The organism is Arhodomonas sp. AD133 (assembly GCF_051195215.1).
Lineage (GTDB): Bacteria > Pseudomonadota > Gammaproteobacteria > Nitrococcales > Nitrococcaceae > Arhodomonas.
This window is the reverse complement of record NZ_JBNAZM010000003.1, coordinates 52,858-108,461: the sequence shown is the minus strand read 5'-3', so window position 1 is coordinate 108,461 and position 55,604 is coordinate 52,858. Positions and strand designations below refer to the sequence as shown.

Annotated in this window: 56 protein-coding genes (2 of these 56 only partly in view); 35 read left to right on the top strand and 21 right to left on the bottom strand. The window is 67.3% G+C overall.

Annotation, left to right across the window (positions count from 1 at the left end; genetic code table 11):
* On the bottom strand, positions 1 to 1,539 hold the 5' portion of the coding sequence (locus ACPEES_RS03095; protein ID WP_435100957.1) for a primosomal protein N'. Its footprint begins 666 nt before the window's first position; 1,539 of the gene's 2,205 nt are visible here — the first part of the coding sequence; the start codon lies at positions 1,537 to 1,539; the stop codon falls past the left edge of the window.
* 286 nt (positions 1,540 to 1,825) lie between these two features.
* Between ACPEES_RS03095 and ACPEES_RS03090 the strand changes: the two genes are divergently transcribed.
* Complete coding sequence (locus tag ACPEES_RS03090) at positions 1,826 to 2,416, top strand: DNA-J related domain-containing protein (protein ID WP_435100955.1); 591 nt, start codon at positions 1,826 to 1,828, stop codon at positions 2,414 to 2,416.
* A gap of 43 nt (positions 2,417 to 2,459) precedes the next feature.
* On the opposite strand, the gene ACPEES_RS03085 is transcribed toward ACPEES_RS03090, so the two are convergent.
* The 5 genes from ACPEES_RS03085 to ACPEES_RS03065 form a co-directional block, all read right to left on the bottom strand.
* Positions 2,460 to 3,077 (bottom strand): TIGR02444 family protein, encoded by a 618-nt coding sequence (locus ACPEES_RS03085; RefSeq protein WP_435100953.1) that lies wholly within the window; start codon positions 3,075 to 3,077, stop codon positions 2,460 to 2,462.
* A gap of 51 nt (positions 3,078 to 3,128) precedes the next feature.
* Positions 3,129 to 3,536, bottom strand: coding sequence for a hypothetical protein (locus ACPEES_RS03080; protein ID WP_435100951.1), 408 nt, complete (start codon positions 3,534 to 3,536; stop codon positions 3,129 to 3,131).
* 272 nt (positions 3,537 to 3,808) lie between these two features.
* Positions 3,809 to 5,290 (bottom strand): NAD(P)(+) transhydrogenase (Re/Si-specific) subunit beta, encoded by a 1,482-nt coding sequence (locus ACPEES_RS03075; protein WP_435100949.1) that lies wholly within the window; start codon positions 5,288 to 5,290, stop codon positions 3,809 to 3,811.
* A gap of 18 nt (positions 5,291 to 5,308) precedes the next feature.
* Positions 5,309 to 5,599 (bottom strand): NAD(P) transhydrogenase subunit alpha, encoded by a 291-nt coding sequence (locus ACPEES_RS03070; RefSeq protein WP_435100947.1) that lies wholly within the window; start codon positions 5,597 to 5,599, stop codon positions 5,309 to 5,311.
* Positions 5,599 to 6,732, bottom strand: coding sequence for a Re/Si-specific NAD(P)(+) transhydrogenase subunit alpha (locus ACPEES_RS03065; protein ID WP_435100945.1), 1,134 nt, complete (start codon positions 6,730 to 6,732; stop codon positions 5,599 to 5,601). The genes ACPEES_RS03070 and ACPEES_RS03065 overlap by 1 nt, the downstream gene beginning before the upstream one ends.
* A gap of 415 nt (positions 6,733 to 7,147) precedes the next feature.
* Here ACPEES_RS03065 and ACPEES_RS03060 point away from each other — a divergent pair, with 415 nt between their 5' ends.
* The 3 genes from ACPEES_RS03060 to ACPEES_RS03050 all read left to right on the top strand — a co-directional run bounded on the left by ACPEES_RS03060 (position 7,148) and on the right by ACPEES_RS03050 (position 9,605).
* On the top strand, positions 7,148 to 7,750 hold the full coding sequence (locus ACPEES_RS03060) for an HNH endonuclease (RefSeq protein ID WP_435100943.1): 603 nt from the start codon (positions 7,148 to 7,150) through the stop codon (positions 7,748 to 7,750).
* A gap of 86 nt (positions 7,751 to 7,836) precedes the next feature.
* The gene (locus ACPEES_RS03055) at positions 7,837 to 8,727 is read left to right on the top strand and encodes a 5'-3' exonuclease (protein ID WP_435100941.1); all 891 of its coding nucleotides are present in this window, start codon (positions 7,837 to 7,839) and stop codon (positions 8,725 to 8,727) included.
* Positions 8,724 to 9,605 (top strand): fructosamine kinase family protein, encoded by an 882-nt coding sequence (locus ACPEES_RS03050; protein WP_435100939.1) that lies wholly within the window; start codon positions 8,724 to 8,726, stop codon positions 9,603 to 9,605. The genes ACPEES_RS03055 and ACPEES_RS03050 overlap by 4 nt, the downstream gene beginning before the upstream one ends.
* Here the strand turns inward: ACPEES_RS03050 and ACPEES_RS03045 are convergent.
* Positions 9,585 to 10,370, bottom strand: a complete 786-nt coding sequence (locus tag ACPEES_RS03045; protein ID WP_435100937.1) for an MlaA family lipoprotein — start codon at positions 10,368 to 10,370, stop codon at positions 9,585 to 9,587. The genes ACPEES_RS03050 and ACPEES_RS03045 overlap by 21 nt on opposite strands.
* Positions 10,371 to 10,376: 6 nt before the next feature.
* Positions 10,377 to 11,192, bottom strand: coding sequence for an alpha/beta fold hydrolase (locus ACPEES_RS03040; RefSeq protein ID WP_435100935.1), 816 nt, complete (start codon positions 11,190 to 11,192; stop codon positions 10,377 to 10,379).
* A gap of 82 nt (positions 11,193 to 11,274) precedes the next feature.
* Here ACPEES_RS03040 and ACPEES_RS03035 point away from each other — a divergent pair, with 82 nt between their 5' ends.
* Positions 11,275 to 12,246 (top strand): RsmB/NOP family class I SAM-dependent RNA methyltransferase, encoded by a 972-nt coding sequence (locus ACPEES_RS03035; protein ID WP_435100933.1) that lies wholly within the window; start codon positions 11,275 to 11,277, stop codon positions 12,244 to 12,246.
* A 75-nt stretch (positions 12,247 to 12,321) separates the two neighbouring features.
* Complete coding sequence (locus tag ACPEES_RS03030) at positions 12,322 to 13,356, top strand: CDP-6-deoxy-delta-3,4-glucoseen reductase (RefSeq protein ID WP_435100931.1); 1,035 nt, start codon at positions 12,322 to 12,324, stop codon at positions 13,354 to 13,356.
* Positions 13,357 to 13,544: 188 nt separating this feature from the next.
* Here the strand turns inward: ACPEES_RS03030 and ACPEES_RS03025 are convergent, their stop codons facing one another.
* The gene (locus tag ACPEES_RS03025) at positions 13,545 to 14,447 is read right to left on the bottom strand and encodes a hypothetical protein (RefSeq protein WP_435100929.1); all 903 of its coding nucleotides are present in this window, start codon (positions 14,445 to 14,447) and stop codon (positions 13,545 to 13,547) included.
* A gap of 116 nt (positions 14,448 to 14,563) precedes the next feature.
* Positions 14,564 to 16,030, bottom strand: a complete 1,467-nt coding sequence (gene ubiD / locus ACPEES_RS03020) for a 4-hydroxy-3-polyprenylbenzoate decarboxylase (protein ID WP_435100928.1) — start codon at positions 16,028 to 16,030, stop codon at positions 14,564 to 14,566.
* A 103-nt stretch (positions 16,031 to 16,133) separates the two neighbouring features.
* Here ubiD and ACPEES_RS03015 point away from each other — a divergent pair, with 103 nt between their 5' ends.
* Positions 16,134 to 16,490, top strand: coding sequence for a DUF4870 family protein (locus ACPEES_RS03015; protein WP_435100926.1), 357 nt, complete (start codon positions 16,134 to 16,136; stop codon positions 16,488 to 16,490).
* Between the two features lie 53 nt (positions 16,491 to 16,543).
* Here the strand turns inward: ACPEES_RS03015 and ACPEES_RS03010 are convergent, their stop codons facing one another.
* Both ACPEES_RS03010 and xth read right to left on the bottom strand, forming a co-directional pair.
* Positions 16,544 to 17,323, bottom strand: coding sequence for a hypothetical protein (locus ACPEES_RS03010; protein ID WP_435100924.1), 780 nt, complete (start codon positions 17,321 to 17,323; stop codon positions 16,544 to 16,546).
* Between the two features lie 200 nt (positions 17,324 to 17,523).
* Positions 17,524 to 18,291, bottom strand: a complete 768-nt coding sequence (gene xth, locus ACPEES_RS03005) for an exodeoxyribonuclease III (protein ID WP_435100922.1) — start codon at positions 18,289 to 18,291, stop codon at positions 17,524 to 17,526.
* Positions 18,292 to 18,886: 595 nt separating this feature from the next.
* Between xth and ACPEES_RS03000 the strand changes: the two genes are divergently transcribed.
* From ACPEES_RS03000 to ACPEES_RS02985, 4 genes are read left to right on the top strand one after another with little or no spacing between them, the layout of a single operon-like run.
* Positions 18,887 to 20,458, top strand: coding sequence for an ABC transporter substrate-binding protein (locus ACPEES_RS03000; protein ID WP_435100920.1), 1,572 nt, complete (start codon positions 18,887 to 18,889; stop codon positions 20,456 to 20,458).
* 40 nt (positions 20,459 to 20,498) lie between these two features.
* Positions 20,499 to 21,446 carry an ABC transporter permease gene (locus ACPEES_RS02995; RefSeq protein WP_435100918.1) on the top strand — a complete coding sequence of 316 codons (948 nt, stop codon included), beginning with the start codon at positions 20,499 to 20,501 and terminating at the stop codon, positions 21,444 to 21,446.
* Positions 21,436 to 22,248: an ABC transporter permease gene (locus ACPEES_RS02990; RefSeq protein ID WP_435100916.1), complete on the top strand. Its 813-nt coding sequence runs from the start codon at positions 21,436 to 21,438 to the stop codon at positions 22,246 to 22,248. The genes ACPEES_RS02995 and ACPEES_RS02990 overlap by 11 nt, the downstream gene beginning before the upstream one ends.
* Complete coding sequence (locus ACPEES_RS02985) at positions 22,245 to 24,224, top strand: dipeptide ABC transporter ATP-binding protein (RefSeq protein ID WP_435100914.1); 1,980 nt, start codon at positions 22,245 to 22,247, stop codon at positions 24,222 to 24,224. The genes ACPEES_RS02990 and ACPEES_RS02985 overlap by 4 nt, the downstream gene beginning before the upstream one ends.
* A gap of 23 nt (positions 24,225 to 24,247) precedes the next feature.
* On the opposite strand, the gene ACPEES_RS02980 is transcribed toward ACPEES_RS02985, so the two are convergent.
* A complete protein-coding gene (locus ACPEES_RS02980; protein WP_435100912.1) occupies positions 24,248 to 25,009 on the bottom strand; it encodes a DsbA family protein in 762 nt (253 codons plus the stop codon).
* 283 nt (positions 25,010 to 25,292) lie between these two features.
* On the opposite strand from ACPEES_RS02980, the gene ACPEES_RS02975 reads away from it, so the two are divergent.
* The 19 genes from ACPEES_RS02975 to ACPEES_RS02885 all read left to right on the top strand — a co-directional run bounded on the left by ACPEES_RS02975 (position 25,293) and on the right by ACPEES_RS02885 (position 41,861).
* Positions 25,293 to 25,730, top strand: coding sequence for a hypothetical protein (locus ACPEES_RS02975; protein WP_435100910.1), 438 nt, complete (start codon positions 25,293 to 25,295; stop codon positions 25,728 to 25,730).
* 121 nt (positions 25,731 to 25,851) lie between these two features.
* Entirely contained in the window at positions 25,852 to 26,040 is a 189-nt protein-coding gene (locus tag ACPEES_RS02970; RefSeq protein WP_435100908.1) for a hypothetical protein, read from the top strand.
* Positions 26,041 to 26,300: 260 nt separating this feature from the next.
* Complete coding sequence (locus ACPEES_RS02965) at positions 26,301 to 26,489, top strand: hypothetical protein (RefSeq protein WP_435100906.1); 189 nt, start codon at positions 26,301 to 26,303, stop codon at positions 26,487 to 26,489.
* Between the two features lie 119 nt (positions 26,490 to 26,608).
* Positions 26,609 to 27,763 (top strand): methionine aminotransferase, encoded by a 1,155-nt coding sequence (locus ACPEES_RS02960; protein WP_435100904.1) that lies wholly within the window; start codon positions 26,609 to 26,611, stop codon positions 27,761 to 27,763.
* Positions 27,764 to 28,275: 512 nt separating this feature from the next.
* Complete coding sequence (gene xrtH, locus ACPEES_RS02955) at positions 28,276 to 28,782, top strand: exosortase H (RefSeq protein ID WP_435100902.1); 507 nt, start codon at positions 28,276 to 28,278, stop codon at positions 28,780 to 28,782.
* Positions 28,775 to 29,398: an exosortase H-associated membrane protein gene (locus ACPEES_RS02950; protein ID WP_435100901.1), complete on the top strand. Its 624-nt coding sequence runs from the start codon at positions 28,775 to 28,777 to the stop codon at positions 29,396 to 29,398. The genes xrtH and ACPEES_RS02950 overlap by 8 nt, the downstream gene beginning before the upstream one ends.
* A gap of 208 nt (positions 29,399 to 29,606) precedes the next feature.
* Complete coding sequence (locus tag ACPEES_RS02945) at positions 29,607 to 29,825, top strand: Flp family type IVb pilin (RefSeq protein ID WP_435100899.1); 219 nt, start codon at positions 29,607 to 29,609, stop codon at positions 29,823 to 29,825.
* 73 nt (positions 29,826 to 29,898) lie between these two features.
* Positions 29,899 to 30,453, top strand: a complete 555-nt coding sequence (locus tag ACPEES_RS02940) for an A24 family peptidase (protein WP_435100897.1) — start codon at positions 29,899 to 29,901, stop codon at positions 30,451 to 30,453.
* Between the two features lie 29 nt (positions 30,454 to 30,482).
* Positions 30,483 to 31,808, top strand: a complete 1,326-nt coding sequence (locus ACPEES_RS02935) for an AAA family ATPase (RefSeq protein WP_435100895.1) — start codon at positions 30,483 to 30,485, stop codon at positions 31,806 to 31,808.
* Positions 31,809 to 31,823: 15 nt separating this feature from the next.
* On the top strand, positions 31,824 to 32,630 hold the full coding sequence (gene cpaB, locus ACPEES_RS02930) for a Flp pilus assembly protein CpaB (protein ID WP_435100893.1): 807 nt from the start codon (positions 31,824 to 31,826) through the stop codon (positions 32,628 to 32,630).
* A 46-nt stretch (positions 32,631 to 32,676) separates the two neighbouring features.
* The gene (locus tag ACPEES_RS02925; RefSeq protein WP_435100891.1) at positions 32,677 to 34,242 is read left to right on the top strand and encodes a type II and III secretion system protein family protein; all 1,566 of its coding nucleotides are present in this window, start codon (positions 32,677 to 32,679) and stop codon (positions 34,240 to 34,242) included.
* A gap of 16 nt (positions 34,243 to 34,258) precedes the next feature.
* Positions 34,259 to 34,486 carry a hypothetical protein gene (locus ACPEES_RS02920; protein WP_435100889.1) on the top strand — a complete coding sequence of 76 codons (228 nt, stop codon included), beginning with the start codon at positions 34,259 to 34,261 and terminating at the stop codon, positions 34,484 to 34,486.
* A 66-nt stretch (positions 34,487 to 34,552) separates the two neighbouring features.
* Positions 34,553 to 35,740 carry an AAA family ATPase gene (locus ACPEES_RS02915; protein ID WP_435100887.1) on the top strand — a complete coding sequence of 396 codons (1,188 nt, stop codon included), beginning with the start codon at positions 34,553 to 34,555 and terminating at the stop codon, positions 35,738 to 35,740.
* A gap of 24 nt (positions 35,741 to 35,764) precedes the next feature.
* The gene (locus ACPEES_RS02910; protein WP_435100885.1) at positions 35,765 to 37,123 is read left to right on the top strand and encodes a CpaF family protein; all 1,359 of its coding nucleotides are present in this window, start codon (positions 35,765 to 35,767) and stop codon (positions 37,121 to 37,123) included.
* The gene (locus ACPEES_RS02905) at positions 37,120 to 38,097 is read left to right on the top strand and encodes a type II secretion system F family protein (protein ID WP_435100883.1); all 978 of its coding nucleotides are present in this window, start codon (positions 37,120 to 37,122) and stop codon (positions 38,095 to 38,097) included. Before ACPEES_RS02910 ends, ACPEES_RS02905 begins: the two co-directional genes overlap by 4 nt.
* Positions 38,098 to 38,115: 18 nt before the next feature.
* Entirely contained in the window at positions 38,116 to 39,087 is a 972-nt protein-coding gene (locus ACPEES_RS02900; RefSeq protein ID WP_435100881.1) for a type II secretion system F family protein, read from the top strand.
* 37 nt (positions 39,088 to 39,124) lie between these two features.
* On the top strand, positions 39,125 to 40,075 hold the full coding sequence (locus ACPEES_RS02895; protein WP_435100879.1) for a tetratricopeptide repeat protein: 951 nt from the start codon (positions 39,125 to 39,127) through the stop codon (positions 40,073 to 40,075).
* A gap of 41 nt (positions 40,076 to 40,116) precedes the next feature.
* A complete protein-coding gene (locus tag ACPEES_RS02890; protein ID WP_435100875.1) occupies positions 40,117 to 40,563 on the top strand; it encodes a TadE/TadG family type IV pilus assembly protein in 447 nt (148 codons plus the stop codon).
* Positions 40,563 to 41,861: a pilus assembly protein TadG-related protein gene (locus ACPEES_RS02885; RefSeq protein WP_435100873.1), complete on the top strand. Its 1,299-nt coding sequence runs from the start codon at positions 40,563 to 40,565 to the stop codon at positions 41,859 to 41,861. The genes ACPEES_RS02890 and ACPEES_RS02885 overlap by 1 nt, the downstream gene beginning before the upstream one ends.
* Before the next feature lie 167 nt (positions 41,862 to 42,028).
* Here ACPEES_RS02885 and ACPEES_RS02880 read toward each other — a convergent pair whose 3' ends face one another.
* Together ACPEES_RS02880 and ACPEES_RS02875 are read right to left on the bottom strand one after the other, a co-directional pair.
* Complete coding sequence (locus ACPEES_RS02880) at positions 42,029 to 42,910, bottom strand: helix-turn-helix domain-containing protein (protein ID WP_435100871.1); 882 nt, start codon at positions 42,908 to 42,910, stop codon at positions 42,029 to 42,031.
* Between the two features lie 151 nt (positions 42,911 to 43,061).
* A complete protein-coding gene (locus ACPEES_RS02875) occupies positions 43,062 to 43,811 on the bottom strand; it encodes a DeoR/GlpR family DNA-binding transcription regulator (protein ID WP_435100869.1) in 750 nt (249 codons plus the stop codon).
* A gap of 139 nt (positions 43,812 to 43,950) precedes the next feature.
* On the opposite strand from ACPEES_RS02875, the gene ACPEES_RS02870 reads away from it, so the two are divergent.
* Genes ACPEES_RS02870 through ACPEES_RS02850 form a run of 5 tightly spaced genes read left to right on the top strand, consistent with a single transcriptional unit; the run spans position 43,951 to position 49,246 of the window.
* Positions 43,951 to 44,931: an ABC transporter substrate-binding protein gene (locus ACPEES_RS02870; RefSeq protein ID WP_435100867.1), complete on the top strand. Its 981-nt coding sequence runs from the start codon at positions 43,951 to 43,953 to the stop codon at positions 44,929 to 44,931.
* Complete coding sequence (locus ACPEES_RS02865; RefSeq protein ID WP_435100865.1) at positions 44,931 to 46,634, top strand: ABC transporter permease; 1,704 nt, start codon at positions 44,931 to 44,933, stop codon at positions 46,632 to 46,634. Before ACPEES_RS02870 ends, ACPEES_RS02865 begins: the two co-directional genes overlap by 1 nt.
* Complete coding sequence (locus ACPEES_RS02860) at positions 46,622 to 47,653, top strand: ABC transporter ATP-binding protein (protein WP_435100863.1); 1,032 nt, start codon at positions 46,622 to 46,624, stop codon at positions 47,651 to 47,653. Before ACPEES_RS02865 ends, ACPEES_RS02860 begins: the two co-directional genes overlap by 13 nt.
* Positions 47,650 to 48,744, top strand: coding sequence for an MBL fold metallo-hydrolase (locus tag ACPEES_RS02855; protein ID WP_435100861.1), 1,095 nt, complete (start codon positions 47,650 to 47,652; stop codon positions 48,742 to 48,744). Before ACPEES_RS02860 ends, ACPEES_RS02855 begins: the two co-directional genes overlap by 4 nt.
* Positions 48,704 to 49,246, top strand: a complete 543-nt coding sequence (locus tag ACPEES_RS02850; RefSeq protein WP_435100859.1) for a histidine phosphatase family protein — start codon at positions 48,704 to 48,706, stop codon at positions 49,244 to 49,246. Before ACPEES_RS02855 ends, ACPEES_RS02850 begins: the two co-directional genes overlap by 41 nt.
* Positions 49,247 to 49,422: 176 nt before the next feature.
* On the opposite strand, the gene ACPEES_RS02845 is transcribed toward ACPEES_RS02850, so the two are convergent.
* The 6 genes in view from ACPEES_RS02845 to ACPEES_RS02820 are tightly spaced (at most 11 nt apart) and all read right to left on the bottom strand, a layout consistent with a single transcriptional unit that may run on beyond the window.
* Positions 49,423 to 50,007, bottom strand: coding sequence for a hypothetical protein (locus ACPEES_RS02845; RefSeq protein WP_435100857.1), 585 nt, complete (start codon positions 50,005 to 50,007; stop codon positions 49,423 to 49,425).
* 11 nt (positions 50,008 to 50,018) lie between these two features.
* Entirely contained in the window at positions 50,019 to 51,026 is a 1,008-nt protein-coding gene (locus ACPEES_RS02840; protein ID WP_435100855.1) for a glycine-rich domain-containing protein, read from the bottom strand.
* Between the two features lie 9 nt (positions 51,027 to 51,035).
* Positions 51,036 to 51,386 (bottom strand): hypothetical protein, encoded by a 351-nt coding sequence (locus ACPEES_RS02835; RefSeq protein WP_435100853.1) that lies wholly within the window; start codon positions 51,384 to 51,386, stop codon positions 51,036 to 51,038.
* Positions 51,383 to 54,079 (bottom strand): hypothetical protein, encoded by a 2,697-nt coding sequence (locus ACPEES_RS02830; RefSeq protein ID WP_435100851.1) that lies wholly within the window; start codon positions 54,077 to 54,079, stop codon positions 51,383 to 51,385. The genes ACPEES_RS02835 and ACPEES_RS02830 overlap by 4 nt, the downstream gene beginning before the upstream one ends.
* Positions 54,072 to 54,398, bottom strand: coding sequence for a hypothetical protein (locus ACPEES_RS02825; RefSeq protein WP_435100849.1), 327 nt, complete (start codon positions 54,396 to 54,398; stop codon positions 54,072 to 54,074). Before ACPEES_RS02825 ends, ACPEES_RS02830 begins: the two co-directional genes overlap by 8 nt.
* Position 54,399: 1 nt before the next feature.
* On the bottom strand, positions 54,400 to 55,604 hold the 3' end of the coding sequence (locus ACPEES_RS02820; protein ID WP_435100847.1) for a hypothetical protein. The gene runs 1,699 nt beyond the window's last position; 1,205 of the gene's 2,904 nt are visible here — the last part of the coding sequence; the start codon falls outside the window, past its right edge; the stop codon is at positions 54,400 to 54,402.

Sequence of the window (55,604 nt, the reverse complement as noted above, 5' to 3'; positions counted from 1 at the left end):
GATGCGCACCATGGGCGTATCCGGAAACGCCGCCTGCACCGCCTCGCCGACGCGCTCGGTACCCTGGCCCACCGGACGCAGATCCAGGCTGCCGCAGTCCGGGCATTGTCGCGGGATGGGACGCTCGTGGTCGCAGTGATGGCAGTGGAGCCGACGCCGGTGGCGGTGGTAGGTCAGGCGGGCGTCGCAGCGATCGCATTCGGCGAGCCAGCCGCACTCGTGGCAGAGCAGCGTGGGGGCGAAACCGCGGCGGTTGAGGAAGAGCAGCGCCTGGCCGCCGTCGTCCAGGTGCGCGCGCACACGTTCGATAAGCGCGCTGGAGAGGCCGTCCTGCAACGGGCGGCCGCGGAGGTCGAGCAGGTGGAAGCGGGGCATCGCTGCGCCGCCGGCCCGCTGCGGCAGGTGCAGGTGCCGGTAGCGCCCGCGGCGGGCGTTGTGGAGGCTCTCAAGCGACGGCGTGGCCGAGCCCAGCACCACTGGCACGTCCAGGCGCTGGGCGCGCACCACGGCGAGGTCCCGGGCGGAGTAGCGGAATCCGTCCTGCTGCTTGAGCGAGGCGTCGTGCTCTTCGTCGACGACGATGAGGCCCGGGCGCGCCAGCGGCGTGAAAACCGCCGAGCGCGTGCCGATGACCACGTCCGCAAGGCCATCGCGGGCGGCCAGCCAGCCGTCGAGGCGTTCGGCAGCGGCCAGCCCCGAGTGCAGCACGGCGATGCGCGCGGCGAGTCGCCGGGCGAAGCGATCGAGTAGCTGCGGGGTCAGCCCGATCTCCGGGACGATGACCAGCACCTGCGTCCCGTGAGCGAGGGCGCGCTCGATGGCGTGGAGATAGACCTCGGTCTTGCCGCTGCCGGTGACACCTTCCACCAGCAGTGGCGTGAAGCCACGGGCGTCGTGGATTGCGGCAACGGCGGCGGCCTGGGCCTCATTGAGCAGCGGCAGACGGGTGTCGGCACGGCGCTCGCCCTGGATGAGCCCGGGGTCGTCCACACCGAGGGCCTCGGCGAAACCTTTCTCCACCAGCCGCGTCAGGCCCCCGCGCCAGTCGCCGTCGGCATCCGGGAAGTGTGCGGCGGAAACGGTGCCGAGCGCCTGAAGCCGGGTGAGCAGTGCCGCCTGTCGCGGTGCGCGGCGGGCGAGGGCGTCGACCTGCGCGGCGCGGCCGCTCTCGGTGATTCGCCAGACGGTCTTGCGGCTCGTTGCCGCTGCCCGGCCCTGGCGCAGGCCGGCAGGCAGGGCGGTGGCGAGCGCTTCGCCGGGGGCGTAGTGGTAGTAGCCTGCCGCCCAGAGCACGAAATCGAGCAGCTCGGCGGGTAGCAGCGCCTGGTCGTCGAGGATATCCGTGAGGCCGCGCAGGCGGTTAGCCGGCACGTCGCTCACATCGGCGAGGGCGGTGACCACGCCCACCACCTGGCGGCGGCCGAGGGGAACCCGTACCCGTGCGCCGGTGGCGGGCACCGGACCGGTCACGCGGTAATCCAGGGGGGCGGGCAGAGGGCCGGGGACCGCGACGCGGGCCACGGCGGGGCGGTTGCTCATCGCTCTCGCGGTCTTGGCTACGGACGCGCCGATTGTTGATGCGCCGCCGCCCCGGTGCAAGCGTTGCGTCGACGACACACGCTTGCCCACAGAATCTGTGGATAACTGTGTGGAAAGAGTCTGGGAAGTGCGGCTAAGTGCTTGTCGTCTCTCGGTCCAGCGGCAATCGTCCAAAAAATGAACGCGAAAAAATTATCCTATTTTTCAGTCACTTGAAAAAGTTACGAGGGCGCGTATACTGCCCGACATTCGGGGAGTCCGTTTGCACAGCGATGGGGGCGCCGCAGTGGATAACTGTGACCAGGGGGGCTGGCCGGGGCCGTGGGATCACCGCCACAATGCGCTCGAGAGTGAGCTGCGCCGGGCTCCGGCGGGGATATCCGAGTTCGACCTGATCCGCCGCCTGCAAGCTCGCGAAGACGTCCCCGAGATTACCCGCGACAGCCTGCGCACCCCGCTGGCGCTCTATCGTACGCATTTCCTGCTTTTCCATACGCTCTACCGGCTCGGCGAACGCCTGGCGCCGCAGGGTGAGGACGTGGTCGTCCACTGTCTGGGGGTACGCATCGTGCCCCGGCGCACGGAAGCCGGGCTCGCTGCGCCTGATCCGATGCGTGGTTTCTACGCCGATCGCGACAACCTCGACGGCATCTCCGAGGCGGATGTCGAACGTCTGCTCGGCGATTTCTGGCGGCGCTTCACCATGAACGACGAGCGCGACGAGGCGCTCGCTACCCTCGGCCTGTCGGATCCGGTCAGCGACGCGGATATCAAGGCCGCATACCGGCGCCTGGCCATGCGCCACCACCCGGACCGCGGCGGCGACGGCGAGCGCTTGCGCGAGATCCATGACGCGGTGCGGGTGCTGGGGGTTTAGGCGGCTGGGGATAGATCCCGGGACATCGCTGTCCGCCGGCGGATCAGGCCGATGGCCCGCCGACTTTCCAGATAGCTTCGGCCTCGCGCTTGATCTCGTCCGCAGGGACGTCAGGGAAGGCTGTCTGCAGGATGAGCGCGAGCGCGTCCAGCGCCTCGGCCTCCGGCCGGGGGCAGCTCTTGCGCGTGTACAGGGCCGCGTTGGCGGTGGCATCGCGCCAGCGCTCCTGGTCGGCACGCGGGCACGCCCCCCGGGGAAAATCCTCCAGGAGCAGGCGCTGCTCGATGCGCTCGGCCTCCAGCTCCTGGCGAAGCACTTCGTGGCGGAGGGCCTCGGTGCGCGACTCGAGCCCCGGTGGCGGGTGCTGGCGAAGCCGGCGGCGTAGCGCGCGCATCGGCTCGATCACCTCGCGATGCCATTCGATGGCGCGGCGGATGGTGGTCTCGAGCTGGGTCGCGCCGAGGCGCCCGTAGCCGTTCGCGCCGGTCCAGACCGCGCCGAGCAGGGTCGAGATGCTCAGGCCGTAGCGCGCCTGTACGGCGAGGCAGGCATCCTTGACGCCGGCCATGTCGTACAGGCGCACGGCGAAGTCCCACAAGGCCTCGGCTTCCCGTTCGATCTCGAACGCGTTGTCCGCGTTCGCGTCGTCTCGATGCGCCATGGTGCCTCGCTCGTGGCCTGAGTGGTCTTCGGGCAGCGGCCTGCCCGGGGGCTAGCGCATCTGGATGCCGCCACCGGGCATGCCGCCCTGACCGCCGAAGCCGCCGCCCGGCGCGCCACCCTCGCCGGGGGTGACGATGCGTGACGCCGACTCGCGCTGCATTTCCTTGAGCTCTTCCATGGTGCGCTCCAGCGCCTGCTGCGCGGCTTCCGGGAAAGCGTCCATGGCCGCCGAGAGCGAGTCGACCTCGAGCTCGAAGGATAGCGGTAGAGCGCCCGCCGGCGTCATCACCTGGGTCTGGCCGAGATAGAGTACGTCGCGGCTGTCGTCGTCGTCGCCGTCGGCGGTCACCGGCGTGAGCCGCTGAATGGTACCGATTCGGCGGTCGGTAAAGACCTCCTCGCGATAGAGGCCGTTGCGATCCATCTGAAGTTCGGAGAGACCGGATTCGTCCGCCATGACTGTTCCCCTGAATCGTATGGCTTGCCAGACAAATAGGGTAACAGACGCGGCCCCGGCAGGCGCAGGGAGGCGCGGTGTGAGCTCGGCGCCCTTGATGCGTTTGTGTTTCTCTCCGGCGGCGTGAGCGAAGCGATGCGGGGCATGGGAGGGGAATGTCAGGCACGGCCTGCGCCGTCCCTGACCTACGGGGCTGTCGTGGTTGCGGGTTTACACGAAAAAGGCCGCCCGGGGGCGGCCTGTCGGTGTCTCCGGCGAAGCCGATGCAGAGGTCAGAACTGCTTGACCACCTGCACCAGCTCGCTGGCGACCTTCTGGCCGTCGCCGAAGAGCATGCGGGTGTTGTCGGCGAAGAACAGGTGGTTCTCCACACCCGAGAAGCCGGTGCCGCGACCGCGCTTGATCACGATCACGTTGTCGGCGTCTTCCACGTCGAGGATGGGCATGCCGTAGATCGGGCTCGACTTGTCGGTCTTCGCCGCCGGGTTGACCACGTCGTTGGCGCCGATGACCAGCGCGACGTCGGTGGTACCGAACTCGGCGTTGATGTCCTCCATGTCGTAGATCATGTCGTAGGGCACGCCCGCCTCGGCGAGGAGCACGTTCATGTGCCCGGGCATGCGGCCGGCCACCGGATGGATGGCGAACTTGACGGTTACGCCCTTGTCCTGAAGGAGCTCGACCATTTCCCAGATCTTGTGCTGCGCCTGGGCGACGGCCATACCGTAGCCGGGCACGATCACGACCTGGTTGGCGTAGGACATCATGATGCCGGCGTCCTCGGCCTGGATCTCCTTCATCTCGCCTTCGGGCCCCTCGCTCGCCGCGGAGTCCTCGGTGCCGAAGCCGCTGAAGAGCACGTTGGTGAGCGGGCGGTTCATCGCCTTGGCCATGAGCTGGGTGAGCAGCGAGCCGGCGGCGCCCACCACGGTGCCGGCGATGATCATGGCCGGGTTGCCGAGCACGTAGCCCTCGAAGCCGACGGCGAGGCCGGTGAGCGCGTTGAACAGCGAGATCACCACCGGCATGTCGGCGCCGCCGATGGGCACGGCCATGAACACGCCGAAGATCAGCCCCAGGGCGAAGAAGATCACCACCACGGCGACGCTGTCGGTGTAGAAGCTCCAGATGCCGAAGATCACCGCCGCGGCGAACACGAGGATGTTCACGAATTGCTGGGCGGGTAGCAGCTTGTTGCGCTTGAGCCGGCCGTCCAGCTTGGCCCAGGCGACCAGGGAGCCGGAGAAGGCGACGGTACCGATGAGGGCACCGAGCAGGCCGAGAATGGCCACATCCACGCCGAGCGCGTTGCCTACGGTGGCGTTGTCGCCGACCAGAACGGCCGCCTGCTCGATGGTCAGGTCCTTGGCTTCGGCGAACGCCTGCACCCGCGACGCGCTCTCGGCGCTGACGGTCTGCACCGCGCGCAGCAGCTCCACGCCGGCGATGGCGGCGGCGGCACCGCCACCCATGCCGTTGTAGAGGGCGACCATCTGCGGCATGTCGGTCATCGCGACTTTCTTGGCCGTCCACCAGGCGAATAGCCCCGCGATCGCCAGGGCGATGACGATGAGCACGTAGTTCGAGACGCCATGCAGGTCACGATGGAAGAAGGTAATGGCGGTGGCGATCACCATGCCGACGCCGGCCCAGATGATGCCTTTGCGGGCGGTCTTCGGCGAGCTCATGCCCTTGAGGCCGAGTATGAAGAGCACGGCCGCCAGGAAGTAGGAAAGCTGTACCACGGTATTCATTGTGTCGGGGCCTCCTGCTTACTGCTCGTCCTTGCTCTTGAACATCTCGAGCATGCGCTCGGTCACCACGTAGCCGCCCACCGCGTTACCGGCGGCGAGCAGCACCGCGATGAAGCCGATCACCTGCTCGGTGACGGTCTCCGCATGACCGAGGACGACCATGGCGCCGACCACGACGATGCCGTGGACGAAGTTCGAGCCCGACATCAGCGGCGTATGCAGGATAACGGGCACCCGTGCGATCACCTCGTAGCCGGTGAACGCGGCGAGCATGAAGATGTACAGGGCGAGGAATCCTTCGATGACCATTACTTGCTACCTCCTTCCAGGCGCTCGCGCGTGGGGCCGTGCTTGATCTCGCCGTCGTGGGTGAGGCACGTGTCGGCGATGACCTGGTCTTCCCAGTCGAGGTTGAGCTCACCCTCCTTCACCAGCAGCGCGAGCAGGTTGTAGAGGTTGCGCGCGTACATCTCGCTGGCGTGGGTGGCTGCGGAGCTGGCGATATTGGTGGGCCCGACGACGAGTACGCCCTTGTGCGTCGCGTCCTTGCCGGCCTTCGTGATCTCGCAGTTGCCGCCTGTCTCGGCGGCCATGTCCACGATCACGGCGCCGCGTTTCATACGCTCCACGGTCGCTTTGTCGATGATCGTCGGCGCCTGCCTGCCGGGGATGGCAGCGGTGGTGATCACAGCGTCCGCGGCGGCGATGTGCTCGGCGAGCACTTCCTGCTGCTGCGCTTTCTCCTCGGCGGTGAGCTCGCGGGCGTAGCCGCCTTCGCCTTCGGCCTTGACGCCGGTGTCGACGAACTTGCCGCCCAGTGACTCCACCTGCTCCTTGGTCGCCGAACGCACGTCGTAGGCCTCGACGATGGCGCCCAGGCGTTTCGCCGTGGCGATGGCCTGCAGGCCGGCGACGCCGGCGCCGATGACCAGCACCTTGGCCGGGCGGATGGTGCCCGCCGCGGTTGTCAGCATGGGAAAGAGCCGCGGGCTGCGGGTAGCGGCGATCAGCGCACACTTGTAACCGGCGAGGTTCGCCTGGGAGGACAGGGCGTCGATGGACTGTGCCCGTGTTATGCGCGGCACCAGCTCCATGGGAAAGCTCGAGATCTTGCGTTCGAGCAGGGTGTTGATGCGCTTGTCACCCTCGTGGGGAGAGAGGAAACCGAGCAGGCACGCACCTTCCTTGATTTTCGCGGCCTCGTCGTCGGTGGGCGGCTGCACGCGCAGGACGATATCGCCCTGAGCGTAGAGCTCGTCGGCATCGGCGACGATTTTCACGCCCTCGTAGTCGGCGTCGTTGAATCCGCTCGCCTCGCCGGCGCCTGCCTGGAGCAGAATCTCCACGCCCAGCTTGTCGAGCTGTTTGACGACGCTCGGCACCAGCGCCACCCGGCGTTCGCCGGATGCCGTTTCCTTGGGCACGGCAACTTTGATCGTCATGGAAATGTCTCCCGTCTTGTCATCTGTTGTACGGGGAAGGCTTCCCCCGCCGACGGTGCGGCGCGTGGCTCTCCTCGATCCCGCGCCGCCGGGTTGGGCGGCTGCGGGCCGTCGGCGCCCCGCGCAGAGCGGGGGTAGTGTGCGAAACGACCCACCCGCCGTGTTCGGCGGATGCGCCCCGGCCGTGGGCCGGTCGCAACGGCACGCAGTATATGAACCACAGACCGCGGTCGCTAATCAATGGAAATTATATTTTAGATAGTTTTGCTCTATTCAAACCGGATCTGTCAACAATTATTGTCGACAATCAATGTCAGAGGCCTGTAATGGTTGCACGGCAGACTGCCCTTGTGGAATAACGGGCATAGCAACATCCGGCCGCTCGTGTTAGCGGTGGATCAAGCGGGGTGGACTCATGTTGGGTCTGGAGCACCACATACTCCGCACCGATGTCTCCGGCATGCCGCTGGAGTGGATTACCTATCAGGACGCGGTGCGGCTGTACTATCTCGGGCAGGTCGCCTATGCCTGCGGGCAGCGGCTGTATCGAGTACGCGGTGGCTACAACGCACTCACCGGGCGACGGAGCGTTATCGAAGTCAACTCGATCATCGCCACCGACGGTGCAGCGCAAGCCGCCCTCAAAGGCCACGCCGGCTATATCCCGCCCCTGAACAACGCCACCCTGTTCCGCCGCGATGACAGCCTCTGCCTGTACTGCGGCGACCGCCATCGTACCGGCCTGCTCTCCCGCGATCACGTCAAACCGGTCAGCCGCGGCGGCTATGACGTGTGGAACAACGTGGTCAGCGCCTGCAAACGCTGCAACAACCACAAGGGCAACCGCACGCCGGAGGAGGCCGGGATGCAACTCCTGGCGGTGCCGTTCACGCCCACCCATGCGGAATACGTCTACCTTCAGGGCCGGCGGATCCTCGCAGACCAGATGGCCTTCCTGCGCGCGCATTTCCCCCGCCGCAGTCCCCTGCGCGAGCGCGTCACGCGGCCAACGCAGTAGCCGTTGCCGCGCCCGCGGCGGTGGCCATATTCACCACCCTCGCCTACACTGCGCCGGGTCCGTCAGCAACGCGGCCGCCCGCGACCGTGTATCGACCGCTCTATCTCGTTGACGCCAGTGTCTACATCTTTCGCGCCTGGTTCGCTGTGCCCGAGGCGGTGCGCGATGAGCGCGGGGCGTGTGCCAATGCCGTCTACGGATTCGGCGCGTTTCTCTGCGATCTCATCGAATACGAGGGCGCCAGCCATGTCGTCTGCGGTTTCGACGAGAGCCTGACGACCTCCTTCCGCCATGGTCTCTACCCCGCGTACAAGGCCAACCGGCCACCGCCGCCGCCGGATCTGGAGCGCCAGTTCGCCGTGTGCCGGGCGCTCGCCGAAGCCCTGGGGATAGTGACGCTGGCGAGCCCGGCATACGAAGCCGACGATCTCATCGGCAGTGCCGCCCGCCACTGGCGCGCCGCGGGGCACCACATGGTCTACGTTACCGCCGACAAGGACTATGCCCAGCTGCTGGAAGCGGGGGACTGGTGGTGGGACGCCGCGCGCGACCGCTGGCTCGACCCAGCCGGTGCGACCGAGATGCTGGGCGTGGCGCCGGCGCAGGTGGCGGATCTGCTGGCGCTCGCCGGCGACAGCGTCGACAACATTCCGGGGGTGCCCGGCATTGGTCGCAAAACCGCTGCCGCGCTGCTCGCGGCATTCGGCAGCCTGGACGCGTTGTATGAGGATACAGCGGCCGTGACCGCCTCGGGTATCCGCGGTGCGCGCCGGATCCGGGGATTGCTGGAGAGCCATCGCGAGCAGGCGTTTCTCTCCCGGGAACTCAGCCTCATCCGCACAGACGTGCGCATCGACCACGATCATGCCGCGGCGGGATGGCGCGGCACCGATCCGGCCGCCCTGGAGCGCCTTGCACTGCCCGGACAGCTGCGCAATCGTGCCCGCCGGCTGACCTGCGAAGGAGCGACGCAATGAGCCATTCGGACGTCTGGGCCGACATCGCCGAGACGATCGCCGCCGCCCGGGGGGCTGCTCCGGCGACCGCCGTGCAGCGCGTCGGTGGCGGCGATATCAATGATGCTTACCGTTTCGGCGATTACTTCGTCAAGCTCAATACCGCCGACCGTGCGGAGATGTTCGCCGCCGAGGCGGAAGGGCTCGCCGAGATGGCTTGGGTTGGCGACGGGCCGCGGGTGCCGCGGGTGATCGCCCGGGGCGTGGCCGCGGGGCGAAGCTATCTGGTCATGGATTGGCTGGACCTGGCGGCGCCGCGGGAGGGTGGCTGGGCGCTTTTCGGACGGGCCCTGGCCGCGATGCACCGGTGCCGCGCGGATACGTTCGGCTGGCATCGTGACAATACGATTGGCACGACACCGCAGCCCAACCCCCGGGAAACCGATTGGGTGGTGTTTTTCGCGCGCTGGCGGCTCGGGCACCAGCTGGAGCTGGCCGCCGGCAATGGTGCGCCGCGCGGGTTGCTGCGCGACGGCGAGCGCCTGTGTGATGACCTGTCGGGGTTGTTCACCGGTTATACGCCGGTACCGTCGCTGCTCCACGGTGACCTCTGGGGCGGCAATGCGGCTTTCGATGCCGATGGCCGGCCGGTGATCTACGACCCGGCCGTCCATTACGGCGACCGCGAATGCGATCTTGCCCTGAGCGAGCTTTTCGGTGCGTTTCCACGGGCGTTCTACGCGGCCTATGACGAGGCCTGGCCCCTCGACGCGGGTTACCCGCTACGCCGTACCCTCTACCAGCTCTATCACCTGCTCAATCACTTCAACCTGTTCGGCGGCCCCTACGCCGGCAGCGCGCATTCGGCGGTGCAGCGGCTACTCGCTGAGCTCGGTTGAATCCGCCGGTGCGTCCAGTGATTCGAACATCTCGGCGTACGGGTCCTCGGTCTCCGGCGGGTTGCCGTCGTAGACCTGGTTGCGCCGGTACTGGCGGTAGGTGGAGCGGGTGAAGGCGTACGGGTCCAGGGCGGCTTCGTTGCGCAGGCGCACGGCGCCGTCCAGCTCGGCGCGGGTGTTGACGACGTTAATGGCCGTCAGCCCGCCCAGGGTGGCTGTGTCCAGCGCCACGTAGGTGATCACGTTGGTGTAGTAACCCATCGGATAGCGGGTGACATCGCGCGCGCTGGATGGCCCGAACACGGGGACCTCGAGGTACGGGCCGCTGGCGGTGCCCCAGTAGCCGAGGGTCTGACCGAAATCTTCCGCGCGGGACTGCAGGCCCATGGAGCTTGCCGGGTCGAAGAAGCCCGCGAGCCCGAGGGTGGAGTTTACCGCGAAGCGCATGGTGTCCTGCGCGGCGTAGCCGAACTTGGCCTGGAGCAGGTCATTCACCAGTACGCCCGGGTAGGCCAGATTGTCGAAGAAGTTGCTCACGCCTTCGCGCAGGGCGTTGGGGGTCACAGCGGTCCACGCACGCGACGCCGGGCCGATGGCATAATCGTCGAGCCCCTGGTTGAATGCGTAGACCTTACGGTTGAGCGGCTCCAGCGGATCGTTCTCGGTGCTGTCGGCCTGTGGCCTGGCGGTATTCGTGGCGCAGCCGGCGATGGCGGCCGCCATCAGGGCAACGACGATCAGCGACGGGCGAGCCTTGGTGTTCACCGCGGGTTACTCCAGTTCTTCTATGAACGTCAGCACGGCGCGGTTGAACGCGCGCGCCTGCTCCATCATGAACATGTGCCCAGCGCCCGGGAATCGCTCAAGGCGGGCGCCGGGAATGGTATTGGCGAGGTATTCGCCATTCTCCACGGGCCAGACGATGTCGTCCTCGCCGTGGAGCACCAGCGTGGGAACCGTTATATCGGCGAGCCGGCACCCCTGGCCGGGATGCGCATAGACGGCATCCAGCTGGGCGTGCAGCCCCTGTGTGGATGTGCCGAGATCCGTCTCGAAGCGTAACAGGCGTTCGACGAGATCCGGTACCCGTGCACGGTAGTCCGGATGATAGAAAATCTCGGTGAGGCGGCGTACCGCATCAGCGTGACCCACCGCGTTGCGGTCCAGAGTGAGCACCCGTTCGACGGCGGGGTCCGGCGGCGTGAAGGCGGGATCGTTCACGCCGGGGCCCGTGCAACCGAGGGTGAGGCTGGTGACCCGCCGCGGTATCCGGTGGTAGAGCTGCTGGGCGATGAGCCCGCCCATGGAGACGCCCACCACGTGGGCGTGCTCGACGTCCGCCGCATTCATGATGGCGGCGACATCGTCGGCCATGGTGTCCAGCGACCAGCTCTCGCGTTCACTGCGGCTTCGCCCGCAGCCGCGATTGTCGAGCACCACCACCCGGTTGTGGCGGGCGAGCGCCGGGATCTGCATGCCCCAGGCCTCGACTGTGCCGCCCAGCCCCATGATCAGCACCACGGCACGCTCGCCGTTGCCGTGGGTCTCATAATAGAGCCGGGCGTCGCCGGCGTCCGCGTAGGGCATGGCCGTCTCTGCTGCACCGCGAAAACCGCGCGCCAGTATAATCCGTGCCCTGAATGTTTGCATCGCGATCAGGGCAGTAACGGTGTTACCAGAGGAACATCTCCCCCTCGAGCTGATAGCGCGACAGCAGGATTTGCTGGGCGCCGACGCCATGGCGGCCTGGCGGCGCCGCCTCGTCGAGTCCGCGCCGTCAACGGTCTTTCGGGTCAATACGCTGCAGGCGAGTGTCCTGTCGGTCCTCGGGGGGCTGCGTGCGGCCGGGTTGACGCCGGAGCCCCTGTCGTTTCGTGACGACTGTTTCGCGGTGCCGGCGTCGCAGCGACGTGCGCTCACCGAGAGCGCGCCGGCGGCAGCCGGCGAGGTCTACATTCAGAACCCGTCGAGTATGCTCGCGCCCATGTATCTGGATCCCCGGCCGGGTGAGGAGGTTCTCGATCTGGCCGCCGCCCCGGGCGGCAAGACTCTGGTGATGGCCGTTGCCATGGACAATCGTGGCCGGCTTGCGGCGGTGGAGCGCTCGCGCCCGAGATTCTTCAAGCTGCGTGCCAATTGCGCCGCCCAGGGGGCGACGTGCGTAGTGCCCTATCTCAAGGACGGTGCCCGCGTTGGCCGTCTCACGCCGGAGCGGTTCGACCGCGTCCTGCTGGATGCGCCCTGCTCGGCGGAGGCGCGCATCCGTGCTGACGAGCCGGAGACTTATGCCGACTGGGGCATGAAGCGGATAAAGCGCCTGGCCAGGCTGCAGGCGCGATTGCTGGACTCGGCCATTCGAGCGCTGCGTCCGGGGGGACGTCTCGTCTACGCGACTTGCACGTATGCGCCGGAGGAGAACGAGGCTGTCATCGATGCCGCCCTGGTTCGCTGGGATGGCGTTCTGGACGTCGTGCCGCCGCCGTTCGAGCCACCGGTGACCGCGCTGCCCGGTATCACTTCATGGCGGGGCCGTACGTATCGTCAGGGCGTTAACCACGCGCGTCGTATCGTGGGCGAGGGGGTGTGGGAGGGGTTCTTTCTGGCGGTGCTGGAGAAGCGCAGGGCGCGGGACGACGGCTGATTTGCGCTTTCAACTTGACGCGCGTGTCGGCGACAATGCGCCGACCCCCATTATGGTATCCACGCAGGAAGCGCGATGAGTCATCGAGTTCGCATCGAGAACACGCATCACGAGTTCACTGTGGAGGACGACGAGCCGGTGCTCGCTGCGGCGCTGCGTCACGGCCTCATCTTGCCTTACAGTTGCCGTGGTGGCACTTGCGGCACCTGCATGGGCAAAGTGGTCGAGGGTGAAATCGCCTATCCCGACGGTAGCCGGCCGCCGGCGCTGTCCGAGGCGGAGGAAGCCGTGGGCCAGGCGTTGTTCTGCCAGGCCCGCGCGGTCAGCGATCTCGCCATCGAGGTACGTGAAGTGCGCTCGGCGGAGGACATCCAGCCGCGCAAGCTTCCGTGCCGTGTGGAGCGTGTGGACGAGCTCGCCCACGATGTCCGTCGGCTGTGGCTGCGCACGCCGGGTAATGAACGGCTGCAGTTCCTGCCGGGGCAGTACCTGGATTTCCTGCTCCGCGGCGGGCGCCGGCGGAGCTTCTCGCTCGCCAATCCGCCCCATGACGACGAATTGCTGGAATTGCACGTGCGTCACGTGCCGGACGGGCGCTTCACCGGTTACGTATTCGACGAGCTCAAGGAGCGTGCGCTGCTGCGGTTCGAGGGGCCGTTCGGGAGTTTCTTCCTGCGCGAGGATTCCACCCGCCCGATCCTCATGATCGGTGGGGGCACGGGATTCGCGCCGCTGAAAGGCATGATCGAGCACGCCTTTCACGTGGGCCTCAACCGGCCCATTCATCTTTACTGGGGGGCCCGGGCTCGGCGGGATCTGTACCTCGACGAGCTACCGCGCCGGTGGGCCGCCGAGCACGAGGGCTTTCGCTACACGCCAGTGCTCTCCGAGCCCGAACCGGACGATGAGTGGGAAGGCCACATCGGGCTGGTGCACAACATCGTGCTCCAGGATCATCCCAATCTCGCCGGTTTCGAGGTCTACATGAGCGGCCCGCCCGGCATGATCGCGGCGGCTCAGCGTGACTTCGAAAAGCATGGTCTGGATCCGGCGAATCTGTATTACGACTCATTTGATTACGCGGTGGACCCTGAGGAACCGGAGAGCTGAGATCGGCTTCGAAGTACGAAGTCGAAAGGTTCATAGGTGAATTCGGAGTTCGTCACTGCGATCGCCAAACGCGGCGCGTTGACGACATGACCCTCTAGAAGGGTGGACGTTGCGCTAGCGCAGTCCACCTTCATTCAACCGTATTCACCCCGCCGCCACCCTCGACGCTCCCACAACGATCCGGTGGGTCACATCGTGCAGTAGTCTTCCGCCTTGTACCTGCCCGCTATCTCGTAGTCGGTATCGGGGGCGAGCATGAACTCGGTGATCCCATAGGGTGCGTCTTCGGTATCGTTGGCCCAGTCATACGTCCAGCCGTAACGGGTCCAGGGCGCACCGCCCGCACTGTAGGCGTAGCCGACATTGTCGGCGAACCAGGTGGCATAGGCCTCCCGAGTCAGATCCGGGACGTCGATGCTGGCAGGAAAGTCCGAGCTGCAGGAATCATCCTCGGTTCCCGGGTCCGCGCAGGGACGCAGTAGCCGATCGGGCTTCACCCACAACGCGACGACGCGATTGTTCAGTGAATAGGGCGGTAGCCCGAGTCGCTGAGAGATCCGTTGATAACCGGCGGCCAGTCGTTCGGGCGTGGACGGGTTCCAATCGAGACTCGAGCACCATTGTTTTAGCTCGGGTGCCAGTGATACCCATACCACCGGTTTACCTGAAGGGGTGCTTCCCGTTTCACCGGAATAGAAGCGCTCGACGGTGTTCGCATTGGTCCAAAGCACTATCCGGATTCGTTCCCCCCGCCGCACGACGTCGTCCGGATCCTGGGGGCTGCGAAGGGGTGGCGCCGAAGACGCCCCGCCCGCCAGCGCGGCATCGCGCAACGCCTCGGCATAGGCCCGGCCAAGCTGTTCGCAATTCGTGTCGATCCGGGTTGCCAGCGCCTGCGTTGCCGGCGTTTCCGGCTGTGCCGAGGCAAGCCGTTGGCGGGTGACTTCACAGACTTCGGCGGCGAGTGAGTCCGGCTCTTCAGTCGCTGGCGGCAGTGCCGTGCAAGCAGACAGCAGCAATGAAGCGCAAAAGAGCCCCGATGAGGCAAAGCGTGTTTTCATCGTCGATGTCCCTATCTGTTTTCGCTTCAATACATTGATGCACGAAGAATTGTAGGGGACATTGCAAAAACCTCAACGACCCGCTTCCTGCAATTGCGTTACATTGTCCGAAACCCGAAACCCGAAACCCGAAACCCGAAACCCGATCAGTCGATCCCGAGCTCGTCCCAATACGCATCCACCCGTGAGCGCACGTCATCGTCCATGCGGATGGGGCGACCCCATTCGCGTTCGGTCTCGCCGGGCCACTTGCTGGTGGCGTCCATGCCCATTTTCGAGCCGAGGCCGGAGACGGGTGAGGCGAAATCCAGATAGTCGATGGGTGTGTTCTCCACGAGCACCGTGTCCCGCGCCGGGTCCATGCGGGTGGTCATTGCCCAGATGACGTCCTGCCAGTCGCGGGCGTTGACGTCGTCGTCCACCACCACGACGAACTTGGTGTACATGAACTGTCGCAGGAACGACCACACGCCGAACATCACGCGCTTGGCGTGGCCGGGGTACTGTTTGTTCATGCTCACCACCGCCATGCGGTAGCTGCACCCTTCCGGCGGCAAGTAGAAGTCGACGATTTCCGGGAACTGCTTCTGCAGCAGCGGCACGAAAACCTCGTTCAGCGCGAGACCGAGCACCGCCGGCTCATCCGGCGGGCGGCCCGTGTAGGTGCTGTGATAGATGGGGTCGCGACGGTGCGTGATGCGCTCGATGGTAAAGACGGGGAAGGTCTCCACCTCGTTGTAGTAGCCGGTATGGTCGCCGAAGGGACCCTCGGGCGCGGTGTCGTCCGGGTGGATGTGGCCTTCGAGTACGTATTCCGCGCTTGCCGGTACCTGCAGTTCCGAGCCCAGGCAGCGCGCCAGCTCCGTGCGTCGGCCGCGCAGCAGGCCGGCGAAAGCGTATTCCGAGAGGCTGTCCGGTACCGGTGTGACCGCGCCTAGAATGGTCGCCGGGTCGGCGCCCAGGCTCACGGCGATGGGGAAGGGCTCACCGGGATGTGCCTGCTGCCACTCCTGGAAGTCGAGCGCACCGCCGCGGTGGGAGAGCCAGCGCATGATCACCCGGTTGCGCCCGATTACCTGCTGGCGATAGATGCCCAGGTTCTGGCGCTCCTTGTGTGGCCCGCGGGTGGTCACCAGCGCCCAGGTGATCAGCGGCCCGGCGTCCCCCGGCCAGCAGGTCTGGATGGGCAGGCGGGAGAGGTCCACGTCGTCGCCTTCGAGCACCACCTCCTGGCACGCGGCCCGCCGTACCTTCTTGGGTGCCATGTCGAGCACCTTCTTGAAGATGGGCAGGCTCTGCCAGGCTTCGCGCATGCCCCGGGGCGGATCGGGCTCTTTGAGAAAGGCGAGCAGACGACCGATCTCACGCAGCGCCTCGGTATCGTCTGCTCCCATGCCCAGCGCCACCCGGTACGGTGTGCCGAACAGGTTACCGAGCACGGGTGTGTCGTGACCGACCGGGGATTCGAACAGCAGGGCGGGTCCGCTGCGGCGCAGCGTGCGGTCGCAGACTTCGGTCATCTCCAGGTTCGGGTCCACCGGCCGGCGGATGCGCTTGAGCTCGCCGTCCGCCTCCAGCTTGGCGATGAAGTCGCGCAGGTCGTCGTATTGCACGGGGATCTCCCAGCAGCGTGAGTGCCGGGCGTAGTGTACTTGTCTGTGCCGTGCATCGCGTCATACTGGCGCTCGCATTAGACACTGCGGACAGGGAGCGGGCATGAACGAGGTCAGCGAACGAGTGCGCGAGGGTGATACCGGCTATGTCCGGGTCATCTACATCCTCTACCTGGTCGCGATCGTCGCCGGGGTGACCGGGCTCATCGGCGTGATCATGGCCTACATCTACCGCAGCGAGGCGTCCGATTGGCTGCGCAGCCATTACACCTGGCAGATTCGCACCTTCTGGATCGGGTTGCTCTATTCCGTGATCGGCTCGGTCACCACGCCGATCCTCATCGGATGGCTGGTGCTGCTGTTCACCGTGGTCTGGCTGATCGTGCGCTGCGTGAAGGGTATGCAGTGGCTGGACCGGCGCGAGCCCGTGCCGGATGTCGGGAACTGGCTGTTCGGCTGAGTTTCACGGGTGTGGCCGGCGCTGTCAGCGCCGGCCATCACGACCGCCACCGTCTATTCGATGGTTACCTGCAGCACTTTCGACAGCGGGCTCTTCCGGCCCTTGGCATCGTAAGTCCGTATGGCGATGTAATACTGCCCGGCATCGAGCGCCTCTATGGTATACGACCGCTGATACGGGTCATCGATACGCACGGAGTGCTCGTAGTCACCCGGGCTCGTTCCGTAGAACAGCCGATAGCCGCCGAGCTCGCTCATTGCCAGTTGCGAGCCATCCGTGCGCTGCGTGGGCGCGCTCCAACTGACACTCACGTCCTCAGTCGTGGTGTCCGGTTCCGTCTGCGAACCGGACCCGGTGCCGGATTCGCTTCCGGCGTCGGAGTCAGTCTCGGCGTCGGAGTCAGTCCCGGCGTCGGAGTCAGTCCCGGCGTCGGAGTCAGTCCCGGCGTCGGAGTCAGTCCCGGCGTCGGAGTCAGTCCCGGAGCCGGAGTCACTCCCGGAGCCGGAGTCACTCCCGGAGCCGGAGTCACTCCCGGAGCCGGAATCACTCCCGGAGCCGGAATCACTCCCGGAGCCGGAATCACTCCCGGAGCCGGAATCACTTCCGGAGCCGGAATCACTTCCGGAGCCGGTATCGTTTCCGGATTCCGGTTCACTCTCGGACTCGGATCCGGGCCCGTCTTCCGAGTCGTCCGTCCCGTCGTCGGGTGCAGTGGTATCGGTGTCCTCAGGGGATTGCGCTTGCGTTCCGGCGTCGTTCGATTCGGCATTGGTACCGTCGTCCGTCGGCGTGCTGCTGCCGCCGCCCCCACCGCCGCAGCCGGCGATCAGCATGGATACCAATAGGATTCGAACCCCTTGGTGCGCGATAGTGCCTAGCGTCATTGTTGACCTCTTCGTGCCCGAAGGTGCCTCGTCATTGACCCCCGCGAAGCGCGCGGAGTATGCCAGCGGTCCATCGCTGCGGACGGCGGTCGGGGTCACACGACGGTGGCATTTTGATCGGCACGAAGCGGCTGCCGGCAACCGGTTGATTACGTTGTGAACTCCGCCACGACCGGGGCGTGATCCGAAGGGCGCTCCCACGTGCGCGGTTCACGGTCGACGTAGCTGGCGCTCAGCCTCTCGGTCAGCGTGGGCGAGGTCAGCAGCAGGTCGATGCGCAGGCCGCGGTTACGCCGGAAGTTGTTCATGCGGTAGTCCCACCATGAGAACGTTTTCTCGGGCTGGTCGAAGCGCCGGAAGCTGTCGCTGAGCCCCAGCGCGACGAGCGCCTGCAGCGCCTCGCGTTCCGGCGTCGAGCACAGGATCTTCTCGTGCCATTCCTCGGGGTCGTGGACGTCGCGATCCTCCGGGGCGATGTTGAAATCCCCCACCACTGCCAGGCGCGGGTGACGCTCGAGCTCGGCGGCGAGCCAGTCCCGCAACCGCGCGAGCCAGTCGAGCTTGTAGTGGTATTTCTCGTCGCCCACCGCCTTGCCGTTGGGCACGTACAGGTTGACGAAGCGTGTCTCGCCCACCGTGGCAGCGAGCACGCGACGTTGAGGGTCCTGGAGGCCCGGGATGTCGGTGACGACGTCGGACGGCGGTGTGCGCGCGACCACGGCGACGCCGTTATAGGTCTTCTGGCCGGCGTAGACCACCTCGTAACCCGCTTCGCGAATGGCCTCGGCGGGAAAGTTCTCGTCGGTGAGCTTGGTTTCCTGCAGGCCGAGGATGTCCGGTTGGGCCTGCTCGAGCCATTGCAGAACCTGGGGCAGGCGGACCTTCAGCGAGTTCACGTTCCACGAGGCGAGTTTCATGATGGGGCGGGCTCCTTGGTACGCGGCGATCCAATCGGAAATCGCCGAAAGCGTACGTAACGCCGGCGCCGCCGCCAAGCGGCTCGAGTGACGGGACCAATCACCAAGACGCCAAGCGCACGAAGGGTCACGATGGGAATCGAAAAGCGCATGAGTGGCGTATGGCGCGACGCGACATGCGGCTGACACATGACAATACCTCTGAGAAGATTGGTGCTAACCTTTTCGAAAGTATTGCCAGGTCTCAGTGGCCGTGTGCGCCGTTGTTCGCTTCGACAGGCCTTCGTGGGTATGCCGCCACAACGGGCTTGCGATTTCCCGAGTCACTCGCCTCGATGGTCAGTGGCGCGAGGAGCGACGTGTAGCAAGGCCTACATGAGCGACGAGCAACGCTGTCCACAACGGCGCACACGGCCACCCGCAGGGCGCCACTGCGCGGCGCCTCGGCGGCGTTGCGCTCGCTTGACGTGAGCCTCGCCACGCCGGCGCTCCCGCGCCTTGCCGAGACACCGCGCAGTGGCGCTGAGACCTGGCAATACTTTCGAAAAGGTTAGTAAGATCGGGCAAAAATCTTCAGGATAGCGAGGAAGTCGTCGTGACCCAGGACAATCGCACCGCAACCGGGCGCCCCGTCGTCGACCGTCGGCGTCGACGCTTGGTACAGGCCGTGGGTGCTGCCGGCGTCGCTGCCGGTACCAGTGGTCTGTGGCCCAACGTGTTGCGGGCCGCCGAGGGGCAGCCCCGGCGCGGCGGAACCCTGCGGGTCGCCTTGCCCTCGCTGAAGACCATCGACCCCTTGAAGGTGAGCACCGGCGGCGGTATCGCCCTTATCCAGCAGGTGGGCGAGTATCTCGTCTGGGCGGAGGAGGATCTCTCCCTGCGTCCGGTGCTCGCCACTGACTGGCACCCGGAGCAGGGCGGGCAGCGCTGGGTCTTCGAGCTGCGCCGCGGCGTGCGTTTTCACGACGGCCGGGAGATGACTGCCGCGGACGTGGTCGCCACGTTCCGCCGCCTGGTGGACCCGGACGATCCCACGGCGGCCGCTGCCCAGCTGCCGTTCTTGAAGCCCGAGGGCGTGAACGCCGACGGTGACTACCGCGTGATTTTCGAGCTGGACCGCGCGGTGGGCAGCTTCCCGTATTACACGCAGACCTATAACGCCATCATCCTGCCGGCGGACTATGCCGGCGATTTCGCCGCCAACCCGGTGGGCACGGGGCCGTTCCGGCTGATCGACTACAAACCCCAGGAGTCCGCCACCTTCGAGCGCAACCCGGACTACTGGGATGCACCGAAGCCTTACCTGGATCGGGTGGAGTGTGCCATTTACGGCTCGGCCCAGCCCCAGGTCCTGGCCCTGGAGGGCGGCGAGGTGGACATGATGCTGCTGGTGGGGCCGGTGGACGCCAAACCGCTGCTGGAGTCGGGGGGCGTGGAGGTGCTCACCACGCCATCGGCGATGACCCGGCAGCTCACCATGCGCACCGATCAGCCACCGTTCGACGACGTGCGCGTGCGTCAGGCAGTGGCTCTCGCCATGAATCGCCCCGCCATGGTGGACAATCTCCTCGGCGGCCGCGCGCAGCTCGGCAACGATCATCCCATCGCGCCCATCTACCCGGAGTCGGTGGATATCCCCCAGCGCGAGCGGGACGTGGCGGCGGCGAAGCGGCTGCTCGCCGAGGCGGGGCACCCCGATGGCTTCGAGGTACCCCTGTACACCGGGCGCTTCGCCGAGCTGCCGCAATACGCGGTATTCGCCCAGCAGATGCTCGCCGACGTGGGCATCCGCCTGACGCTCAACGTGGAGCCGCTGAACGTCTACTACGGTCACTGGACCGAGGTGACCATGGGACTCACCGAGTGGACGGCGCGGCCAACGGCGGGGCAGATCCTCGCCTCCGCGTTCCGCAGCGATGCCGAGTGGAACGCGCCGCACTGGAAGAATGACGAGTTCGACCGGCTGCTGGAAGCCTTCGAGGCCGAGGCGGACGCGGGTAAGCGCTCCGAGCTCGCCACCCGGCTCGCCACCATCCTCAACGAGGAGGTGCCGGCGGTGATTACCTATTTCCCCAATGCCCTGCGCCCGGTGGCACAGCGTGTGCGCGGGGTGGCGCCCCACATGTCCAACTACTTGGATCTTGCCCGGGCGTGGGTGGCGGCCTGACGGGATGATGCGCGCGTGAACCGGACGGCCTGAGCGAGCGATGGGGCGCTTTCTTCTCCGGCGGCTGTTGCTGCTCGGCCTGACACTGTTCGTGGCCTCGCTGCTGATATTCCTCATGACCTCGGTCATGCCGGGAAATGTCGGGCGGATCGTGCTCGGCCCGTTCGCGCCGGAGGCAGCGGTCGCCGATCTCAACCGGCAGCTCGGCCTGGATCAGCCGGCGCCGCTGCGCTACGTGCAATGGCTGGGCGGTGTGCTCACCGGTGATTGGGGGCGGTCCCTGACCCTGGAGACGCCGGTGCTGCCATTGGTTATCGAGCGGTTGGGGCGTTCGCTCATCCTCGCCGTGTACGCGCTGGTGCTGCTGGTGCCCGTTGCCATTGCCGCAGGCGTCATCGCCGGACAACGCTCCGGCGGCTGGTTCGATCGCACCGTCTCCGTGGTGGGGCTCGCGTTCGGCGCCATGCCGGAGTTCGTCACCGGTGTGTTCCTGATCGTGGGGCTCGGCGTCGCGCTTGGCTGGCTGCCGGTGCAGGCGTTGCCGTCGGACGGCGCCGGGGTCGTGGCATGGCTGCATCACCTGCTGATGCCCGCCTTGTCGTTGGTATTGCTGCTCTTCGCCTATCTATTCCGCATGGTGCGCGCCGGCATGCTCACCGAGCTGGAGGCCGATTACACCCGCACTGCCGTGCTGAAAGGGCTGCCCCGGGCGCGCGTGATCCGCCATCACGTGCTGCGTAACGCTCTGCTGCCCACGATCACCGTGATCGGCGCACAGCTCGGTTGGCTGGTTGGGGGGCTCGTGGTGGTGGAGACGCTGTTCCGCTATCCGGGCATCGGCAGCTTGATGGAATACGCCGCCTCCAACAAGGACATCCCGCTGCTCGCCGGCTGTGCGTTGCTGATCACCGGTGTTTTCAGTCTCGCCAACCTGGCCGCGGACCTGATCTACGCCTGGCTCAACCCGCGGGTGCGCCATGGGCTTTGAAACCTTTCGCCGCTCGCCGACGCTCGCCGTGGGAGCGCTCATGGTGCTCGCCTGGATCCTGAGCGCGGTGGCCGCACCCTGGCTGGCGCCCGCGTTGCCCACTGCCAGCGACTATTCCGCGCTCAGCCAGCCGCCCGGACCGGGGCACTGGTTCGGCACCGACCAGTATGGCCGCGATGTCCTCTCCCGGGTGCTCTACGGCGGACGCTACGTGCTCATGATTGCGCCGGCTGCTACCGTTATCGGCCTTGCTGTGGGCGCGGCCATCGGTCTAACCGCGGCGTACTTCGGCCGCTGGGTGGATGAGGCCATCATGCGGTTGCTGGACGCGGTCATGGCGTTTCCCATCGTCATCCTCGCGCTGCTGGCGTTGACCATGCTCGGCGGCTCCACCTGGAACGTGGTGCTCGTTATCGGGCTGGTGTTCGCGCCGCTCATCGCCCGCACCGCCCGCGCCGCGGCGCTGGTGGAGGTGCGCAGAGAGTACGTGCAGGCAGCCCGGATCCGCGGCGAGGGGCCGTTCTACGTGCTCGGTGTGGAGGTGTTGCCCAACGTGCGCGGGCCGCTCATCGTCGAGGGCACGATCCGTATCGGCTATGCCGTGTTCACCTCGGCGACGCTGGGCTTTCTCGGCCTCGGCGTGCAGCCACCGGCGCCGGATTGGGGCTTGATGGTCGCCGAGAACCGCACCCTGCTCACCACCGCGCCGTGGACGGTGCTCTTCCCCGCCGCCGCGATCGCCTTCGTGGTCATCGGCTTCTCCCTCATGGCCGACGGGTTGCGGGACCTGGAGGGCCGGTGAGCGTACCCATTCTCGCCTTCGATGAGCTCGCCATCGCCTATCGTCGCCAGCAGCGATGGCGGGAAGCGGTAACGGACGTCTCGCTGACCATCGCCCCGGGTGAGGCCTACGGCCTGGTGGGGGAGTCGGGCTGTGGCAAGTCCACCCTCGCCATGGCCGCCATGGGCTATCTGCCGGCGAATGCCCGGGTCACCCAAGGCCGGATACGTGTCGGCGACACCGATCTGGCCAGCCTCGATGCCCAGGCCTTGCGGCGCCTGCGCGGCGGTCGTATCGCGGCCGTCTACCAGAGCCCGGGGGCGGCGTTGAATCCATCGCTCACCGTGGGCGAGCAGATCGCCGAGGTCTACCGGTTGCACCGGGGAATGGACGCCCGGCCGGCGTGGGCGGCAGCGGGCGAGATGCTCGAGCGGGTGCGCATCCCCGACGGCCCGCGGGTGCGGGCACTCTACCCCTATCAGCTCTCCGGAGGCATGCAGCAGCGGGTGGTCATTGCCATGGGGCTGGCCGGGGATCCGGAGCTGCTGGTGCTGGATGAGCCCACGACGGCACTGGATACCACCGTTCAGGCGGAGATTCTGGCGCTGTTCGAGCAGTTGCGCGCGGAATTCCGCGTGGCGATGCTGTTCATCAGTCACAATCTGGGGGTGGTGCAGTCCGTCTGCGATCGGGTCGGCGTGATGTATGCCGGCGAGCTGGTCGAGGAGGGGAACGCCGGGCGCGTGCTGCATGCGCCGCGCCATCCCTACACCAGCGGCCTGGTGGCCTGCATTCCCGACTTCCGGGAGGCCGAGGGCCGTCACCGCCGGCTCGCAGCGATCCCGGGCAGTCCGCCGCGGCCGGGGGAGCACCCGGATGGCTGCGTCTTCGAGCCCCGTTGCCCGGTGGCACGGGGGGACTGTCGAACGCGCCGGCCGCCGTTCGCGGCCATCGGTGAGGCGCATCGCAGCCGTTGCCTCTACCCGGATACCACGCCGGATCCCCGAAGCGTGACGGCGATCGGCGAGGGCACGACGCCGTCGGCTCCCGGAGAAACCGTGCTCGAGGCCGAGGGCGTGCACCTCCGGCTCGGCGGGGTTCCCATCCTGCGCGATGTCTCCATGGCGTTGCGCCGCGGCGAGACCCTGGCGCTGGTCGGCGAGTCCGGCAGCGGCAAGACCTCGCTGGCGCGGGTGCTCACCGGGCTCGAATGGGGATACGAGGGTCGGGTGCGACTCAGTGGGCCGGGGGGGCGGGCGCCACAGCGGTTGCAGATGGTCTTCCAGTCCCCGGATGGCACGTTGAACCCGAGCCACAGGATCGGATTCCTGCTCGCCCGCGCCATCCGCAAGCTCGCCGGCGTCTCGCGCCGCGAGGCGCGCCAGCGGGTAGCGGGGTTGCTGGATGCAGTGGCCCTGGATCGTGACCTGGCCGGCCGCCGCGGTGCGCATCTCTCCGGCGGCCAGCGCCAGCGCGTGGCCATCGCCCGCGCGTTCGCCGGTACGCCCGCGGCGGTCATTCTCGATGAACCCACTTCGGCCCTGGACGTTTCGGTGCAGGCGGCGATTCTGGAGCTGTTGCGCGGTTTGCGCGACCGCCAGGGCGTCGCCTACCTGTTCATCTCCCACGACCTCGCAGTGGTGCGTCACCTCGCCAACCGCGTTGCCGTCATGTACCTCGGCGAAATCGTGGAGCAGGGGCCAGCGGAGGCTGTGCTCGGCGGCGCCTGTCACCCGTATACGGAGGCGCTGATCGACGCGGTGCCGCGCGGCCGTGAGCGCCCTGCCCGCCCGCGCCTGAGGGGCACCAATCCGGGCCCGGCGGCGCGTCCGAGCGGTTGTCCGTTCCACTCCCGATGCCCTTACGTCATGGACGTATGCCGGCGCGACTATCCGCCGCTGCGCGAGCCCGACGCCGGCCACGGCATACGCTGTCATCTGGCGCTCGAGGACCTGCCGCGGCGCGCTGCGGGTAAGGACGGGGCCTCGTCGCGGTAGCCCGTGCGCTCACCGACCGTGGGCTACCTGGAGTCGTTCGTTCGGCCCGATTGCGTCGAAGCCGCCAATTGCCTGTCCGTGACACCGGAGAGTTGATACCAGCCCGGCCGGGTCAATTCCACATTGCCCACGAACACGGTGGGCGTTGCCCGTATCCGGAACGCCCTGGCAGCTTCCAGGTTGCGCTCGATGGTGTCGCGGTGGCGCTCGGTGTGAAGACAGCGCCGGAAGCGCCCTTCGTCGAGGCCCAGCTCGCGCGCATAGTCGACGAACCGTGCGCGCGGATCATCAGCCTCGGCCCAGTGCGACTGCCGCTCGAACAGGCGCTCGTGGAACGGCCAGAACTCGCCCTGGTCGCGGGCGCAGCGGGCCGCCAGGGCGGCCGGCATTGCATGGCGGTGCTGGCGCAGCGGGAAATCGAACAGCACCAGCTGCGCTTGCCCGGAATCGACGTAGGCTTCCTTGAAGCGTGCCATGGTCGGGGCCAGGCGCGCGCACGACGGACACTGGTAATCAGCGAATTCCCGCACCACCACTGGCGCATCGGGATCACCGATGCGCACCGCGTATCGAGCGAAGCGCTCGGGGAATGGTGCAGCGTCCGCGGTGGCTTGCGGCAGGTCGTCCACCGGGGACAGCGACGGCGTCGTGAGTGCGTAGAACCCACCCACCAGCAGCACGGCCACTGTCGCTATACCGCCGCCGATCAACCATGAGCGGTGACGTCGGCGGGCCTGCTTCCTTGCCGCGTCGCCGCTTGCTCGTCGCCGTTTCGCCTCACCCATGCGGACACCTCGCCCGATTGCTTTACTGATCCGATCATACCTAATGCCACGTGTCAGAGCGCTTGTGCGGTTCCGCTGCAAGCCACGCGAGCGAAGGCGTGGCGAGGCTCACGTCGAGTGAGCGCAACGCCGCGGCCGGGCCGCACACGCGCGCCCTTCGGGCGAGCATTACCTGTGATCGGATCAGTATCGTGAATGGTAAGCGATTTGTGCACTACCGTGCGCCACGACGGGGGGAGACCGCCATGGGAGGACCAGCATCATAAACACGCTCGTGGCCGGCGTGCGCGCGACACTCGCTATCGCAGTGATCAGCCTCTGGACGACCGGCGTAGGGATCGCCGGAGAGGCGGACGTCGTCACCGTAAAAGCCGTGCCGACCGGCGATGGCGCTTACCGCTTCGAGGTGACCGTCCGCCACGCTGACGAGGGCAGGGATCACTACGCGAATCGCTGGGAGGTGCTCGGGCCGGACGGCGAGGTTGTCGCGACGCGCACGCTTGGTCACCCGCATGTGGCAGAGCAGCCGTTCACGCGTAGCCTGCCATTGGTGCAGATCCCGGTGGGGGTCGACACCGTTACGGTTCGCGCCCACGACAAGGTACACCGCTATGGCGGTGAGACGCGTTCGGTGGCCTTGCCGGATCGCCGACCGGCGGTGCCGATAGCGGAGGGCTGTACCGCGTTCCGGAGACAGGTGACCGCGCGTCGAACGCGCTGAAGCGCGACGTGCGTACGGGCTGTCCGAAGCCGCGTAGGCAATTCGGCGAATGGGCGGCGGGGGGTGGGCTGCTTAGCCTGTAGGCAAGGGTGGAGCGGTCATCCAGCCGCAGGAGATAGCCATGAAAGCCCGCAATGATGCGATCCGCACCAGCGTTCACTACCGAAACGGCCGCATCGTGCTTACCGGCGAACGGCCGGACCTGCAGCTCGAAGCCGAGCGCATTCTGCTGCGCTTTCGTTTCAGCGCATGCCCCTATACGCCACGCCACGTGGACGACCGTCACATCGTGCTCGTGCCGTGCCGCTGACGTTACCCGGCAGCGGTGCGATTGCGGGACGTTGCCGTTGAGGGGCTCAAGATCCTTACAGGCTTTTGCAACGGACTCCTAGCAGTCTTTGCCCTGGAGGATGATCCTGACAGTGCGGGTCCCTTGCGGTGTCCGGGTGGTCCGACAGTCGCGCGACGGCCCTGTCCGATGAGGCCGGGGGATTGGGAGCAGGACACCGAGATCATTGAGTGGCCCCTGGGGGACGACAGACTTGCCGCCGCCGGGCCCGGGAGGCAGTCATGCAAGCACGTGATGACCAGATCCGCACCTGTGTTCGCTACCGTGACGGCTACATCGTGCTCACCGGCGAGTGGCCGGCCCTGCAGCTCGAAGCCGAGCGCATTCTGCTGCGTTTTCGTTACAGCGCTCGGCCGTACTACCGTCGTCGCGTAAGCGAGCACCACGTCGTGCTCGCGCCCTGCCACTGACTCGGCTATCGGAGGACGCGGCCCGCGGGGCGGTCGCGTCCGGGCGCCGTTGCACGTCGTCGGGGCCTCTGCGATGCTTCCGCGGATATCAAGCGTCCGCGATGCCAAGGAGCACGCCTGTGGCCACCCCCCGCATCGACAGCAAGTTGCCCGCCGTGGGCACGACGATCTTCGCCGTGATGTCGCAGAAGGCGGCGGATCACGGCGCTTTCAATCTGTCCCAGGGCTTCCCGGATTTCCACCCGCCGGAGCGCCTGCAGGCATTGCTCACCGAGGCGATGCAAGAAGGCCTCAACCAGTACGCGCCGCTCCACGGCCTGCCCATGCTGCGGGAGGCCATCGCCGAGAAGGTCGCCCGGCTCTACGGCCGGGAAGTGGACGTGAACGAGGAGATCACGGTGACCTCCGGTGCCACGGAGGCGCTGTTCGACGCCGTACAGGCGGTGGTGCACCCGGGCGACGAGGTGATCGTGCTCGACCCCGCCTACGACGCCTACGAGCCGGCCGTGGAGCTCGCGGGCGGTCGTACCGTTCACGTGCCGCTGACCTCGCCGGATTTCCACATCGACTGGGACCGCCTTGCCACAGCGCTGACCCCGAAAACGCGCCTGCTGATCCTGAACACGCCGCACAACCCGGCGGGTGCGGTGCTCGGTCACGACGAGTTGGACCGCCTCGCCGCGCTGCTGCGGGATACCGACACCCTCGTGCTCTCCGACGAGGTCTACGAGCACATCGTCTTCGACGGCGCCCACCGCAGCGTGTTGGGTCACCCGGATCTCGCGGAACGCGCCTTCGCGGTATCGTCCTTCGGCAAGACCTACCACTGCACCGGCTGGAAGATCGGTTACTGCATCGCGCCGGCGGGCCTTACCCGGGAGTTCCGCAAAGTCCACCAGTACGTGACCTTCGCCACCATGGCGCCGGCCCAGGCGGCCTTCTCCCGATACATGCGGGAGAACCCGGCGCATACCGTGGAGCTGCCCGAGTTCTATCGCGCCAAGCGCGATCGTCTGGCGGAATGGCTAGACCGCAGTCGGTTCACCTACACGCCGGCGCCCGGCACCTATTTTCAGCTCATCGACTACCGCGCCATTGCCGACGTGCCCGACACCGAGTTCTGCGACCGATTGATCCGCGAGGCCGGCGTGGCCGCGGTGCCCATCTCGGTGTTCTACGAGACACCCCCGACGGACCAGCGCCTCGTGCGCCTGTGCTTCGCCAAGGAAGACGCCACGCTGGATGCGGCGGGGGAGCGGCTGGCGAAGTTGTGAGGCCGATTGGCAGCACCGCACCTGGTTAGCGAGGCGGACTGTCGGACAAATACTCAACTACCTCAGCATTGCTTAGTGTTGACGTTGTGCTTGCTGTGGCGCTTCTTGCTGTCGGCATTGTTGGTGAACTGCCGAATCCTGAGATGCCTTTGTGGACATTGGTGGCGGTACGTCCGATGTGGGTCTTTGGCATATGGGCGCATGTGCACATGTGCGCAATGTATGTCGGCGCAAAGGGTTGTTGCGTAAGATTCTGAAAGAAAAATGCCGAATTGATGCATGTGTTAGGCAATCTTGAGTTGCATGGCGATTGCGTCCATTCCTCACTCAGGGCGCTCAACGGCACGGAATGTCAGATACGCGCTGGACGACCCTGGACCAAGGTAACGAAAAGGCCGCTCCAGGTAGGCGGGTGTGAGACTCGGTGGGTATACTGGGCACAGTTTCCGGTCGCTCGGATCCGATAACTCGGGAAGAACAACAATCCGTGGCCGAGGGGGCCGCATCTGTCCATGCACCACCCGATTCGTCGCTTGTGCCTGTTCATGGGGCTGCTCGTCGGTCTGTTCACGGTGGAGATGCTCTCGCCGGTGCAGGCGCACGTGATTCAGCCGTTTACCGGGTTGATCGCCAGCGTGTGCGCGTGGCTGGTGCAGCTCTTCGACGCCGGGGTCGTCTCCCAGGGGATCGTCCTGCGGGACGCGGCGAGCGGGGTGGCGGTGGCCATTCAGCCGGGGTGTAACGGGGTGGAGGCGATGATCACGCTGACGGCGGCGGTGGTTTCGTTTCCGGCGACGTGGCGCCAGCGGTTGGTGGGGTTGGGGGCCGGGTTCGTGGCGATTCAGGTGCTCAACGTGGTGCGCATCATCAGCCTGTTCTATCTGCTGCAGTGGAACGAGGCGCTGTTCGAGTTCGCCCATCTCTATCTCTGGCAGGCGCTGATCATTCTCGATGCCCTGGTGGTGTTCCTGATCTGGTTGCGGCGGTTGCCGGCGCCGGGGAGCGCAGTGCATGCCTGATCTCGCGTCCCGGGCCTTTTTGCTGCGGGCGGTGCTGTGGCTCGTCATCGTTTTCGTCGCCTGGGCGTGGTTGGCACCGGTGTTGCTGCTGCCGGTGGCGTGGCTGACGGAGCCGGTGCTCACCGCGCTGCAGCCCCAGGCCGTCGCCGGAGTCGAGGCGTCGGGCAAGGCGGCAGTGGATATCGTCACCCGTTTCGATGCGTCCATGCTGCCCGCGCGGAATCAGACGCCGGAGCGGGCGCACGAGATTGCGTTTTCCGTGAATGCGCTCAAGTACGGTTACGGTCTGCCGTTGATCGTGGCTCTGACACTCGCCGCCGAAGGGGTGTCGACGCGGCGGCGCGTGTTGTGTGTGCTCGGCGGTTCGGTGCTGGTACTGGCCGTGCAGGTCTGGGGCGTGAGCTTCGAGGCGCTGCTGGTGCTCGGTCGTCAGCTCGGTCCCAGGGTGGCTGAAGTACTCGATTTTTCCCCCTTTGCCCATGAGGCCGTCGCCCTCGGCTATCAGTTGGGATCGCTGATTTTCCCTCCCGTGCTGCCTGTCGTTTGGTGGGGCGGTTGCCATCTGCGTTTGCTCGTACCGGCGTTTCGGGCGCCGGTCCCTGGGGGCGGTGACTGAGCGTACCGTTCGTCGCTGTTCCCACCTCCTCGCGCTTCGATAAAACCGTCGTCTTACCAACGGCTTACGGCATCCGCGCAAGATCCTTCCAGCCTTCTGCAAGGGACTCCTAGCAGCAGTCCCCGCTTCCCACGAAGCTTCACTTGCAGGCCGCCCCGAAGTCGGGATGAGGCCTGCGGTGGCACTAACCCTTTGGGAGGCAGACGCCATGACGAAGTGGATCCGTGACGAACTGACGCGCCTGGTGCGCGAGGACGAGGGCACCGAGGTGGTCGAGTGGGCGCTGGTCGCCGGGCTCATCGTGGTGCTCGCTGCCGCTACGTTCGCGGCGATCGGCGGCAACGTGGATACCGTTTTCAAGGCGATCGAGACGAAGACGGGCGAGGCCGCGGCGAACGCCGGTGGTGGCACGACGAGCGGCTCCTGATCGACTGCGCCTGACGAGGGCGCCGGTATTCGGCCGGCGCCCGCCTTTCACCCAGGTAAGGGTTTAGCGAGCGATGACCACTCAACCCCTTCTCTTCAGCCTGCCCCTGCTCGCCCTGGTTTGGACCGCGGCGATCTGGGACGTACGCACCCGCCGGGTGCCGAACTGGCTGACGGGGGGCGGCGCGGTGGTCGCGATCACGCTGCATCTGTTTACCGACCCGGGTGGCGTGCTGTCCACCGCTCTGACTGGTGTCGCCGTGGGGGGAGCGGTGTTGCTGCCCGGGTTTTTTCTTCGAAGCACCGGCGCCGCAGACGTGAAGCTGATGGCGGCGGCGGGCGGTTTTCTCGGGCCGGCCGGGGCATTCACCGCGGCGCTGACGGCGATCGTCGCCGGCGCCTTGACGGCGCTGATTCTGGTGGCGGTTCGCCAGCTTGCTGGGGGTGGGGGCAGCCCGTGGGGGCGTTACGGGCTGATGTTGAAAACCCTCCTGGTTACCGGGCGCGCGGCGTACGTGCGGCCGGCGGCGGGAGAGGTGATGGGGGCGAAGTTCCCGTTCGCCGTGGCCATCGCGGTGGGGGTAACGCTGGTCACGGCTGGGGCTTCGCCCGGTTTTTTCGCCGGATGAATTCGTCCATCGAGACGGTGAGAGGGGCCATGAACACCGACACGAACGCGCTCTCGTCGACCGCCGACAGCTCGGGGGACTCCGGTTGGGCGGCCCGGCGCGCGCCGCGCCCGCACACGATCGAATCGACTGGGGTGGGCGAGCTCTATCTCGCCGACCTGGTGGTCAAACACCTGTATCACAGTGGCGTGCTGGATCTCGCGGACCTCTGTGAGCGTGTTGCACTCTCCGGCCGCCTGTCGGAGGAGATTCTGGCTTTCCTGCGCGATGAGGGGCGCGTCGAAGTGCGCGGACGTTGTGCCGAATCCGGTGTACTGCGTTACGCGCTCACGGAACGGGGTCGCGTGTCCGCGCTCGAGGCGCTGGAGCGCGATGGTTACGTGGGACCGGCACCGGTGACCGTGGAGGAGTACGAGCGCCTGGTGGCGTTGCAGTCGGTGGGGGCGATCACTGTCGACTGCGAGCGCATCCGTGAAGTGTTCGGCGATACCGTCATTCGGCCGGGGTTGCTGGACCAGCTCGGCCCCGCCATGCACTCGGGGCGCGCGATGTTCTTCTACGGCGCGCCCGGTACCGGCAAGAGCTTCATCGCCCGCCGGTTGAGCCGCGTATTCGCCGACCACGTGCTCATCCCTCATGCGGTGCTGGCGGGGGACAAGGCGGTTCGCGTGTTCGATCCGGGCTTCCACCGGCCGGTCGCCGGCCGCTGTGACGAGGACGGTCTGCTGCTCGACCGCGGGCACGATCCCCGCTATGCGCTATGCGAACGACCGGTGCTCGTCACCGGTGGCGAACTGACGCTCGACAGGCTGGATATCCAGTACGACACGGCCACCGGCACGCATCAGGCGCCGATTCAGCTCAAGGCCACCAATGGCCTTCTCGTCATCGACGACCTCGGGCGCCAGCGTATGGCGCCGCTGGAGCTGTTCAACCGCTGGATCATCCCGCTCGAAGAGCGTCGCGACTTCCTCACCCTGCGGGACGGGCGCCATTTCCAGGTGCCCTTCGATCTGGTGCTGGTGTTCTCCACCAACAAGAACCCGCTGGAGCTCGCCGACGAGGCCTTTCTCCGGCGCATCGGCTACAAGATTCGCTTCGATCCGCTGGAGGCGAGTGAGTACACCGCCATCTGGTGGCAGGAGTGCGAGCGCCGGGGGCTCGAGTACGACCCGGCGCTGGTGCGTTTCGTCATCCACGAGTTGCACGGCATCCGCGGGGTACCGCTGCTGCCCTGCCATCCACGCGATCTCATCGATCTGGCGCTCGACTACGGCCGCTACGCGCACGAACCGGCGCTCACGCCGGAGGCGCTGAACCGGGCGTGGGACAGCTATTTCGTACGGCTCGACTGAGCCCGGAGGTATGTCATGAAAAAGGGGCGATTCGTTCTCATGCTGACGATCTCGCTGGCGATGGCGGTGGGGGCGGCCGTCCTGGCGAAGAACTGGCTCGCCGAGCGCATGCGCACGGAGGAAGTTGTCGCCACCAGCGGACAGGTGGTGGTCGCCGCGCTCGAGATTCCCTTCGGCGAAAGCGTCGAGGCCGCCGAGGTCAAGGTTATCGACATGCCCGAGAGCGCCGTGCCCGACGGGTCGTTCAAGCGGGTCGACGACGTGGTCGGGCGAGTCGCCACGCAGGCCGTCCTCCCCGGGGAGATTCTCCTGGAGAAGCGGATCGTCGAGCACATGAGCGGCAGCGCCCTGGCGGTGGTTCTGGAGAAAGGCAAGCGTGCGATCACGGTGCGCGTCGACGATGTCGTGGGCGTGGCCGGTTTCCTGCTGCCCGGCAACCGCGTGGACGTGGTGGCGACCCGGCGTAACGGTGGCCGCCGGGTGGACTCGAAGACGATTCTCTCCAATCTCAAGGTCCTGGCGGTGGATCAGACCGCTTCACCGGAGAGGGACGGGCCGGTGATCGTGCGGGCCGTGACCCTCGAGGTGAACCCGCGACAGGCCGAGCGCCTGGCGAAGGCCACCCAGGAGGGCAAGGTGCAGCTCACGCTGCGCAATCCGCTGGACAAATCCGGGGCGGAACTGGCGTCGATGGAGACGCCCGAGCCGGAAGCGAAGCCGGCACCGAAGCCGGTGCAGAAAGTGGTTTACCGGTCGCGCCCGGACGTGAGCATCACGGTGATCCGGGGCACTGACGTAAGCGCGGTCAAGGTCAAGGACTGAGGCACCGGGAGCCGGTGCGTCATGTGACAACTAGGGGTGGCGGGTCATGATCAAGAAAAGGACACGGGCATGGGGGCTGGCGCTGGTCGCCGCGTGCGCAACCACTGCGCTGGCGGCGCCCCGCGGAGTGGAAGCGCAGAATGTACCCGGGCGCGCCGGGATGGTCGCCTACGAGGACGAGACGGTCGCGGTGGAAGTGGCGCTCAACAAATCGGAAGTGCTCACTTTCCCCCGCGCCATCAAGCGCGTCTCGGTGGGTAACCCGAACGTCGCCGACATCCTCGTCGTGCGTTCGCGCCAGCTCTACATCGTGGGGAAGTCCACGGGGGCGACCAACGTCGTGCTCTGGGACGGCAACGGTAACGTCCAGGGCGTGCTCAACGTCCAGGTGCATCAGGACGTGGAGCTGCTCAAGGCCAAGCTTCACGAGCTGCTGCCCGGCGAGGGCATTCAGGTGCGGACGTCTCACGGGGCTATCGTGCTGAGTGGAGAGGTTTCCAGCGCGACGCGGCTGGACGCGGCGGCGCGGGTGGCGGAGAGCTTCTCCACCGCCAACGGCGGCGACGACGGCCCACGGGTGCTCAACCTCATGCAGGTGGGCGGTGCCCAGCAGGTCATGCTGGACGTAAAGGTGGCCGAAGTCTCGCGGACGCTGGTCAAGCGGTTGAACATCCAGTTCGACGCGTTCAACTCCGGGACGCCGTGGAAGCTGGGGGCCGTCAACGGCGGCGCCCGCTTCCCGGACGCGGAGTTCGCCGACGGTGTCGGTAGCTCTGCCCGGGTACCGGTGTTCGGAGACGGCACGCCCATCGGCCCGGCCGTGGACGAATTCGCGCCGGGTAGCCGGGTCATCGAGGACGCCGGCCTGTTCGCGAGCTACCTGAGCGGGGACTTCCTCTTCAACGCGGTTTTCGACGCCGCCCACCAGGACGGTCTGGCACGTATTCTCGCCGAGCCGAACCTCACGACGCTCACCGGTGAGCCGGCAAGCTTCATCGCCGGTGGCGAATTCCCGATTCCGGTGCCGTCGGGGGAGGACCGTATCACTATCGAGTTCAAGGAATTCGGTGTGGGGCTGAATTTCCTGCCCACGGTGCTCGATTCGGGGGTCATCAACCTCAAGGTCGACGTCGAGGTCTCCGAGCTGGTGCCCCAGAACAATCTCACGGTGGGCTTCGGCGGTAGCGACGTCTCCCAGAACTTCTTCGTGCCTTCGCTGGTCAAGCGCAGCGCCACTTCAACGGTGGAGCTGGCGAGCGGGCGGACTATCGCCATCGCCGGCATGATCAACGAGAACCTGCGCGAGAACGTCAACAAGTTCCCCGGCCTCGGCAATGTGCCGATTCTCGGCATGCTTTTCCGCAGCCAGGAGTTCATCAAGGACCAGACCGAGCTGGTGATTTTCGTCACGCCACGCCTGGCGCGCTCGGTCGATCCGAAGGACGTTCACCTGCCCACTGACGGCTTCGTCGAGCCCACCGACCTGGAGTTCTACCTCCTCGGGCGGATGAGCGCACGTCGCCCCGGTGCGCTTTCCACAGAGGCCGCATCGGTCACGGGCGCCGGTAACGGCGGCACCGATGGCCGCTTCGGTCATGACCTGGGTCAGTGAGATGAGGAGACACGCCATGCGCTCGATCCGTTCCTTTCTGGTGATGGCCCTGGCGGTGCTCGCTGCCGGGTGTGCGGGCACACAGACCGACGACGCCCGCTTCGGCGATTCGGTCCGGCAGATGATCGAAGACCAGACCTATCAGCCCGGTGATCACGTCCCGCCGACGCGTGGCGACCAGGCCTCCGGCGCGATGAAACGCTACCGCGGCCAGGGTTCGGCGACCGGCGGCGGGATGCAGTGACGCTGACATGAGTAAGGGCCCGCCCATGGGGGGCGGGCCGCTGGGCGACAGAAGGGTGTGTGAGCCATGCGCTATCGACTCAACGTACTACTCGCCGGGCGTGACCCCGAGGAGCTTGCGCATCTGGAGTCGCTGCTGCGGTGTAATTCCGGCGTAGCGCTCCTCGTGCGGCACCTCCTCAACGGCCATGCCGATCCGCTGCGTGAGCGAGCCGAGCTGCCCGATGCGCTCGTCTACATCGCCAGCAGCAACTGGGAAGCGGAGCTCGGGGCGTACATGGAGCGACCGGCCAGTGCGCGGCCACCGCTGCTGGTGGTCGGGCCGCCGGACAACATGGCCATGATGCGAATGGCCATGCGGGCGGGCGCACGGGATTTCCTGGCGCTGCCGGTAACCGCCAATGACCTGAACCGGGTGATCTCGGCGCTGGTGGACGAGCGTCAGGCAGCGAGTGCCGATCAGCAGGGGCGTCTGACCGCGGTGATCAACGCCAAGGGCGGAGCCGGTGCCAGCATGGTGGCGTCCAACCTCGCTCGCCTTCTCGTGGATCCGTTGGAACGCCGCGTGGTGCTGGTGGACCTGGACGTGCAGTTCGGCACCCTGCCGGTGTATTTCAATCTCGAGCCGCGCAACGAGCTGGTACGCGCGCTCGAGGTGGTGGACACCCTCGATACCCTGGCGCTGGAAGGCTACGTCCAGTCTCATGAAAGCGGCCTGGATCTGCTTGCATCGGCACCGGATGACCTGATGATGCCCGGCGACGTCCTCGACGAGCGGGTGGAGCGGCTGCTGGCGGTGCTGGGCGCCGCCTATGACGAAGTGGTCGTGGACCTGCCGCGGTGGATCGCAGGGGCGACGGCCAGCGTGCTCGACCGCGCCGACCGCATCCTGATCGTGCTCGAGCAGAGCGTGACCCACCTGCGCGATGCCAAGCGGATGGTCTCGATTCTCGAGCAGGAGCTCAGCGTCCCCGCCTCGCGTATACGCATCGTGGTCAACCGCTTCGACAAGCACAACGTCGTGGGCCTGCGGGAGGTACGCGAGGCGTTGCCATCCCTGGAGGTCACCACCCTGGCCAACGATTTCCGGCGCGTGACCGAGAGCATCAATCTCGGCAGCCCACTGGCGGACACCGCCCGGCGCGCCGCGCTCACGCGGGATCTCAGACGATTGTCGACGACGCTCGGCCGCGAGCCGGTGCCGGCGCACACGCACAGCGGACTCCGGCGCCTGTGGCCGTGGGCCCGCGGCTAAGCCACTCGGGGGAGGGTGACGACCATGGAATTCAAAGCATCATTCTCGGAGGCCACCGGCGACGAGCGCGGGGCTCACGGGCGCCGTAACGGTAACGGCCACCTGACGCTCACGGAGCAGGACTACAAGCAGCGCGTGTTCCAGCACCTGGTCAAGGTCCTGGACCTGGCGCTCATCGGCAGCCTCAGCGAGCGCGAGGCGCGTGCCCAGATTCAGCGTGCCAGTGAGTCGCTGATGGCCGAGGAGGCGCTGCCGTTCAACGCCAGCGTGCGCCAGCGCATCGTCAAGGAGCTGCAGGACGAGATTCTCGGCCTCGGGCCGCTGGAGCCGCTGCTCGCCGATCCGGGTGTCTCGGACATTCTCGTCAATGGCCCGTCGACGGTTTACGTGGAGCGCAACGGCAAGCTCGAGCTCACGGACGTGCGCTTCGACAGCGAGCGCCACCTGCGCACGATCATCGACCGCATCGTCTCCGGCGTGGGCCGACGCATCGACGAGTCCTCGCCCATGGTGGACGCCAGGCTGTCCGACGGCTCGCGCGTCAACGCGGTGATTCCGCCGCTGGCCATCGACGGCGCCATGCTGGCGATCCGGCGCTTCGCGGTCGACCGGCTCACCGTGGACAACCTCGTCGAGCTCGGCACTATCACCCGCTCCGTTGCCGACGTCCTGCACGCAGTGGTGCGGGCGCGGTTGAACGTGCTCGTCTCCGGCGGCACAGGCGCCGGCAAGACCACCATGCTCAACGTGCTCTCCGGCTTCATTCCGCACAGCGAGCGCATCGTCACCATCGAGGACTCCGCCGAGCTCCAGCTCCAGCAGCCTCACGTGGTGCGCCTGGAGACCCGTCCACCCAACATCGAGGGTCGCGGCGAGGTCGGCGCCCGGGATCTGGTGCGCAACAGTCTGCGCATGCGCCCGGACCGGATCATCGTCGGCGAGGTGCGTGGTGCCGAGGCGCTGGACATGCTCCAGGCCATGAACACCGGCCACGACGGCTCGCTCACCACCATTCACGCCAACATGCCCCGGGACGCGCTAACCCGCATCGAGAGCATGGTGGCGATGAGCGGCGTGAATCTGCCCCAGCGCCCGCTACGGGCGCAGGTCGCCTCGGCCATCGACGTGGTGTTGCAGGTCGAACGCCAGGAGGACGGCCGCCGCCGGCTGGTCAGCGTCCAGGAGATCAACGGCCTGGAAGAAGAAATGATCACCATGTCGGAGATCTTCCGCTTCGACCGGCGCGGGCTCGATGAGTCGGGCAACGTGGTCGGACAGTTCACGGCCACGGGGATCGTTCCCGGGTTCCACGAGCACCTGCGCCGGCGCGGTCTGGATCTGGGGCTGGAAGCGTATCAGCCGGTCGCGGGAGGTGGGCGATGAACTGGGAGATCTCCGACGAGGTGATCGTCATCGGCATGATCGCCATCGCCGTGTTCCTGCTCGTGCAGGCGTTCATGCTGCCCGCCTTCGGCGAGAACCGGCAGGCCCGCAAACGTCTCAAGAGCCGCCTGCGCTCGATGAGCGACGAGGGCGGCACGGGCGTGTCGCTGGTGCGCCAGAAGTACCTCCGCGAGCTTACCTCCGTGGAACGCGCGCTGGAGGCGCTGCCGGGGATGCAACGCCTGGAGCAATTGCTCGAGCAGGCAGGGCGGGAGACACCCGCATACCGGGTCGCCCTGATGGCGATCGCCATCGGTGTGATCACCGGCGCGGCGGTGGTGTTCCTTACCGCCAGCGGCTTGCTCGCTGTCATTGCCGGGGTCGTCGCGCTGACGCTGCCAGTCGGGCGTCTGATAATGGCGCGCGCCCAGCGTCTCGCTCGCTTCGAAGAGCAGTTCCCCGACGCATTGGTGATCATGGCGCGCGCACTGCGTGCCGGGCATCCGTTTACCGGCGCGTTGATGCTCGTGGGCGAGGAGATGCGCGATCCCGTGGGCAAGGAGTTTTCGACCACTTTCACCGAGATCAACTACGGCGGCGACGTGCGCACGGCGCTGGCCGGGCTGCTGGAGCGGGTGCCCAGCGTCACGGTCATGGCCTTCGTGAGCTCGGTGCTCATACAGCGCGAGACCGGCGGCAATCTCGCCGAGCTGCTGGATCAGCTCGCGGATGTCGTGCGCAAGCGCTTCCGCTTCAAACGCAAGCTCCTCACGCTTTCCGCAGAGGGCAAGATGGCCGCCTGGATACTCTCGCTGATGCCTTTCGTGCTGGCGGCCGCGCTATCCGTGGTCAATCCCGATTTCATTCCCATGCTCACCGGTGATCCCACCGGGCGAAAGCTGGTGATCGGGGCTTTCGTGCTGATGATGCTGGGGATTCTCTGGCTCAAGCGCATTGTGCGCATCGACGCGTGAACCCGGGAGGGGCGAACCATGGATGACTATCTCAGCGCATTGTTCGGTCTCGTCGAGGGCGTGTCGGCACGGCCGGAGATGGCCCAGATGGGCTTTGCCATCATGCTCGGTGTGGCGGTGTTCACCCTGATGCTCGCGGGGGTGCTCCTGGTTTCGGGGATTACGAGTCCACTGCGCCGCCGCCTGCAGGCGCTCGCGCCGGGCGGTGACGCGTCGGACGCGACCGCCCGGGGCGGCCCCGGGAAAATGGTCGAGCCCCTGGGCCGTTACCTGGTGCCGAAGGGCCGTGCGCAGCGCGCCCGCGCCCAGGAGCGGCTCCGCCATGCGGGTTTGCGTGGCAATGGTGCGCTCGCCACCTTCTACGGGGCCAAGCTGGCGCTCGCGGTGCTGCTGCCGATCGTCGCGTCGTTGGCCACTGTCACGGCACGCATGCCGGAGACCGCCTCCATGCTTTTCACCGCCGCGGCGGGCATCGCCGGGTTCGTGGCGCCGAGCCTGTGGCTGGATCGCCGCATCAAGCGCCGCACCACGGCGATCGCTCGTGCGCTTCCTGACGCGCTGGATCTGCTGGTGGTCTGCACCGAGGCGGGGCTGGGGTTGGCGGCGGCGATTCAGCGCGTGGCCGACGATCTCGCCGTGAGCCACCCGCTACTGTGCGACGAGCTCACGCTGTTCAACATGCAAACACGTGCCGGAATGGACAATCGCGAGGCCCTGAGGGACCTGGAGGACCGTACCGGCGTCGAGGATGTACGCGCGCTGGTGACGACGCTGCTGCAGAGCATGCGTTTTGGCACCAGCGTGGCCGCCACCCTGCGCATCTACTCCGAGGAGCTGCGGGACAAGCGCACGCAGCGTGCCGAGGAGCGGGCCGCGAAGGTGGGCACGAAGATGCTCTTCCCGCTGGTGCTGTGCATCTTTCCGAGTTTCTTCGTGGTGACTCTGGGTCCGCCGATTATCGGCGCGATGGCTGCGCTCGGTGCGCGTTGACCGGTCGGGGACGACCGAGGGGGTATCGGTGATGGGAATGCTGAATCGAGGCATGAAGGCGGGCTCGGTGCTCGTGCTGAGCCTGACACTGCTCGCGTGCGCGGCGACGCCGCAGAAAAACGACGGCAACGGGGGCGCTTACAGCGCGCTTTATGACGGTGAGTCCACTGCCGCTTTCGGTACCAGCTTTCCGGCGGGTTCCCCCGCCGAGGCCAAGGCTCGGGGCGACGCGGCCGCCAAGGCGGGGGATTGGGACAGGGCCCTTTTCGAGTATATCCGCGGCCTGGAAATGGCCGACGAGCCGTCGCCGGAGGTGCTTTACCGAATCGGTGCCATTCACGACCGTCGGGGCAATGCGAACCTCGCCGAAGCCGCTTATCGCTGGGCGTTGCGGGTCGAGCCCAAGGAGCATTCCGCCCGGATCGCCCTCGGCATCCTGAGGTTGCGTCAGCGCGCCTACGGCGATGCACGGCAGGCATTGGAAACCGCCGTGGACGAAGGGGCACGCTCCTGGCGTGCGCAGAATGCCCTGGGCGTGCTCGCGGACCTGGACAGCCGCTTCGCCGCGGCGAAGAAGCACTACGAGGCCGCCCTCGAAATCAACGCCGGCTCGGCGGTGATTCTCAACAACCTGGGCTACTCCCGGTATCTCGCCGGTGACTGGTCCGGTGCACGGGCGGCACTGGAGCGTGCCCTGGCCGCCGACGCCGAGCACCAGCTCGCGTGGCGGAACCTGGGCCTGGTGCATGTACGCCAGGGCCGCTACGACGAGGCCCTGGCCGCCTTCCGGCATACCCAGCCCAGCGCCGAGGCCTACAACGACATGGGTTACGTCGCCATGCTCGACGGCGATGCCGAGATGGCGGCACGCCTGTTCGACGAGGCCATGAGGGCGTCGCCCACGTTCTACGAGACCGCCAGCGAAAACGCCACACGGGTGCGCGGGCGCATGGACGGTGGTGAAGACGGACGGGAATCGGCGCGTTGACGCCGCGGCTGATGGACAACGAGTGTCCGGGAGGGGGTGACATGAGAACGGGTAATCGGTTTCGGCAAGCGGGCACGGAGCTGGTGGAGTTCGCGATCACCGCGCTGCTGCTGTTCATGCTGCTGTTCGGGATCATCGAGTTCAGCATCGTGTTCTTCGACAAGGCCACGATCACCAACGCCAGCCGGGAGGGGGCGCGTACGGGCATCCTCTTCCGGCAGGATCCGCGGGATCTCGGTGCGGAGAATGCGGCCATCGAAGCGGCGGTGCGGGACTACGCGGAGGCGTATCTCATCTCGCTGGGCGGCCCGGCGAGCCTCAGCGTGCAGATTCAGCGCACCGACCTGGACGGCGACGGGACGTACAACGCCGGTGACGAGCTCAGCGTCACCGTGGACTACCCGTACGACTTCCTGATACTGCCCCAGTTCGCCAGCTCGGTCACGGATATGACCCTGTCGGCGACCGCTGCCATGAGGGCCGAGTGATGGATGCCCGGGGTCGCAACACGCTCCGGCTGCCTGAGGGGGCACCGCCGCGGGCGCAGCAGGGTATCTCCCTGGTGCTGATGGCCCTGTCCGTCGTCATGCTGTTCGGCTTCGCCATGCTCGCGATCGATACCAGCAACCTGTACGTGGCGCGCAACGAGCTGCAGAACGCGGCGGACGGCGGAGCGCTCGCCGGCGCGCGCTGGCTGTACCTGGACGACGGTAGCGCCGTGAATCCCGACGCCAATCAGGTCGCCGCGGACACGGCGGCGTCCAACGACAGCCAGGGTGAGCCGGTGGAAGTCACGCGCGTGCGGCGTGGGCACTGGAGCTTCGCCACACGCACGTTCACGCCGAATCCTTCCCTGGAACCGGTGGAACTGTTCGGCAAGACCGCCGCCGAGCTCGACGCCGATCCGAACTTCATCAATGCCGTCGAAGTGGTGACCGAGCGCAACGCCACACCGGTCGCCGCGTTCTTCGGTTACATCTTCGGGCATTCCGAGTACCAGAGTGCCGCGCGGGCGGTGGCGTACCTCGGCTACGCGGGCGACCTGCGGCCCTTCGACGTGGACCAGCCCATCGCGTTGTGCGAGGAGAAGCTTCTGCAGCCCGACGGGTCCTACGATTGCAGCATTGGCCGGTTCATCTCGAGCTCCTCCAATGACAGCTACAGCGAAACCGGCGGCTGGACGTCCTTCAACCAGGACAACGCCTGCCAGGGCGGTACCAATACCGACGAGATGCGCTCGCTGGTATGCGGCAACGGCAACCCGGAGTCGCTCACCCTCGGCAAGGATATGGCGACACTGGGCGGTCAGTCACAGGCGACCTTCAATGATTTCGAGGCTTGCTGGTCGATGGGAACGGGCGAGACCGAGCTGTGGAACATGACGCTGCCGGTCATTCAGTGTAATGGCGACAATCCGGGGCCCTGTAACCAGTTGGTCGGTGCGGTGAACGTGAACGTCGCGTGGGTGGTGGATCAGGCCAACAACATCGACCGGGATGCGCCCACACAGATGGAATTGCCCGACTGGAATGCCGATGGCCAATCCGACGGCACATGGTCGAACGACGATCCGGACGGCCGCGTACGCTGGGACGACTTCGTCGAAACGTTCAACATTCGCCGGCCGGACGGCGAGATCGCCCGGTGGGATCCCGATCCCCAGGTCAGCGGCTGGCAGAAGAAGACCATCTACTTCCTGCCGGACTGCTCACCCCACGAGCCCACGGGAAACACGGGTGGGGAGAACTTCGGCGTGCTCGCCGAGATTCCGGTGCTGGTGCAGTGAGTCGTCTGAGGTGAGTTGCAAGTCGCAAGCTTCAAGCGGCGAGGTCACGGGTGGCGGCGGCGGTGCCGTTGTCACCCGCGATTCCTTTCAGTGTGTCCGTGGTGGATTGCTTCGGGTGCTCGCCCGGGGGCGACAGATTGACGCTCGCGGTCCGGCCGGCCGCGGTGCTAGTGCTTCGGGTTCCTCATCGGCAACGACAGCACCTGCTCGGGATCGGGAAGCTCGGGAGGCTTGCCATTCGCCGATATCTTCGCCCGCTCGCGATATTCCCGCGGCGGCTCACCTACGTACCGGTGGAAAATCCGGGTGAAGTAGGAAAGGTCCCGGAAGCCGACGTTGTAGCAGACGTCGGTGATGGAGGCCCCCGGGTGCTTGAGCATGTGCATGGCCTCGGCGACACGCCGGCGCAGGAGGTATTCCTGGAAGGTGGTGCCGAAATGCCGTTTGAATGCCCGGCTGAACTGGAACGGGCTCAGGCCGCAGATGCTCGCCACGTCCGCCTGGGCGATCTTCTCGTGCAGGTGGCGGTCGATGAACGACAGTGCGTTCTCCAGGGCGCGTGTCTGGGCCGTCGATGGCGTGTCCGGCGGCCGCACCCGCGCCTCCGCTGGGATTCGGTAGGGCGCCGAAGCGACGCCGCGCTCCTTCCTGCCCGGGGTGCGTGCATCCGCCTGTCGCACTGCCGCGAGCACCTCGACGACCGCGAGAAAGCGGTTGATGTCCACCGGCTCGACGAAGTAATCCCAGACCCGGGTTCGGAAGGCCCAAACGGCGAGTGCCTCGGAATGGGCCTGGGTGATCATCAGGATGGGCACACTGGGAACGCGCTGCTTGGCGTTCTGAAGGTCGGCAAGGCCGGGAAGATCCGGGTAGTCGTACTGAAAGCACGCCGCGACGGGGTTGAGCTCGGACATCATGGGTACGGGGTTGGTGCCGCGGGCGATGGTGTTCACCGTGTAACCGTTCTCCCGCAAGGCGTCGATGTGCTTGCGGTCGTTGTTGTTGCCCAATGCGCGCTCGACAATGAGCACGGCACCCCCAGACTCCATGCTTGTCGCCCCCAGGCCGCCCGACGATCGCAGTGATGACGTACTGTTTTACGGTCAATATAGCTGAAAGCGTGCATGGGTCACGCTCTTCATCGCCTACCGTTTGCGCAGTGCATCACTTTCTGATGAATGGTCGCCGTAATCTTTCGATTCAGCCATGCATGGCCCGTGTGCCGAGGGTCGAGCGCAGTGCCCGGGGCAGCGGCTCGTCGGTGATCACCACGTCGTAGTCCGCCACGGTGCCGGCATTGCAGCTCGCCCGGGTGTCGAACTTGGTGCTGTCGATGAGTACGGCGGTAAGCCGCGCGTTGGCCACCAGTCCTTCCCGCGCCATGACCTCGTCATCGTTGTAGTCGTACAGCCGTCCCCAGCGGTCCATCGCGCCCACCGACACCACGCCGACGTCCACGCGGTAACGCTCGAAGAAACGCCAGGCATCACCGCCGATGATGTCCTGATCACGCTGGCGCACACGCCCGCCGGCCACGGTGAGCTGGCAGCTCGGGTGGTGGCAGAGGTGGCGTACCGCATGCAGGTTGTTGGTCATTATCTGCAGCCCCTCGCGCACCGCGAGCGAGGCGGCGAGCTGTTCCACCGTGGTGCCCGTGCCCAGGAACAGCGACTGATTGTCACCGATGAGCTCCAGGCAGCGCTGGGCGATGCGTCGTTTGCCGGTGGCGTTGACGATCCGCCGCTGATCGTAGGCGACGTTCTCGTAGTCCGGGAACGGCAGGACCTCACCGTGGCGGCGCAGGACCAGGCCCTTGCCCGCGAGCGTGCGGATGTCGGTGCGGATCGTCTGCACGGATACCGCGAACCGCTCGGCGAGCGCGGTAATGGTCTGGCGTCCTTCACAGTTGATCAGGGCGAGCAGGCGGTGCTGTCGATCGATCGAGCTCACGGCGGTCTACCTCCTGGCGAAAGCCGGATGCGGCGAAAGCGAAAATTTTCGGCATCGTAACGAAAGTCATGTGTCACGGCGTTGTAAGCCGGCCGCCGTAGATTGTGCAGCGCACACGCACAACGCCGGAGAGTGATACATGGTTCACCGAATGCTTCGTACGGCCGTTCTGGCAGCGATGATCGGCCTGCCGATGGCGGGCAACGCCGCCGACCCGCTGGTGCTCTACACCAGCCAGCCAACCACCGACGCCCAGCAGACCGTGGACGCGTTCCAGAAGGCGCATCCGGACATCGAGGTGGAGTGGGTCCGTGACGGCACCACAAAACTCATGGGCAAGCTCCGTGCCGAGCTCGAGGCCGGGGTGGTCAAGCCGGACGTACTGCTCATCGCGGATACGGTCAGCATGGAATCGCTCAAGCGTGACGGGCATCTCCAGCCCTACCTCAGCGAGCACCGCGACGCTTACGACAGCAGCCTCTACGAGTCCGGGGGCTACTACTACAGCACCAAGCTCATCACCACGGGGATCGTCTACAACACCCGCGCCGCCGAACGGCCGGCGAGCTGGCAGGATCTCACCGGCGACGCCTACGCTGGCCAGGTGACCATGCCCAGCCCGCTGTACTCCGGGGCCGCGTTGATCCACCTCGCGACGCTGACGGACGCCCCGGCGCTCGGCTGGGATTACTATCGAGCGCTCAGCGCCAACGATGCCAGCGCCCAGGGCGGCAACGGCGGCGTGCTGAAGGCCGTGGCCTCGGGCACCAAGGCCTATGGCGTGGTCGTGGATTTCCTGCCGATACGCGAGTCCGCGAAAGGCGCGCCGGTGGAATTCGTCTTCCCGGAAGAAGGCGTGAGCGCGGTGACCGAGCCGGTGGCGATCATGGCCGGCGCCGAGCATCCGGACGCGGCGCAGGCGTTCGTGGATTTTGTCCTCTCCCGCGAGGGCCAGGCGCTCGTGCGCAGCCAGGGCTATTTGCCGGCCCGCGACGACGTGGCCGCTCCGGAGGGCTTCCCGCCGCGTGAGGAGATCGAGCTCCTGCCTCTCGACGCGGAGCGGGCGTTGGACAACGCCGAGGCGTTCAAGCAGCGCTTCAGCGAGATATTCGGAAGCTGATGGCACGGGTGCTCACTCCGGCCGGCAGCCACTCGCGCTGGCTGCCGGTCGTGTACCTGGTTCCGGTGGCCGTGCTGGCGCTGGCGCCGACGCTGCGGTTGCTGCTGGAAGCGTTCGGCGACCTTCAGCAAGGGGGCGACTCGCCCCTTTGGCGCATGCTCACCGCTGCGGCGACATGGCGGGCGTTGTGGCACAGCGTCTACACCGCGGGTGCGGGTACGGTGATCTCGCTGCTCCTGGGGGGGCTTTTCGCGGTAAGCATCACGCTCACGGACGTGCGCGCCAAGGGTGCGTTCGTCTTCGCCTTCATGCTGCCGATGATGATACCGCCGCAGGTCACGGCGCTCAGCTGGTTGCAGCTCTTCGGTCCGGCCAGCCCGGTGCTCAACACACTGGGGCTGGCGCCGCCGCTCGGCAGTCCGCAGCCGCTGTACTCGGCGAACGGCATCGCGTTGCTGCTCGGCATCCAGCATGCGCCCCTGGTCTTTCTGGCGCTGCGTACGAGTCTGCTCAACCTGCCCGGCGATCTTATCGCCGCGGCGCGCATCAGCGGCGCGTGCCAGCGAGCGGTGTGGCGCGACGTGATCCTGCCGCTGTCCCGAAACGGTCTGGTTGCCGGTGGGGCCATGGCGTTCGTCTCGGCTCTGGGCAACTTCGGCATTCCGGCGATGCTCGGTATCCCCGCCTCCTATTACGTCCTGCCGACGCTGATCTACCAGCGCATGGCCGGGTTCGGGAACCAAATGCTGAGCGAGGTCGCCGCGTTGTCGCTGCTGATCGCCGTGCTCGCCGTCGCGGGTGTGCTCGTCCAGCAAAGTCTCACCGCGGGGAGTGCCAGTACACTGGCCGGCAGCGGCGGCCGGCCACAGCGGTTCCGGCTGGCCGGTGCCAGGCCCTGGGTGGAAGCGTTGCTCGCCGCCGTTCTCGCTCTGATTCTGGTCGCGCCGCTGGCCGCGCTGGTGGTCGGCTCGCTCGTGCCGGCCCTCGGCGTTCCACTCTCCGGTGATACCGCCACACTGGGCGCCTACCGGGAGATGCTCGACCGCCAGGGTGTGACCGCCCGGGCGTTCAGCAACAGCCTGCTGCTCGCTGGCGGCGCCGCGGTCGTACTGATGAGCGGGTGCCTGCCCCTCGCCTATCGCCTGCGTCGCTGCCCCGCCACGGTGCGGGCGGTAGTGACCAGCGTGCTCGAGCTGCCCTACGCGCTGCCGGGCGTGGTGCTCGCCATCGCCTGCATTCTGCTGTTCGCACGGCCGATGCCGGTGGTGGAGGTGTCGCTCTACGGCACGCTCGCACTGATATTCGTCGCCTATCTGGCGCGGTTTCTCACGGTCGCGCTGAAGCCGGTCACGAGCGGCCTGGCCGAGCTGGACGGTTCCCTGGAGGAAGCCGCGCGACTCGCCGGCGCGGGGCCGCTGCGCCGGCTGCTCGACATTGTGCTGCCGCTGGTCGCCCCGGCGGTGTTCGCCGGTGGGCTGCTGGTCTTCCTGATCGCGGTCAACGAGCTGACGGTCTCGGCGCTGCTGTGGAGTGCCGGCAACGAGACGCTGGGTGTGCTCATCTTCAATCTCGACGAGGGCGGCGACAGCGTGCTCGCCTCGGCGGTGGCAGTGCTCGTCGTCGCCATGGTCGCCGTGATGATGCTCGCGCTGAGCCTGCTCGCCCCGCGGCTGCCGAAGGGGGTCATACCGTGGCAGACCTGATGCTCGACAACGTCAGCAAACGCTTCGGCGAGCGCGCGGCGGTGCACGGGCTCTCGCTTTCCATCGGGCGCGGCGAGTTCGTGGCGCTGCTGGGGCCCAGCGGCTGTGGCAAGTCCACGACACTGCGCCTGCTCGCCGGCTTCGAAACGCTCACTGCCGGCGCCATCAGCCTGGGAGGGCGGCGCCTGGCCGATGCTACCCGCCACGAGCCCCCCGAGCGGCGCAACATGGCGATGGTGTTCCAGTCCTACGCGTTGTGGCCGCACATGAGCGTGGCGGACAACGTGGGCTATCCGCTCAAGCTGCGCCGGGTGAAGGGGCCGGACTACCGCGCGCGCGTTCGCCGTGCGCTGGAGACGGTGGAGCTCAGCGAGCTCGCCGAGCGGCGGCCGGAGGCATTGAGCGGCGGTCAGCGTCAGCGCGTCGCCCTGGCGCGTTGCCTGGTCACCGAGCCGGCGGTGGTGCTCCTCGACGAGCCTCTCGCCAACCTGGACCGGCACCTGCGCTCGGCCATGGAGGAGCATTTCCGCGTGTTCCACCAGCGCACCGGCGCCACCATGCTCTACGTGACCCACGACCAGGCGGAGGCGATGTCCCTGGCCGACCGCATCGCCGTCATGCACGACGGTGAGCTGGCGCAATGGACGACACCGCAGGCGCTGTATCGCCAGCCCCGCAGCGAATGGGTCGCACGCTTCATCGGCCAGGGCAGCATTCTCCACCTGCCCGGCGGACAGGCCGGGGAAGTGCTGGGTCGGGAGACGCTCATGCAGCTTGCCGCGACGGAGAAGGCGGGCGTGGCGACGCCGGTCCTGGTCCGTCCGGAGCACGTGCGCCTGGGAACCGATGGCATGACGGCACGCGTGGAGCGCTGCATCTTTCGTGGTGAGCGTTACGAGGTGTCGCTGAGGTTGGTCACCGGGGCGGAATTGTTCGCGTATCATTCGCAAGCGCTGGCTCCGGGAGCCGACGTGGGGGTGGTGCTGGAGCAGGGCTGGGGTCTGGAGCGCGCGGCATGAGCCTGCGTGTTCAGGTGCTGAGCGGTTTTGGCGCCAAGGCGCCCGCGGCGGTGTACGTAAGCCACGCCGGCCGACGGCTGCTGCTGGATGCCGGAGGGCCGATGTACGCCGGTCAGCCCTGCGACTGGTATCGTGACCTGGACGTGGACGCGGTGGTGCTGAGCCACGATCATTTCGACCACGTCGGTGCCGTCGCGAACCTGCCGTTGGATCTGCCGGTCTACTGCACGCCCGTCGTGGCGCGGGCGTTGCCGCCGGGACGTCGCTGGCACGCCCTGCCGTACCGGGGTCGATGCGAGATCGCCGGCGTCGAAGTGACCACCGGGCTGGCCGGCCACTCCCTGGGGGGCGTCTGGATCCATCTCGGGATTGATGGCGGCGTTTTCTACAGCGGCGATGCGTCGCTGGAGTCGTTGCTGTTTCCTTTTGACGTTCCGCCGCCGGCGGCGACGGCACTTTTCGACGCCTCCTACGGGCTGTACGACGGTGCCCAGGCGGACTGCCGGCGGACGCTGGCGCGACGGCTGGATGCGCCGACAGTGTTGCCTGCTCCAGCCTCGGGCCGTGCGCTGGAGTTTGCGTTGTGGTTGCATCGCCTCGGCTCGACGCGGGATCTGACCTATGCCCTCGACGAGACTTGCCGCACGTGGCTCGCCGCGTCGATCGGGCAGCTGGCAACCCTGTGCCGGCCGGCGGCGAGGGCTGCGATGCCCGCGGTGACGGCCGAGTGCACGCGCGAGCCGGCGGAGGTGCTGGTGGTCGCCGACGAGAGCACCCCGGACGCGGTCGACTGGGTGGCCCGTTATCCCGACCGCCAGGTGATCCATACGGGCTATCGGCCACCCGGGATGGGCGACCGCGCGCCTGCAAGCGGCACGGATGGCGTGCGCTGGAACGTGCATCCCCGCGCGCGTGACCTGGTGTATCTGGCGCGGCGCCTCGGTGCACGGCGGGTCGTTCCGTTGTTCGGCGCCATCGAGCCGGTCACGCCATGGCAAACGTTGTTGGGGCCGCGCCTCGCCGCCGAACCCGCGCTGGAGATACCGAACCATGCTGATTCGTCGACCCTTCGCCTTCATGCGCCATGGTGAGACGACGCTGAACCGCGAAGGCCGTGTGGCCGGACGCACGGATTGCCCGTTGACGACGCGTGGCGAGGCGCAGGCCCGCGCCGCGGCGGCATACCTGGCGGGTGAATGGGACGTGGTGGCGACCAGTTGCCTGGTGCGCGCTCGGGAGACGGCGTCGCTGGCCGCGCCGGGCTACCCGCACGTGGCGCTCGCCGGGCTCAATGAACGCGATTGGGGCGAATTCGAGGGTGTGCCCCTTGCCCGGCATCCCGGCTATCTGGATACGCCCGTCGGTGGCGAGAGCTGGATGGCCTTCCGGATACGAGTAGTCGACGCGCTCAATGCGGTGTTGGGGGACTATGGCCGGCCGTTGGTGGTCGCCCACTCGGGCGTGTTCCGGGTCGTGTGCAGCGTTGCGTACGGCAGCCCTGACGGCGAGCGCCTCGGCCATGCCGAGCCGGTCATGATCGAACCCGTGGGCACCGCGGACTGGCGGATTCGCTCACTAACACAGGGGAACTGACGTTTGTCCGAGGATTCCGTGATCGTGGATGTGGACGGCACCCTGGCGGAGTTCTGCCCCGAGCGGGTGTAGCGCGCCGCTTGTTTTGCGACGCGGCGACGCTTGATATGCGACGGCTTTGAACCGCGGTTTCGGGCAGTTTATACGCCCCTTAACCGCGGCTCTACATTCCCCCCTTAGTCGCCCCCTCCATCGACGATTACCGGTGCCGGCTGTTCGACGACGGTGGGCTCGTGGGTGCTGTCGTTGGGACTGGCGATGCGGCCGCTGTTGCGGATAGCGTCGCGGCCGGCGATGTCGCCGCCAGCCATGTCGCCACGAACGAGGTCGCCGCCGGCGTAGTCCCGGCCCACCTTGGCGCCGCCGATGGTGTCGCCGTTGTGAATCTGGGTGGGACCGCTTATCCCCTCGGCGATGCCGACGGCGCTGTCGACGGCCTCGGTCATGCCCCAGATTGGCAGGCCCGCCACGCCGACGCGCTCGACGGTCTCGAGGGTGGCCACGAGTGCGTCCCAGCCGTTGGTGGGCGCCTGGGGCAGGAGCTGCGGCATGTCGCTACCCATGTACGCTGGCAGTGTGACGTCACATGCGGCTTCGCATTGGACGCGCGGTCGCTGGGCGGTCACCACGGCCCGCCGGGCGTCCATGAGCTCGGCGAACTGCTGGTCGGACATGCCGGCATAGCCGCCGTTGGAGGCACAGCCAACGAGGCCCACGGTCGCGGCGACTGCCCCCACCAAGAGGATCATGCGGTTCGTCATGATTGCGTTCCTTACGATACCCATTCGATGAGGACGTAGCCGTCGCCGCCGTCGCCGGCGCGGATGGAGGTGCCGGTGCTCAGATTGCCGCCGCCGACGCCACCGCCACCGGCGCCTTTGGTGCCGCTTTGGGCGGTGACGCTATCGCTGACGTAGCTTTCGGCGGCGCCGTCGCCCCCCTTGGCGAGCAGGCTCGCAGCACCGCCGGCGCCGAGCGACCGGGTGGTGGTGCCGCCGTCGCCCGCGGGTGTGCCGCCGTTGTGGCGCTCGCCGAATGGGGCGCTAAGCGGGAGGTCCTCGCCGTGGCCGGCGCTGCCGTAGCCGAGGCCGCCGCCGCGTAGGTAGCCGGCGCCACCGGGACCGGGTTCGGTGGGGTCGCTACTGTAGATGTTGGCGTCGGCCCCGCCGCCGACGCCGCCGGGGAGGACGAGCAGCCCGGCGATGGTGGTGTTGCCGCCATCTCCGCCGCTGCGTGCCAGGGTGCTGTCGCCATCGTAGATGACCGCGCCCGCACCGCCGGCACCCACCTGGATATCCAGACTCTGGCCGGCGGTGACGGCGTAGGCGCGGCGGGCGACAGCGTAGCCACTGCCGCCGCCTTCGCCGCCGTGGTTGGTGTTGTTGCTGCCGTCGCGCGCACCGGCACCGCCACCCCCGCCGCCGGCGACGGCCGTGACGACGATCGCGGTCACGCCCTGGGGCACCGTCAACGTGTAGCTGCCGGGGCTGCTGCGCTCCCACGCTTGGGAGCGGTTGGCGGCTCGGTCCAGGTTGTCAGCCCGTGCCTGGCTCAAGCGGTTGAGCAGGGTGTTGACCGCCCCCTGAGACGCCCGGCTGCCGATATTGGTGTCGAGGCGGTCGCGGTGGGTCTGGGTCGCGCCCCAGTCGGCCTGCCGGCTGGTGATGTTGGCGTCGAGGCGATCGGCCCGGGCCTGGTTCAGGCGGTTGAGCAGGGTCGCGAGGTTGTCGCGGATCTGGTTCAAGCGGCCCGGGACGCCGAGCAGGAAGTGGTTGGACATGTCAGCTCCTCAGCTCCAGGTGGTCTCGACGACGTTGTCCGCGGTGTCGTAGGTGATGGTCTCGGTGCCGATGGCCTGCCAGTTCTCGCCCAGGTCGTTGCTGTACTCGAGGGCGACCTGCTGGGGGAAGCCGTTGCCGCTCCAGGTGATGGCGATGCGGATTCGTTCACTGCCGCGGGCGTAGGTGACGGTATCCGGCTGGGCGGCCTGGCCCGAGGTGCTCATAGACCACCCCGGCATGACGCCGAGCACGGCGGCATCGCGCAGCGCCAGCAGGTTCTCGCGGGTGTTGGTGAAGGCGTCGACGCCGTTGTCTGCGGTCGGGTCCGGCTTGTCGTGTCGGAACGGTTGGTAGCTCATACGCTCCCCGGGATGTCTCGGAACTCGCTGTGGGGATAGGATTCGCCGAGCTCACGCGCGGGCTCGTCGAACGGGGTGTAGGCGATGCGGCGCACGAGCATCTCCTGCTCGATCCACGGTGCGGTCTCGCCGGCCCAGGCGTAGGCGCCGCTGGGGAACCACAGTCCCAGCCAGAGGCGGCCGATGATGTCGGGTACGTGGGTGCGGATCGTGTGCGTCCAGGTACCGTCAATGAAGAACGCCACGCGCGGGTCGTCGGGGTCGGTGTGCCACTCGAAGCCGATGGTGTGCCAGCCGCCGTCGGCAAGGTTGATGCCGTGGTCGAGCCAGTGGTCGGTGTACTCGCTCCAGTACGCCGGGTCGTTGGTGGCGCTGTAGTTGGAATCCCACTGGGGCACGTCGTTGTTGGGTACGCTCCAGTTGCGCAGCTCGCCATGCCAGGTGTTGAACCGGCCGTGGGTGAGCGCGATGCCGTCATAGGGACCACTGGCGGTCTTCAGCGCCGTGGGGAACTCCATGTCGATCTCGTGGTTGCGGATCGCCACGTAGCCGGCGCTGGCGCTGCCGGAGTCGTGGATGGCGTCGGCTTTGATGGCGTCGTAGAGGGGGTGACCGGGATAGCCCTCCTCGTAGTGGAAAGTCCAAAGCGCCGAGGCGACACCGGTCTGGGGCGGGAGCTGGCATTCGACCTCGATGCGCCCCGGCCCCAGGTAGCCACGGCTGACCAGGCAACCGCCGATGCGGGTGTTGACGCCCGAGGGCTCGCCGTCGGCGTCGACCCCCTGGACGGCGCCGGTGTAGTCGTCGCCGAGCGCTCGCAAGCGCAGGAGGCCGGCGGCTCGGTCGAGGATCACGTTCTCGCGGCTGACACCGCCGTTGTCGCCGCCCCATTGGGTGTGCGCGGCCATCCAGTGCGTGCGGAACGCCGCCTCGTCCAGGGCACCGAAGTCCAACTCGAACCCACCCACGGGTCTCGGCGGCTGGACGGTGAGCAGGGTCGAGTTGGAGTCCCCGAGCTCATTGCGCACGAATAGCTCATAGTTGCCGGGCGCCACGTCGGGCACGGTCATGATGAGATCGGAGGCGGGGGCATCGGCCGCGGGCAGTGGCTCGAATGCCCCGGCGAGCCTCTGCGCAAGCGTGTAGGCGGAGGCGTCTGTCTCCATCCCCCCGCGATCGCGCACGATCGGCGTGACGCCGCTCGGGGTCATGTTCAGAAACCGCTGCCGGTTGTCCGCACTCATCAGGGCGCTGCGTATGGCCAGGTTGTAGAGCGCGCCCTCGGTGAACGTGGTAGCGCCGGCCGTGGGCTTACGCCATCCGGGGAACTCGGCCACCGTGCCCGCCGGCGGGAAAGCCCATTGATCCCGCTGGCCGTTGACGCGGATGTCGTTGGCGTCGGTGCCACTATCGCCGCCGCTGCCGGCGATGATGCGCACCGGCTCGGTGATGGTGCCGGCGGCGAATGGGCTGCCACGGCTGACACCGTCGACGAATAGCTCCCAGGTACCGTCGTCGCTGTCGTAGAGCACGCCGATGCGGGCGCCGGCGGGGATCGCGCCGTCGCCGGACCAGGGGGTACCACCGCCGGTTTCCTGGGCGAACCGGCGGCCGTTGATGGTGGCCACGCACCATCCGATCACGCCTGGCGGCAGGGTTCGGTCGATGGCCACGGGCGCGACGCCGAACTGGACGTTGAACGACTGGAAGTGCTCGAGCTCGACGTAATAGGTGCCGGTACCCGGCTGCACCAGGTCGCCGGCGGTCGCGGCCCCGTATGCATCGTCGTCCTTCTGGATCCGACGCCCGGATTCGAGGATGCTCCAGGCGCTCGCGGCGGTCTCGGTGTTGAACAGCGGTTGCGCCTGCGCGGCCGCCAACATCATGGCCACGCCGCGGCCGGCATAAACGCTGTCGGTGGCGGTGCCCACCACCGGCGGCACCCGGCCGCTGCTGGTAGCCGATTGGCCGTCGCCCAGGTAGAGCCCCATCGTGCCGGCGTCGCCGTCGTAGTCGACGATCACGCCCACGTCCTCACCGGCCGCCACGATGCCATCGTCGACGGCGACCACCGCCTCGAGGCCGTCGCTATAGCGCACGTACTCCACGGCGCCGGCGCTGGTCACCCGCACGCCGAGCCAGGCGGCCGGCTGGCCGGCGTAGAGCAGCCACCGCACTTCGCCCGCCGGCGGCAGCGCGTCGAGCGACGCCTTGAGGCCGAGGGTGTAGCTGGCGAGGCCGTCCGAGCCGGTGAGCCCCAGCAGGGTATAGCCACCGGTGTCAGTGGCGGTCTGGACGTACTGGCCGGCTCCGGGCGGCAGCGCCAGGCGCTGGCGTCGGCCCGATGGGACGTAGACGGGCGAGACGGCTGTCTGCACCGCCACGAAATTCTGGAAGTCATCGCCTAGCCCGCCGTCGAGCGCATAGAACGCCCCGGTGGCCGGCTGGGGGGCGTAGAGGGCGTCGAGGCCGTCGCCCTGCAGGCGCAGTTCCTGGTTCGGGGTACCCCCGTAGACGCTCACGGCCTGGATGGACGGGGCCGTGGCGGCGGTCACATCGGTGGTGTCCGCGAGCCGCCAATGGCCGTCGACGCCAACCAGGTGGTAGCGCATCGGCCGCCAGGCGCCGCCGGCGCCGACGTAGTGCCCGACGACATCCCGTGCCTCGCCGTTCACCCCGACCTGCTTAGGCATAGATGATCCACTGTTCGCCGTCGGCCGGTACACCGGTCGGGGCGCTGTTCGAGATGGTCACCTGATCCTGCGTCATCACGCGCCGGCCCTGATCGTAGAGCGAGCCGTTGACCGTGCCCTCGCCCATGTCACCGCCAGACGGGGCGCCGACGACGACCTTGTCGTTCTCGAGCACGGTGCCGCCGGTGGAGGCGAGATCGGCGGCGGCTGCCGAGCCCACCTGCGCGCGCCGGGTGGTGCCACCGCGCTCCACGGGGACGTCGTCGGTCGGCTGGACGGGGCCACCGTCGGTGAGTTCACTGATACGGATATCGGCCACTTCAAACCCCCTTGAATTCCCACATGAACGGTCGCGCGACCTGGTTGCCGTCCTTGTCGAAGAGATACACGTCGAACGAGTATTGGGCGCCGTCGAGCTGGATGCGGTCGCCGGCCTCGGTGAGCACGAACCCACCGGACTCGCGGGAGAGGTACAGATCCCCGTGCAGGCCGATGTTGTCGACGACGCTGTTAAGCGGCTCGGCGCCCTCGGGCGTCACGGTGATGGAGCGCACCGCCGCATAGAGCCCGGTGAGGTGAATGGTGGTCGGCCCGTTGGCCGAGGACATTGCGCGGCCGGTCTCGGTGCGCGGGACCACGTCGATGCGCGCCGAGACGGTGGGCACACGCACGAAGAGCGTGCCGTCGCCGGTGATCCGAATGCGGGCATAGCGGGCGCGCCGCTTGGTCACCAGGCCACCGACCGACTCCCACGTCTGCCCATCCAGTGAGAGCTCGAGCGTGGCGGTCGCGCTGCCGTCGATGGCGCCGTAGTCGACCGTGGCCCGCCAGGTGCCGGAGAGGTCGTAACCGAGGTCCCATACGTCGGAGACCCACTCGCTGGTGGTCGGCGCGTGGTAGGTCGCCAGGGGCTCGGTGTAGGTGGCCATCGCGTTCGGCCACAGCGTGGCCGGGGTCTCGGCGGTGGCGGTAACGTAAGTGCGCTGGCCACCGGCGGCGCGGTTGCGCCAGCTCGTCATGCTCGTGGTCTGCGCGGCGTCGTACGCATGTTGGTCGACGAGGAAGGCGGCGCTGTCGAGGGTGACCTCGATGTCGAGGCTCGCCTGGTCGTCGCTGAACGTGCCGGCGGCGTCGATGGCGCGCACGTAAAATCGCCACCAGCCCGCCGGCACCTCGTCGGTGACCAGCCGCAATGCGGTCAAGCGGTCCAGTCGGTGCGCGCTCGCCCAGTCACCGTGAATCGCGCCGTAGCGCAGCTCATAGGCGGCGACGAAACCCGCGCCCGGCGGCCACGACAACCGCACCTGACCGCCGACCTCGAAGCCCTGCAGCGACGCCGGCGCCGTGGGCGGCGCCACGGTGACCGTGGTGCGCGTGACGTCGGGGCTGTACTGGCGGACGCTGTCGAGGGCGCGGATCAGCAGGTCGTGATCGCCCAGCGCCAGGCCCTCGATGCGCGCCTGCAGGCCGTCGATGCGGTCGACGACGGCGGCGCTCTCCCAGGTGACGCCCGGCGCGCCCCGGC

Excerpts from the sequence above, each read along its gene's own strand:
- ACPEES_RS02840 (WP_435100855.1), bottom strand. The coding sequence starts at position 51,026 with ATGTCCAACCACTTCCTGCTCGGCGTCCCGGGCCGCTTGAACCAGATC.
- ACPEES_RS03080 (WP_435100951.1), bottom strand. The coding sequence starts at position 3,536 with ATGGCGGACGAATCCGGTCTCTCCGAACTTCAGATGGATCGCAACGGC.
- ACPEES_RS02845 (WP_435100857.1), bottom strand. The coding sequence starts at position 50,007 with ATGACGAACCGCATGATCCTCTTGGTGGGGGCAGTCGCCGCGACCGTG.
- ACPEES_RS02900 (WP_435100881.1), top strand. The coding sequence starts at position 38,116 with ATGGATGACTATCTCAGCGCATTGTTCGGTCTCGTCGAGGGCGTGTCG.
- ACPEES_RS03065 (WP_435100945.1), bottom strand. The coding sequence starts at position 6,732 with ATGACGATCAAAGTTGCCGTGCCCAAGGAAACGGCATCCGGCGAACGC.
- ACPEES_RS02945 (WP_435100899.1), top strand. The coding sequence starts at position 29,607 with ATGACGAAGTGGATCCGTGACGAACTGACGCGCCTGGTGCGCGAGGAC.
- xth (WP_435100922.1), bottom strand. The coding sequence starts at position 18,291 with ATGAAACTCGCCTCGTGGAACGTGAACTCGCTGAAGGTCCGCCTGCCC.
- ACPEES_RS02855 (WP_435100861.1), top strand. The coding sequence starts at position 47,650 with ATGAGCCTGCGTGTTCAGGTGCTGAGCGGTTTTGGCGCCAAGGCGCCC.
- ACPEES_RS02870 (WP_435100867.1), top strand. The coding sequence starts at position 43,951 with ATGGTTCACCGAATGCTTCGTACGGCCGTTCTGGCAGCGATGATCGGC.
- ACPEES_RS02990 (WP_435100916.1), top strand. The coding sequence starts at position 21,436 with ATGGGCTTTGAAACCTTTCGCCGCTCGCCGACGCTCGCCGTGGGAGCG.
- ACPEES_RS02865 (WP_435100865.1), top strand. The coding sequence starts at position 44,931 with ATGGCACGGGTGCTCACTCCGGCCGGCAGCCACTCGCGCTGGCTGCCG.
- xrtH (WP_435100902.1), top strand. The coding sequence starts at position 28,276 with ATGCACCACCCGATTCGTCGCTTGTGCCTGTTCATGGGGCTGCTCGTC.
- cpaB (WP_435100893.1), top strand. The coding sequence starts at position 31,824 with ATGAAAAAGGGGCGATTCGTTCTCATGCTGACGATCTCGCTGGCGATG.
- ACPEES_RS02835 (WP_435100853.1), bottom strand. The coding sequence starts at position 51,386 with ATGAGCTACCAACCGTTCCGACACGACAAGCCGGACCCGACCGCAGAC.
- ACPEES_RS02885 (WP_435100873.1), top strand. The coding sequence starts at position 40,563 with ATGGATGCCCGGGGTCGCAACACGCTCCGGCTGCCTGAGGGGGCACCG.
- ACPEES_RS03070 (WP_435100947.1), bottom strand. The coding sequence starts at position 5,599 with ATGGTCATCGAAGGATTCCTCGCCCTGTACATCTTCATGCTCGCCGCG.
- ACPEES_RS03040 (WP_435100935.1), bottom strand. The coding sequence starts at position 11,192 with ATGCCCTACGCGGACGCCGGCGACGCCCGGCTCTATTATGAGACCCAC.
- ACPEES_RS02970 (WP_435100908.1), top strand. The coding sequence starts at position 25,852 with ATGAAAGCCCGCAATGATGCGATCCGCACCAGCGTTCACTACCGAAAC.
- ACPEES_RS02850 (WP_435100859.1), top strand. The coding sequence starts at position 48,704 with ATGCTGATTCGTCGACCCTTCGCCTTCATGCGCCATGGTGAGACGACG.
- ACPEES_RS02950 (WP_435100901.1), top strand. The coding sequence starts at position 28,775 with ATGCCTGATCTCGCGTCCCGGGCCTTTTTGCTGCGGGCGGTGCTGTGG.
- ACPEES_RS03060 (WP_435100943.1), top strand. The coding sequence starts at position 7,148 with ATGTTGGGTCTGGAGCACCACATACTCCGCACCGATGTCTCCGGCATG.
- ACPEES_RS02905 (WP_435100883.1), top strand. The coding sequence starts at position 37,120 with ATGAACTGGGAGATCTCCGACGAGGTGATCGTCATCGGCATGATCGCC.
- ACPEES_RS02935 (WP_435100895.1), top strand. The coding sequence starts at position 30,483 with ATGAACACCGACACGAACGCGCTCTCGTCGACCGCCGACAGCTCGGGG.
- ACPEES_RS02895 (WP_435100879.1), top strand. The coding sequence starts at position 39,125 with ATGCTGAATCGAGGCATGAAGGCGGGCTCGGTGCTCGTGCTGAGCCTG.
- ACPEES_RS02910 (WP_435100885.1), top strand. The coding sequence starts at position 35,765 with ATGGAATTCAAAGCATCATTCTCGGAGGCCACCGGCGACGAGCGCGGG.
- ACPEES_RS02830 (WP_435100851.1), bottom strand. The coding sequence starts at position 54,079 with ATGCCTAAGCAGGTCGGGGTGAACGGCGAGGCACGGGATGTCGTCGGG.
- ACPEES_RS03010 (WP_435100924.1), bottom strand. The coding sequence starts at position 17,323 with ATGCTGATCGCCGGCTGCGGCGGTGGGGGCGGCGGCAGCAGCACGCCG.
- ACPEES_RS02965 (WP_435100906.1), top strand. The coding sequence starts at position 26,301 with ATGCAAGCACGTGATGACCAGATCCGCACCTGTGTTCGCTACCGTGAC.
- ACPEES_RS02880 (WP_435100871.1), bottom strand. The coding sequence starts at position 42,910 with ATGGAGTCTGGGGGTGCCGTGCTCATTGTCGAGCGCGCATTGGGCAAC.
- ACPEES_RS02940 (WP_435100897.1), top strand. The coding sequence starts at position 29,899 with ATGACCACTCAACCCCTTCTCTTCAGCCTGCCCCTGCTCGCCCTGGTT.
- ACPEES_RS02920 (WP_435100889.1), top strand. The coding sequence starts at position 34,259 with ATGCGCTCGATCCGTTCCTTTCTGGTGATGGCCCTGGCGGTGCTCGCT.
- ACPEES_RS02890 (WP_435100875.1), top strand. The coding sequence starts at position 40,117 with ATGAGAACGGGTAATCGGTTTCGGCAAGCGGGCACGGAGCTGGTGGAG.
- ACPEES_RS03075 (WP_435100949.1), bottom strand. The coding sequence starts at position 5,290 with ATGAATACCGTGGTACAGCTTTCCTACTTCCTGGCGGCCGTGCTCTTC.
- ACPEES_RS03030 (WP_435100931.1), top strand. The coding sequence starts at position 12,322 with ATGAGTCATCGAGTTCGCATCGAGAACACGCATCACGAGTTCACTGTG.
- ACPEES_RS03085 (WP_435100953.1), bottom strand. The coding sequence starts at position 3,077 with ATGGCGCATCGAGACGACGCGAACGCGGACAACGCGTTCGAGATCGAA.
- ACPEES_RS02980 (WP_435100912.1), bottom strand. The coding sequence starts at position 25,009 with ATGGGTGAGGCGAAACGGCGACGAGCAAGCGGCGACGCGGCAAGGAAG.
- ACPEES_RS02915 (WP_435100887.1), top strand. The coding sequence starts at position 34,553 with ATGCGCTATCGACTCAACGTACTACTCGCCGGGCGTGACCCCGAGGAG.
- ACPEES_RS03050 (WP_435100939.1), top strand. The coding sequence starts at position 8,724 with ATGAGCCATTCGGACGTCTGGGCCGACATCGCCGAGACGATCGCCGCC.
- ACPEES_RS02925 (WP_435100891.1), top strand. The coding sequence starts at position 32,677 with ATGATCAAGAAAAGGACACGGGCATGGGGGCTGGCGCTGGTCGCCGCG.
- ACPEES_RS02995 (WP_435100918.1), top strand. The coding sequence starts at position 20,499 with ATGGGGCGCTTTCTTCTCCGGCGGCTGTTGCTGCTCGGCCTGACACTG.
- ACPEES_RS03015 (WP_435100926.1), top strand. The coding sequence starts at position 16,134 with ATGAACGAGGTCAGCGAACGAGTGCGCGAGGGTGATACCGGCTATGTC.